The following is a 56,077-nucleotide window of genomic DNA, read 5'->3' on the forward strand; positions in this document are numbered from 1 at the left end:
CCTGGTCGAGCCGCGGCAGGGCGCCGGCGTCTTCGTCACAGAGCACATCTCGACGATGTTCGGGGCGCTCGCGGCCGATATGGGCAGCAAGGATTCGATCGCACTCAACGTGCTCGAAGTGCGGCTCGCCATCGAGATCGAATCGGCCGGGCTCGCCGCCATCCGCCGCAACGCGGCCCAGGAAGCGGCGATCCAGGAAGCCTTCTTCGAGTTCGAGCGGCTGTTGCTCGCCAGCGAGCCGACCGGTCCGGCCGATCTCGCCTTCCATCGCGCCATCGCCAGCGCCACCAATAACCCGTTCTATGTCGAGATGCTCGACGTGCTCGGCCGGCGCGCCATTCCGTGCGATGTGACCTCGCCCTGGTCGACCGAGCTTGTGCAGTCCGACAGCTATCAGCGCGGGCTGCAGCGTGAGCACCTGGTGATCCTGAACGCGATCACATCGGGCGATGCCGAAGCCGCGCGCGAGGCGATGCGCACGCACCTCTCGGCCAGCCAGCAGCGCTATCGCGAGCGCCTGCATGCGCGGCAGGTCTATTATTCCGACTCGGTCAAGGCGGCCGGCGGCGAATGATCCATCTCAAGTCAGGACAGCAATGAGCCAGAACCATACCGACTACACATCGCGCTTTGCCATCGACCCCGCCGCCGCCGCGGCCATGGGGACCGACGAGTTGCGCCACAATTTCCACATCGAAGACCTGTTCCAGCCCGGCCGCGTCAGCCTGACCTACACACATTACGACCGCATGATCGTGGGCGGCGCGATGCCGGCCGGCGCGCCGCTTCGGCTGGAGGCAATCAAGCCGACTGGAACGAAAGGCTTTCTCGAGCGCCGCGAGTTGATCGCCGTCAATATCGGCGGCGCCGGCACGATCGAAGCCGGAGGCCAGCTCCATGAGCTGCAGGCGCGCGACATGCTCTATCTCGGCATGGGCACGCAGGATGTGTCATTCGCCTCAGTCGACAAGGCGGCGCCGGCAAAGTTTTATCTGCTCAGCGCGCCGGCGCATCAAACCTTTCCCAGCCGGCTGATCCGCATCGGTGACGCCAGGCGTCTCGATCTCGGCAGCAAGGAGGCCTGCAATGAACGCTCGATCTTCCAGTTCATCCATGCCGACGGGGCCAGGACCTGCCAGCTCGTCGTCGGGATGACGCAACTCGCGCCGGGCTCCATCTGGAACACCATGCCGTGCCATGTGCACGACCGGCGCATGGAGGCCTATCTCTATTTCGACCTGCCGGAGGCGGCGCGCGTCTTCCATTTCATGGGCGAGCCGGACGAGACCCGACACATCGTCATGCGCAACGAGGAGGCCGTGCTGTCGCCCGGCTGGTCGATCCATTCAGGCGCCGGCACCTCCAGCTATGCCTTCATCTGGGCGATGGCCGGCGACAATGTCGACTACACCGATGTCGATCCGGTGGCGATGGAAGACCTGCGGTGAGCGATCTTTCCGCCTTCAGCCTGACCGGTCGGCGCATCCTCGTCACCGGCGCCAACACCGGAATCGGCCAAGGCATTGCCGTCTCGATCGCGCGCGCCGGCGGCATGGTCGTCGGCGTCGGCCGCTCCTCGATGGATGAGACGGCCGCAAGGATCGCCGCGGCGGGCGGTCGGTTCGAGGCGGTCGCGGCCGACCTTGCCGACACATCCGCCGCAGGTCCGATGCTGGAGCGCGTCTGGGACGAAAGCGGGCCGCTCGACGGGCTGGTCAACAATGCCGGTATCATCCGGCGCGCCGACGCCGTCGATCTCTCGGAAGCCGATTGGGACGAGGTGCTCGATCTCAACCTGAAGACGGCTTTTCTGCTCTGCCAAGGCTTCGGCAGGCGCGTCCTTGCCGGCGGACGCAGGGGCAAGATCGTCAACATCGCCTCGGTGCTGAGTTTCCAGGGCGGCATCCGGGTCGCGTCCTACACCGCCTCGAAGCACGGCGTGCTCGGCATCACCCGGCTGCTCGCCTGCGAATGGGCAGCGAAAGGCATCAACGTCAACGGCATCGCGCCGGGCTATATCGAAACCAACAATACGCAGGCGCTGCGCGCCGATCCCGACCGCAGCGCCTCGATCCTGGCGCGCATTCCGGCCGGCCGCTGGGGCCGGCCGGAAGATATTGGCGATGCGGCGGCCTTCTTGCTGGCGCCGGCGTCGGACTATATGCATGGCGCGGTGGTGCCGGTGGACGGCGGCTGGCTGGCGCGATGAGGATATTGCGATGAGCGAAACGAAAATCTTCTCCCAGGCCGGCGCGGGCGCCTGGACGGCGACGCCGGATGGCAACAGGCGGCGCGTTCTCCTGCACACGGATGAACTGATGATGGTCGAGTTCGCATTCGACAGGGGCGGCGTCGGCGCCCTGCATTCGCATCCGCATGTACAGGCAAGCTACGTCGCCGAAGGCCGCTTCGAAGTGACCATCGACGGCCGGACCGAAATCATCGAGACAGGCGGCAGCTTCATCGTGCCGTCAGGCCTGGTGCATGGCGTCAAGGCGCTCGAAGCCGGCCGGCTGGTCGACAGCTTTACGCCGCACCGGGCCGATTTCCTTGCCTGAGGGGCGGCCATGCGATGAGCGATGGACGCTCGTTTCGGCGCGCTGTTTCCAAATGAAAAACCCGCGCCTCCGGAGAGGCGCGGGTCTGTTGCCTGGGCGCTTGCGCGCCGCGGTACTCGAAACGTGGCCGCAGGAGATGGAGCCTGCCGAATCATGGTGAAGATAGGCTTAACGCGGACCGCCATATAATAGCACCGGCGGGCGGTGCACGGCGTTCAAGTCATGTGCCTGAGCAGGCCGAAAAGCCGTTCGAAGGTCTTGCCATAGGGCGGACGCAGAAGGCTTCCCGCGCTCAAGCGCGACTGCAGGAAAACCGGCTTCTCCTTGCTGAAGGTGCGAAAGCCCCATTCGCCGTGATAGGCGCCCATGCCGCTGGCGCCGACGCCGCCGAAGGGTTGGTTCTCCTGCACCAGATGCAGCATGCAATCGTTGATGGTGACGCCGCCGGCGATGGTCTCGTGCAGAATGCGTTGCCGGTTGCCGCCGTCTCGCCCGAACCAGTAGAGCGCCAGCGGCCGGTCGGCCCGGTTGACGTGAGCGATGGCGTCGTCGATCCCGGCATATTCGAGGATCGGCAGCACCGGCCCGAAAATCTCCTCGCGCATCAGCCGCAGGTTGGGATCGGCGTTCCTGACCAGGGTCGGCGGCAATTTGCGGCCTGTGGCGCCGAACGCCTCGCCGGCGGGGTTGATTTCGATGACATCGGCGCCGGCGTCGCGGGCTTCCGCGATCATGGCCCGCAGGCGCTGATAATGCCGGTCGCTGACGATGGCGGTATAGTCCGGATTGTCGCGCAGGCTGGGGTAGAGCTTCGCCATAGCCGCCGCGAGTTTCTCTGCCACGATGCCTGACTGTCCCTTGGGCACCAGCAGGTAGTCCGGCGCGATGCAGGTCTGCCCGGCATTGAGGAGCTTGCCATAGGCGACGCTGGCCGCCGCCGCATCGAGGTCGCATGAGGGGTCGAAGATCGCCGGCGACTTCCCGCCGAGTTCCAGCGTGACCGGGGTCAGGTTGGCCGCGGCGGCCAATGCGACCTGGCGGCCGACGGCCGTCGAGCCGGTGAACAGCAGGTGATCGAAAGGCATCGACACGAATGCCTTGCCGACCTCAGCGTCGCCGGTGATGACGCTGAGTTCGTCCGGCGCGAAATGCTCGGCGGCCAGGCGCGCCAGCAGTGCTGAAAAGGCGGGCGTCAATTCGGATGGTTTGACCAGCACGCGATTGCCGGCGGCGAGCGCCGCGGTGACCGGCGCGACGGCGAGCTGGAAAGGATAATTCCAGGGCGATACGATGCCGACGACACCGAGCGGCTGCGCGACGAGCCGGTTCCTGCCCGGCAGGAACGGCAAGGTGGTGGCGACGCGGCGTTCCCGCATCCAGCCTTTCAGGTGGGACAGTGCGTGGCGGATGCCGGCCCGCACCACGAACAGTTCGGCAAGGCGGGTCTCATGAGCCGAGCGGCCGCCAAAGTCGGTGTCGATCGCAGCGCAGATGTCGGCCTCATGCCTCTCCGTGAGCGCCAGCAGCCGGGCGAGGCGATCCTTGCGGACATCGAGGCCCGGAAAGGGCTGCGCCTCGAAGGCGGCGCGCTGCTGCTTGAAGCGCTCGCCGAGAGCGTCCTGTCTGGTCTGCAGCATCGCTCCCTCCCTCGCCTGTCAGCAGCTTACATCGCAGCGCGAAGGAATCCAGCGGGTGCGGATGCCGTGAGGGAAAGCCTGCGCCAAAGACAGCCCACTCTAGCGGAGATTCTGAGATGATCTATCCGCCTATCAGCCACGCCGTGTGTACTTGAATGAGGATCATCAGGTCAAATGTCTGGATGACGACTCCAGCGCAAACTTGGCAATCCCACAATGCGCTCGAACCAATGGCGCCTGGCGCCAGGCGTGACCCACAGGAGAATGATGTCGATTACGCTAGGCCACCTAGTAGTGGAAGTGCTGCCTCGCTATGATCACTGACATCGTAATCTCCAATAAAAGCGAAGCATCATGAATCCTGTGATCCGTGCTCAACTCCGCGATTTCGCGAAGGCAAACTCCATTACGGCCTACACCCAAGAAAAACAGTTCGAAATATATAGCATCTTCTCAATCTTGAATGGGCTGCTTGGTGAGAGCGTGGACGCTTACGATGTACACCTTGATGGGGATGAATTCGGTGTCGACGGCATCGCCGTGGTTATCCAAGGGGAGTCAGTAAATAGTCGACAGGAAGCTGAAGATAAATTGGCTGCCATAAAACAATCCGTCGATTGAGTTTATTTTCTTTCAAGCGAGGACAAGCACAAGCTATGATTACGGCGACATCTCTAAATTTTTTGACTCAATTTCTGGCTTCTTTGATGGTAGCTTGAAGGGCGAGAGCGCTGCAATAGACGATTTAATGGGTGCGATGGATGCAATATACGAAAGAGGAGTAGGGAAACGGAACCCAAAGCTTAGCTGTTACTATGTGGCAACGGGGAATTATGAGCAGCCAGCCAGGATCGAGAAGCTTCGAGCGGGATTCCGTGTTGAACTTGAGGAGCTTAATATCTTCGATTCAAATACCATCATCGAGATAGTCGGAGCGCGAGACCTTCAACAGTGGTACCGGGCTGCGACCACTGCGGTGGAGGTAGAGATCGATTTTCCGCGGAACGTGGTTATGCCTACTAACGGGCACGTCGAGGAGGCTTATATTGGCTACATCGATGCTGCTAACCTGCTGGCCCTCTATGTCTCCAGGGATGCCGATGAGGCGGTTGTGGGTATTAATAGATCTGTCTTTTTTGACAATATTCGCGACTATGATTCGAGATCCAAGATTAACATCGCAATCAAGGAGAGCGTTCGTGCGGGAGGCGGAGCGGAATTCGTGTTCCGTAACAATGGAATAACGGTCGTTTCTAAGAATATAGACCGAACGGGAGATCGCTTCCGTCTTGAAGATTTTCAGATCGTCAATGGTTGTCAAACCAGTAATGTTATCTTCGATCTTGTCTATGGCGATAATGGCGGCGAAGGGATGGGAGATAAGAATTTAATGACGGCTATTCAGGTGCCGTTCCGTCTGATTGGCTCCAAGGACGATGAGTTTGTGTCTTCAATCATTGTCGGCACGAATAGACAAAATCCGGTACGAGACGAGCAGTTTTGGGCTCTTCGGCCATTTATGAAAAGCTTTGAGGAATACTGCAGAAGTCTTGATGCTGAGGAGATAATTTTCTTTGAACGGCGAGATAATCAGTACCGGAATCAAGATATTGAGCGTACTCGTGTAATGCAACCCTCGGTTTTGATGAAGGCTGTTGCCGCGTGCCTGTTGTTCCAGCCTCAACGGGCGGCTCGGGATTATCGAGGAATTCTGTCGGAGTATGAAAATGTAATTTTCCTGGATGATCAAGATGTTCGTATTTATCATGCTGTGGCGTATCTGTATTATCGTCTTGAGTTTTTATGGCGTAACCAACGTATCGAAAACGGTTATAAGACGTTTAGGTACTATATACTTGCCGGAATAGGACTTAGGCTTACGGAAGCAAAGAACGTTTTTGGAATGAAGAAAGCTAAGCTAACGAGCGTGTCTGATGCACTGTTGGAACTCTGTAAAGACGAAGAGGGCCTGAAGAATGCGGTAGCGGACGTGGTCAAGGTCGTCGAAGAACGGCTGAAAGATTTGGGTGTAAACACCCAGGAGCGAATTCGAGACACCATTCGCTCAGAGACCTTCGCGTCAATGTTCCGCGATAGGGTAGTTTCATGAGTAATCTAAAAGGATAATCAGACGAGGAGAAAGCTAAAAATTTTGACGGGCCCATCGCAGCTTTCGGGCTCTGCACGGCCTTCTGAAACTGGTGGGGCGACCAATTCCTGTTTGTGATCCGATAGCAGCTGCGCTAAGGCAAGGTGCCTGCTCGGAGAGACTCTTGATCGGTTTCCACATCCTCTCCAACCCTCTAAAAAGCGCTTTTGACCCGGTGTCCGTCTGATGCCGGTACAGGCAGCGATCGTTGGCATCGAGGATGCCAAGCAACGCGTGTTGAAGGACGTGTTCGGCTTCGACGATTTTCGTCCCGGCCAGGCCGAAATCATGGACGCGCTGCTGGGCGGACGCCATGTGCTGGCCGTCATGCCGACGGGTGCGGGGAAATCGCTCTGCTACCAGGTTCCGGCGCTGGTCCTGGGCGGCCTTGCCATCGTCGTCTCGCCGCTGGTGGCGCTGATGCAGGATCAGGTCGCGGCGTTGCGCCTTGCCGGCGTGTCAGCCGATACGATCAACTCCTCGATCGAGCGCGAGGCCAATGTGGCGGCATGGCGCCGTGTCGCCTCTGGCCAGACGCGCCTGCTCTACCTCGCGCCGGAGCGGCTGATGACCGAGCGGATGCTCGAGGCGCTGGCCAAGCTCGACGTCAGCCTGATCGCCATCGACGAGGCGCATTGCATCTCGCAATGGGGTCCGGCGTTCCGGCGCGAATATGAGGATCTGTCGCGGCTGCGCTCCATTTTCCCGCAAGTGCCGATCATCGCGCTGACGGCGACGGCGGACGAGGCTACCCGCACCGATATCGAAGCGCGTCTGTTTGCCGGGCGCGCCGAAACCGTGGTGCTGGGTTTCGACCGGCCGAACATCAAGCTTGCCCTCGAGGCCAAGCAGGACAGCAAGCGCCAGTTGCTGCGCTTCGTCCAGCGTCACGTGGGCAAAAGCGGCATCGTCTACTGCCTGTCACGCAAGAAGACCGAGGAGATGGCGGCCTTCCTCGAGAAGAACGGCGTCACCGCGCTCGCCTATCACGCCGGGATGAGCAAGGAGACGCGTGAGGCGAATCAGAACGCCTTCATGACGCTCTCCGGCGTCGTCATGGTGGCGACCATCGCCTTCGGCATGGGCATCGACAAGCCCGACGTCGCCTATGTCTTCCACACCGACCTGCCGGGCAGCCTCGAAGCCTACTATCAGGAGATCGGCCGCGCCGGCCGCGACGGGCGGGCAGCCGAGGCGCATATGCTCTACGGGCTCGGCGATATCCGCATGCGGCGCCTGTTCATCGACGACGAAGAATCATCACCTGAACACAAGAGGCGCGGGCATCGCCGGCTCGATACGTTGATCGGCTATTGCGAGGCGGTACAGTGCCGCCGGCAGATCCTGCTCGGCTATTTCGGCGAACAGGCAGCGCCCTGCGGCAATTGCGACAACTGCCTCGACCAGGCGCCGCGCGCCGATGGCGGAGCGGAAGCGCGGATCATCCTGACGGCCGTCGCGCAGACCGGCGAGCGCTTCGGCGCCGCCCATATCATCGACATACTGCTCGGCCACGAGACGGAGAAAGTACTGGCGAGAGGCCATCAAACGCTGACCAGTTTCCGGGCCGGCGCGGCGTATAGGAAAACGGTCTGGCTGTCGCTTATCCGGCAACTGGTCGCCGGCGGGTTCCTTGTGCCGGATCCGGACGGCCATGGCGGCCTCGCCATTTCCGAAAGCGGCCGCGCCCTCGGGCGCGGCGAGGTTGCGTTCCATTATCGCGTCGAGATGCGGGACCCTCTCGCGCGCGGCAGGAAGCGTTCCGGGGAAAGCTCCGCCGCCAGCGCCGAGGGTGTGGATGCATCGCTGCTGGGCGCGCTCAAGGCGCTGCGGCTGCGGCTGGCCAAGGAGCGGCAGGTGCCGGCCTATGTCGTGTTCTCGGACCGCACGCTGATCGACATGGCCGAACGCCGCCCGCGCGACCTCGACGCCTTCGCCGAGGTGAATGGCGTGGGAGCGGCGAAGCTTAGGGAATTCGGGGAGATTTTTCTCGCCGCGATTGCCGGGCATCATCCGAATTGAGCTGAACCGGTCGACGCGTCACGCACAGGCTACAGCGGCCATCCAGACAGAAGTGCCTTCGTGACGTCACCTCGCTGTCTGAGCTGATCAATATGGCACCGTCTGCTTTTCGGTGCCGCTTGCCGTGGCGGCTGGTGCGTTCGTCGCGTCAATGATCGACTTCCTTCGTTCCGGCGAGATCACGGAAGACCGTGCGCCAGAACGATAACCATCCTCTCGACTGTCTTCCATGCCTTGACACTGGTGCTAGATTGGCAGTCGTCAAGGCAGGCACCGCCCTGACGAACGACGAAAGGGAGGCAACAACCAATGCAAATCCGAGCCGATACCTTGATAATAGCAGCGGCTATTCTGTTGGGCAGTGGAATGCTCGCCAGGACGCAAGCTCCGCTGGCGGCGTCGCCAGCCGATTGGTTAGTGGCACCCGGCGACGGTATGATGGTGTTCAATTCCGCGTCGAGGAAAGCCTATCATTGCGCAATGATATCAGGCACTGGAAAAGCGCCTTTTGTGAGCTGCTACGCCCCAGCTACGCTGCCCTAACAGCGGGGTTGCTTCGATCAGTACCCGCGCTGCCTCCGTTGCTCGTCGCTGACTGGCGCTGTCACGCGGCCCGCCTGGACGAGCAGACGACTGAGTAGGCGACGCTGTGTCGGCGTCAGCCTGTCAACTGCTTGGCGAGCTTGCCAGTACCGTAAGCCGCCGAGCCTACCAGACGCGGCGAGACCGTCGAAATGGGGGCAGTCAGTGCGCAGTGCGCAACGGCCGTCGCCGTGCCCGCCCTATAGACCTGCATCGCCGCTTGGACGGCGCTTTTCGTGTCGACCAGGTCCGAAATCGTTCAATCAGTCCTGGCTGTGCTTGCAGCCTATGGGTGGGAGGACTTGATCCCGGCTTTAGCTGGTCGGCCCGGCGCGAGGGAAGAACAAATCGAGGCGGACGCAACCGTTATCGAGATTTCGGACTGGCCAAATGGCCGTCCGACGGTTGGAACAAATTAGGCTCGTGCGTGACCTGTTCGCCAAGCTCCCGGCGCCGGCGCATTTGGATGATGTTTCCTTATCGTTCGATGGCAGGAACACCAGCAAGCGCAGCGGACGTGTGGCCCAGGTTTTGGAAACGCTGGTTGCGACCGGACTGGCGAGAGAGGACGCAGCTGGTGGCCGCGCCCGCTATTTCGTGCCTCGATGACCCGTGGGTTTCGGCACCGGGCTCGCTGGCGAAGCTCATCGTCAGATGATTACACGGCAATCCCGATGCCAGACAATTACAGCGCCGCAGGAGCTCAGGGCTGCACGCACTCCCCCGGTGCGGCTGCTTCGCTTTAGCAAACGTTTATGGCTGGGCGGGAAAAGCCAAATAAGGTAAGGAAATCAATTCGGACTGGCGGAGAGGGAGGGATTCGAACCCCCGATGGGCTTGCACCCATGCCGCATTTCGAGTGCGGTGCATTCGACCACTCTGCCACCTCTCCGCGGTCATGGTCGGCCGTTGCCGGCGCGGCGCACTAGATAACGGCTGAACGGGCAGGTTACAAGGCCAAATCCGCCGGAAAGTCAGCTTGCGTCAGAGGCTGGCCCGGAGCGACGCGGTCCCGACCGCGGTAGACGATGCCAGCCACTTCGCCGGCCAGCAATCCGGCCAAGATTTCGAACTCGGGTTAACGAGGCCTGAGGACGCCGGTCCGGCGGTGCCGGCGACCTCCTGATAGGAATTTTTTCTTGACGGGGTGAAGGCAACTATGGTAGAGATCTGGTTATGGTGCTGAGTTGCGCCAGGGACCCGCCGCACAGGCGGGTTTTTCCGTTCAAGGCTCCATCAACAGCGCGCCGACGAAAGCTCCGAAGGAACCCGTTAGCCCGGATTCGTTGCCCTGAGAATCTGGCCGTTTGCCTTGACTCGCAACAAACCTTCGGTTAGGGACAGCGCGCAATCGGCGTGGAGGGTTCTTCCGCGCCGCTTGTTTTTTGAACCCGCAGACTGACAAAAAGACGGCCGAACCGCCACAGGCGGTTCATCGAGGCCGACCGAACAGCGAAAGGCAAAAAATGTTCGCAGTCATCAAAACGGGCGGCAAGCAGTATCGCGTCGCCGCCAACGATCTCCTGAAGATCGAAAAAGTCGAAGCCAATGTCGGCGATATCGTCGAGATCGGCCACGTGCTCGCGCATGGCGAGGGCGAGAATGTCACGTTCGGCGCACCGTTCGTCGACGGCGCGGTTGTCACCGCCGAGGTCGTCGAGCAGGGCAAGAACCGCACGGTCATCGCCTTCAAGAAGCGCCGCCGCCAGAATTCGCGCCGCAAGATCGGCCATCGCCAGTTGCTGACCACGGTCAGGATCTCCGAGATCCTGCTGGGTGGCGCCAAGCCGGCCAAGAAGGCCGCTGCCAAGGCCGAGGTAGCCGCCGACGCGGCGCCGAAGGAAGCCAAGGCCAAGAAGGACGCCCCGAAGGAAGAGGCAAAGGCCGAGACCGCGGCAGCGCCGCTGTTCAAGGCGCCGAAGGGCGAGCCGGACGATCTGACCGTGATCAAGGGCATCGGCCCGGTCGCCGCCAAGGATCTCAACGAACAGGGCATCATCACCTTCGCGCAGCTCGCCAAGCTGACCGAGAAGGATGTGGCCAAGATCGACGAGAACATGCCGTTCAGCGCCGACCAGATCAAGGACTGGCGCGAGCAGGCCAAGGAACTGGCGAAGAAGTAAGGCGAACCGGCGCGAAACGTCGCCGGATCGGACTTGAAACGGAACGCGAACGCGTTCATAAGACCATTCAAGCGCCCCTGGGCGCATCGGAGTTAGTTAGATGGCACACAAGAAAGCTGGCGGCTCGTCGCGCAACGGTCGCGACTCGCATTCCAAGCGTCTGGGCGTGAAGAAGTTCGGCGGCGAAGCCGTCATCCCGGGCAACATCATCATTCGTCAACGCGGCACCACCTGGCATCCCGGCGTCAATGTCGGCATGGGTACCGACCATACGCTTTTCGCGCTCGAAGCCGGCGCCGTGACGTTCAACAAAAAAGCCAACGGCCGAACCTACGTATCGGTCAACCCGATTACCAAAGCAGCGGAGTAGCCGGTTCCGCGCCACAACACCGGCAGCCCATCTCGGGAACCGGTGTCTGGAAGCCAGAAGGTTTGGCAAAGCCAGGAAAAGGATCAGGGGAGATGGGTTTCCATCTCCCTTTTTTCTTGTGCCTGGAGGACTTTGACATGGTTGCCGAAGCGGAAGACTCAGAAGACGAAAGTTATGCGATCGATTGCCCGGTGCTGGTCACCGAGCGGCTGGTGATGCGGGCTCCGCGCGAAAGCGACATCGCGCAACTGGTCGAGCTCGCCGACAACCGTCATGTCGCCGAGATGCTGGCGCGCATGCCGCATCCCTATGGCGAGGCCGAGGCACGCGCTTTCCTGGCCATGGCCAAGTCGCGCCGCGCCGGTATCGCCTATGCGCTGACGCTGGCGGGCACCGAAACTTTCGTTGGCTGCGCCGGATTGAATACCACCGACCGCGGACTGGAGCTCGGCTACTGGATCGGTGAGCCCTATTGGAAGCGCGGCTTCGCCACCGAGGCGTCGCACGCCCTGGTCGATCTCGCGTTCCAGCGGACAAACATCCAGGTGCTTCATGCCTCGACGCGGGTCATCAATCCGGCCTCGCGCCGGGTGATCCACAAATGCGGCTTCCAGTATGCGGGCCAGGGCATGCTGAACTCGATCGTCGCCGGCCAGGTGCCCGTCGAGCGTTACCGCCTCGACCGGAAGACATGGACCAGCCTGCGCAACTGGGTACATTTTTGATGTGTGCCGATATTCAGGTGAGGCCGGCCTGCAAACGCTGATTTTCTGCGCTTCCGGTGCTCGCGTACCTTAAGTACGCTCCGCTCCGGTTCTCGAAAACCAACGTTTTCGGCTCGGCCTGACCTGAATCTCAGCACACATCGGCGCTGGGCCTCTGGTCAAAGGTTCGGAAAGAAACGTGCATCGATTTGGGCTCAGCCCAGTTCGGCCCATACCGGCAGATGGTCCGAGCCAACAGCCTTTCGGTCGACCCACAGGCGCTTCAGCGACCGGGCAAGCGAGGCGCTGGTGAAGATATAGTCGATACGCTTGTGGCGGTCGGTATTGCCGGGGTCCTTGGGGTCGACCCAGCTGACGAGATCGTCGCCGGCGACATTGAGGCGCAGGGCGGCATCGACGGCGAAGTCGGCGGTCAGCGGCATGCCGAATTCGTGGTCCGGCCGGCCGGCGAGTTCGACATATTCGGGCGATCCGGCCAGCATGTTGAAGTCGCCCATGCCGACGAAAGCCTCGGGATGCGGCAATTCCGGCAGGCCGATCTCGGCGACGCCGGACAACGCGCCGCCTTCGAGCGCATAGTTCAACAGGCGCCGGCGCAGGAACTGGATCTGGCTGGCGCGCTCGACCGGGCTGCGGTGATCGAGATGGATGGAATAGAAGCGGATGAAACCAAGCGGCGTCTCGATCAGCGCCTCCAGCGCGCCGCGCTGGAAGTTCATCATCTCGAAGCTGCGGCTGCGCGGCAGGAGCAGGTTGCGCGACAGATGAATGGGCGTCTTCGACAACACCATGTTGCCGAGCTGGAAGGTGGTGGTGATGGCGCGGCCGTTCTCGATGCGCGAGCCGATATTGGCCTCGAAATTGCTGCCGTAGACGGCGAAATAGTCGGGCAGCGCTTCGCCGATCTCGGCGACCATGTCGCGTCCGCCGTTCCTGGGATTGTTGCGGGTGACTTCCTGCAGCGCGATGACGTCGGCGCCGCGCACGGCATCGGCGATGCGCGCGACATCGTACTGCCCGTCAAGGCCGATGCCGTACTGGATGTTGTAGGTTACAAGCTTCATCCGTCATCTCCGGCCAACCCCGCGCGGCCATTGTCATAAAACGGCCTCGCCCTTCGCCGCGCCTTGGTTTAGAGCAAGGCGCAAGGTTTAGAGCAATGCCGCAAGGCCAATAAAGAAACTGCTGTCCGATGAAATTTCTCGATCAAGCCAAGGTCTATGTCCGCTCCGGCGACGGGGGCGCGGGTTCCGTGTCGTTCCGGCGCGAGAAATTCATCGAGTTCGGCGGACCGGACGGCGGCGATGGCGGCCGCGGCGGCGACGTCTGGCTGGAAGCGGTCGACGGGCTGAACACGCTGATCGACTACCGCTACCAGCAGCATTTCAAGGCCAAGACCGGCACCCATGGCATGGGCCGCAACATGACCGGCGCCAAGGGCGCCGACGTCACGCTGAAAGTGCCGGCTGGAACGCAGGTGTTCGAAGAGGACAACGAGACGCTGATCTGCGACCTCACCGTGGTCGGCCAGCGCTTCCTGCTAGCCAAGGGCGGCAATGGCGGCTTCGGCAACCAGCACTTCAAGACCTCGACCAACCAGGCGCCGCGCCGCGCCAATCCGGGTCAGCCCGGCGAGGAGCTCAACATCTGGCTCAGGCTGAAGCTGATCGCCGATGCCGGGCTGGTCGGGCTGCCCAATGCCGGCAAATCGACCTTTCTCGCCTCCGTCACCGCCGCCAAGCCGAAGATCGCCGACTATCCCTTCACCACGCTGCATCCCGGCCTGGGGGTGGCACGCATCGATGCGCGCGAATTCGTCATCGCCGACATTCCCGGCCTCATCGAAGGCGCGCATGAGGGCGTCGGCATCGGCGATCGCTTCCTTGGCCATGTCGAGCGCACGCGCGTGCTGCTGCACCTGGTGTCGGCGCAGGAGGAGAACCCCGGCAAGGCCTACAAGACCGTGCGCGCCGAACTCGAAGCCTATGGCCACGGCCTGACCGACAAGGCCGAGATATTGGCCCTTTCACAGGTCGATACGCTCGATGCGGATGAGCGCAAGAAAAAGATCGCCTCGCTGAAGCGCGCCGCCGGCCGTGCGCCGATGCTTCTGTCGGCGGTCACCGGCGAAGGGGTCGAAGCGGTGCTGCGCGCGCTGATGGCGGTGGTGGCCGAAGCGCGCGACGCGATCGCGGCGCCGGTCGACACGCGCTGGGAAAAATAGCATGACCGTGCAGTCGCTGAAGAAATACCGGCGCATCACCGTCAAGATCGGCTCGGCGCTTCTGGTCGACCGCACGGCCGGGCTGAAGCGCGACTGGCTGGCCTCGCTGGCCGACGACATCGCCGTGCTGGCTCAAGGCGGCGCGGAAATCCTGGTCGTCTCGTCGGGCGCCATCGCGCTTGGCCGTACCATTCTTGACCTGGGAAAAAGGGCGCTGAAGCTCGAGGAGAGCCAGGCGGCCGCAGCCGTCGGCCAGATCGCGCTGGCCGGCGCCTGGTCGGATGCGCTCGGCAAGGGCGGGTTGAAATCGGGCCAGATCCTGCTCACGCTTGGCGACACCGAGGAGCGCCGCCGCTACCTCAACGCCCGGGCGACGATCTCGACGCTCTTGAAGATGAAGGCGGTGCCGGTCATCAACGAGAACGACACCGTGGCGACCTCCGAGATCCGCTATGGCGACAATGACCGGCTGGCCGCGCGGGTGGCGACGATGATGGGCGCCGACCTTTTGGTGCTGCTCTCGGATATAGACGGTCTCTACACCGCGCCGCCGGCGCGTGACCCGGAGGCCAAATTCGTCGCGGTGGTCGATCGCATCACGCCTGAGATCGAAGCGATGGCGGGTGCCGCGGCTTCCGAACTGTCGCGCGGCGGCATGCGCACGAAGCTCGACGCCGGCAAGATCGCCACCGCGGCCGGCACCGCCATGATCATTACCTCTGGCACGCGGCTTTCGCCGCTGATGGCGATCGAGCGCGGCGAGCGCGCCACCTTCTTCCGGCCGAGCGCCAACCCGGTGAAAGGCTACAAGAGCTGGATCGCCGGCCAGCTCGAACCGGCGGGAAGGCTCACCGTCGATGCCGGCGCCGTCGGGGCGCTGACATCGGGCAAGTCGCTGCTGCCGGCCGGTGTGAAGCTGGTCAGCGGCAATTTCTCGCGCGGCGATACGGTGGCGATCCTGTCGCCCGAGGGTCGCGAGATCGCCCGCGGGCTGGTTGCCTATGATGCCGCGGATGCCGTAAGGATCGCAGGCCTGAAGACAACCGAAATCGAGACCGTGCTCGGCTACGAGGCGCGTTCGGCGATGATCCACCGCGACGACCTTGTGGTCAGCCTCGCGGGCGACCAAGTAACGAGCGGAGGATGAGCCATGCTGAAGCTGCATGAAAAATCCCGGAACGATACAGTGGCGACCATGGCCGACCTCGGCCGCCGTGCCCGCGCCGCCGCACGACCGCTGGCCATCGCCACGACAGCCGCCAAGAACGCGGCACTTGCCGCCATGGCGCAGGCGATCATCGCCCGCGAGCGAGCCATACTCGACGCCAACGCCAACGACATCGCGAACGGGCATGAAGCCGGCCTCTCGGCGTCCTCCATGGACCGGCTGAAACTCAATCCCGCCCGCATCCGCGCCATGGCCGAAGGCATTCGCGAAATTGCCGAACTCGGCGATCCGGTCGGTGACGTGATCGCCAGTTGGGAGCGGCCGAACGGCCTCAGGATCGAACGCGTGCGCACGCCGCTCGGCGTCATCGGCGTCATCTACGAGAGCCGGCCGAACGTCACGGCGGATGCCGGCGCGCTCTGCCTCAAGGCCGGCAACCCGGTGATCCTGCGCGGCGGCTCGGATTCGCTGAACTCGTCGTCGGTGATCCACGCTTGCCTGGTCGACGGCTTGAAGGCAGCCGGCCTGCCGCAGGACGCCATCCAGCTTGTGCCGACCGCCGACCGCGCCGCCGTCGGCGAAATGCTGAAAGGCCTCGGCGGCAATCTCGACGTCATCATCCCGCGCGGCGGCAAGAGCCTGGTCGAGCGGGTGCAGACCGAGGCCCGGGTGCCGGTCTTCGCGCATCTCGAAGGCATCTGCCATCTCTATGTCGACCGCTCGGCCAAGCTCGACATGGCGGTCGGCATCGCCGTCAACGCCAAGATGCGGCGCACCGGCGTCTGCGGCGCTGCCGAAACGCTGCTGGTCGACCGTGCGGTTGCCTCCACCCACCTGGTGCCGATCCTCGACGCCTTGCGCGCCGCCGGCTGCGAGATCCATGCCGATGCCGAGGTGCTGAAGCTGTTCTTCGACGCCAAGCCGGCGACCGATGCCGACTGGGTCACCGAATATCTCGACGCCGTCATCGCGGTGAAGCTGGTCGACGGTGTCGCTGGCGCAATCGAGCATATCGAGACTTTCTCCTCCCATCACACCGAGGCGATCGTCGCCGAGGACGCGCAGGCGGTGGAACGGTTCTTCAACGAGATCGACTCGGCGATCCTGCTGCACAACGCCTCAACGCAGTTCGCCGATGGCGGCGAGTTCGGCATGGGCGCCGAGATCGGCATCGCCACCGGCAAGATGCACGCGCGCGGGCCCGTTGGCGTCGAGCAACTGACCTCGTTCAAATACCGCGTGCGCGGCTCGGGACAGGTGAGGCCTTGACGCTTTTCGTCCAAAGGGCCTGAAGCTTGCGCCCAGCCACCCCCCTCTGTCCTGCCGGACATCTCCCCCGCAAGGGGGGAGATCGGCTGACATTTTTGGTTTCGCCGATCTTCAATGCTGCAAGATTTGTGCCTTCACCGAAGCTGCTAATCTCCCCCCTTGCGGGGGAGATGTCCGGCAGGACAGAGGGGGGTGCCTAGCGAATGCTTTCCCTGCTTGAGCAACCTATCCCGTCCAGCTACCTCAAAATGCCGCATGCCGGCAAAGGCCTTGCCGTCGGCCTGTTCGGCGGCTCGTTCAATCCGCCGCATGCCGGCCACGCGCTGGTCGCCGAGATCGCGCTCAGGCGGCTGGCGCTCGATCAGTTGTGGTGGATGGTCACCCCGGGCAATCCGCTGAAGAACACGCACGAGTTGGCGCCGCTGGCCGAACGGCTGCGCCTGTCCGAGAAGATCGCCAAGAACCCGAAGATCAAGGTCACCGCCTTCGAAGCGGCGCATCATGTGCGCTACACCGCCGACGCGCTGGCGCTGGTCAAGGCGCGCAATCCCGGCGTCGACTTCGTCTGGATCATGGGCGCCGACAGCTTGCGCGATTTCCACCGCTGGCAGCGCTGGCGCGAAATCGTCATGACCTTCCCGATCGCGGTCATCGATCGTCCGGGCGCGACGCTGTCGTTCCTGTCGTCGGTCGTGGCCAAGACCTTCGACTATGCCCGCATCGACGAAGGCGATGCGCCAAGGCTCGCCCGCATGAAGGCGCCCGCGTGGACCTTCATCCACGGCCCGCGCTCGTCGCTGTCGTCGACGGCTATCCGCGAGCAGGCGAAGGGCTGATCGGTACGCACAGCGCCCTTTCTTCGCAAGGAGGAAGGCAAGTCCGGCAATGTCGCTTTTGCGGCGGCCTTTCGTCATCGAATGGATGATCTTGCGCTGATATGACCACTCTCGTGAAAAACCAAACCGAAACGGAACCGAGGCACGGCGACACGCCCACGCCGCTGATCGCGATTGCCAGCGTCGTGGTGTCGATGGCGCTGATCGCCATCGGCAACGGGCTGATGTTCGCCTACATCCCCGTCCGGCTCGGCGTGGAAGGCTTCGATCCGACCTGGGCCGGTCTGATCGTCACCGGTCTGTCGGCGGGTGGTCTCGCCGGCTGCATCCTGACCGGACCGCTGGTGCGCAGGGTTGGCCATGCCCGCGCCTTCATGGTGCTGTCGGCGCTGATCGCGCTGTCGAATGCCGCAATCGGCGCCGGGCCGCACCCCCTGTTGTGGATCGCGGCGCGCGCGCTCTACGGCTTTGCCATATGCGGGCTTTTCATCGTCGCGCAGAGCTGGCTCAACGATGCCGTGGCCAACGCCATACGCGGCAGGGTAATGGCGGTCTTCTACGTCGCCTATGTCGGCGGGCTCGGCATCGGCTATGCGACACTGGCGCTGGTCGACATCAGGACGGCGGATGCATCGCTGATCGGCATAGCCTTCACCGCGCTATCCATCCTGCCCGTCGGGATGACCCGGCTGGCCCAGCCGCCGGCGCCGCAGGCGGCGTCGGTGGCGCTGCGCCGGGCCTGGCGGATTTCGCCGGTCGGCGTCGCCGGCATGCTGGCGGTCGGTGGCCTGTCCATGTCGATTTCCGGCTTCGCGCCGATCCACGCCACCGCGAAGGGGTACAGCCAGGCCGACGTGGCGCTGCTGCTTTCGGTGATGCCGCTCGGCACGCTGATCCTGCAGGTTCCGCTCGGCTGGATTTCCGATCGCACCGATCGCCGCTATGTGCTGGTCGCGGCATCCGCGATCGCCGCGGCGGCAGGGATGTTTGCGCTCGGCTTCGACGGCGGTACGCTGGCGGTGCTGCTGGTGATCTATGTGATGTGGGACGGCGCCTCGGAATCGATCTACTCGTTGGCCAGTGCCCACGCCGCCGACCGCGCCGGCAAGGACGACATGGTGGCGCTGTCGAGTTCCTTGTTGTTTGCCTGGTCGCTGTCCGGCTTCATCGTGCCGGGCATCGTGACCGCGCTGTCAGCCGTCTTCGGCACGCAGGCCTTCATCTATGTAACAGTGGTCATCGCCTGCGTCTTCTGCCTGTTCGTGCTTTTGCGCGTGTTCACCGCGCGGCCGGTGCCGGCAACCGAAACCGGCAGCTTCGCGCCGATGACGGCGCAAGCGCCATTGCCGGTGGAACTCGCCTTCGCGCCGGACGAACAGCACCGGCACAGGGGCGATTGACTATTGCCGGCGGGTTTCCGGCGCCGGGGCCTGCGGTGGCGGCAGCGGGATCGATATGCGTTCGCGGTCGAATTCCTGCTTGGCCCGCTTGGTGAGGTCGGCCTGGGCGGCGAAGAAATCCACCGATGATGTCCAGTAACGCAAGGTGATCGAGACGGTGCTTTCGCCCAATGCCGCGACAAAGGCGGTCGGCGCCGGCTCACGCTTGACGCGGCGCTCGACGGCGGCGATCGCAAGCAGCGTCTTCTGGGCGCGGTCGATGTCGTTCCAGGAGCCGATCGAGAGGGTGATGTCGCCGCGCCGCACGCCGTTGCGCGAAAAATTGCGCACCGGCTGGTTCCACAGCGTCGAGTTGGGCGCCAGGATGTAGACGCCTTCGGCGCTCCGGAGCTTGGTGGCGAAAAGGCCGATTTCCTCGATCGAGCCGGCAATGGACCCGACTTCGACGGATTCGCCGATGCGGAACGGCCGCAATGCCAAAAGCATGATCCCGGCGGCAATGTTCTGCAGCGTGCCTTGCAGCGCCAGGCCGATGGCCAGGCCGATGGCGCCGATCGCGGCGATGATCGAGGCCGTCTGCACGCCGAACTGGCCGAGCACCATGATGACGACCAGGACGAGGATGGCATAGCGGACGATCTTGGAAAAGAAGTGCCGCAGCGTCTGGTCAAAGCCATGGATGTGGCCCAGGCCGGCAAAAATCGAACGCTCGGCAAAGCCGGCGACGATGTAGCCGACAACCAGAAGGATGACGGCGCCGACCGCCGAAAGGGAATAGGAGACAATGAGCGCGCTGAGCTGAGAGAGCCCCGCCTGCACGGTCAGGAGGGCATTTTGCGGGTCGATCGGCATAATGGGATTCCGGTTGATCAATCAGCCGATAACCCCTGCGGAACGCCTGGGTTCCGATCTTTTGCGTGTCGCGCGGAACAAGCGGAGCCTCAATGAGTTCGCATGGAAGCGGGGCTCCGTCTTGAAACTGCAACGGAACTCTGCCTATCTAAGCGGTGTCACCCGCTTTCAGGGGTGATTTGGTTGTTCTTGCTGCGAAAGGAAATACACTGAGAACAGCACTGCGGAAGAAGGCCGACATCGTGCCTTCGCCGGCCGGGATCAGCGTAAACGACGCCGTGTCCCGCGCCATCAAGACAGTCCTTGCCAGTCTGGAAGACTCCAAGGCCGAAAACATCGTCTCAATCGACATTCAGGGAAAATCGAGCCTCGGCGACTACATGGTCGTCGCGTCGGGTCGATCGCACCGTCATGTCTCGGCTGTTGCCGATCATCTCCTCAAGGCGTTGAAGGATGCCGGCCTCGGCACGGCGCGTGTCGAGGGGCTGTCCGGCGCCGACTGGGTCCTGATCGATTCAGGCGACATTATCGTCCATGTCTTCCGCCCCGAAGTCCGCGAATTCTACAATCTCGAAAAGATGTGGCAGGCGCCGGACCTCGAGGAAGAGACCTTGCACTGAGCCGGTTGGTTTGGATGCGTGCCGTGGTTCCTGGCCCATTGACGATTTTCGGGCGACACGCATCGGCGGCCCTCTGAGGCGAGGATGAAGATTACCGTTCATGCCGTGGGCCGGATGAAAAGCGGCCCCGAGAGAGAACTCGCCGACCGCTATTTCGAGCGTTTCTCCAAGAGCGGCCCGGCTGTCGGCCTCGAATTCTCCGGCATCGCCGAGATCGCCGAAGGCCGCGCCCAGAACGCCGATGAACGCCGGCGCGATGAAGGCGCAAGGCTGCAGGCGCAGTTGCAGCCCGGCTCGGCGCTGATCCTGCTCGACGAGCGCGGCAAGAACCTGTCCTCGGAAGATTTCGCCGGCCGCATCGGCCAATTGCGCGACGCTGGCCGCAAGGCGCTGGCGCTGGCCATAGGCGGCGCCGATGGCCACGATCCGTCGTTGCGCGCCCAGGCCGAGCTGGTGATGTCTTTCGGTGCGCTGACATGGCCGCACCAATTGGTGCGGGTGATGCTGGCAGAGCAGCTCTACAGGGTCTCGACGATCCTGTCCGGCCACCCCTATCACAGAACCTGAAGGTCGCATCGCACCGAATTCCGCCCCAATGCCGCGCAAGATCACGGCTTCGGGCCGGCTTTCCCTATTTTGCTCACCGGTGTGCGAAACCGCTGCACAGTTTTGGGCGATGCGCATTAATATGGTTGATGGTTCGTTAACGAAGCCGCAGATAGAGTCCATCCCGCATGGCTGAAGGCTGGAAATCGACGACGGGCTCATCGACAGCGGGCTCCTGGCGCGCGCGCTGCGGCATCGCGGCGGCGGTGGTCATCCTTTCGCTCAATGCCGCATGGGCCGAGAACACGCTCGACATGGCCCCCGATCCGGACCAGAGCCGCGCCGAATACGAACAGATCTCCAAGGAGATAAGCCTGTCGTCCGAGCGGCTGGCCAAGCTGGCCGCCGACATCGCCGCGGTCAAGAAGGACCACGCCTCGATCACCGCCGCGCTGATCCAGTCGGCAATGACCGAGCAAAAGCTTGGGCAGGACATCGAGGACATCGGCGCCAAGCTGGAGGGGCTGAAGACCCAGCAGCAGAAGATCCGCGCCTCGCTGATGGCGCGGCGCGACGTGCTGGCGGAGGTGCTGGGCGCATTGCAGCGCATGGGGCTGAACCCGCCGCCGGCGATCCTGGTCAAGCCGGAGGACGCGCTGTCGTCGGTGCGCAGCGCCATCTTGCTTGGCGCCGTGGTGCCTGAATTGCGCCAGCAGACCGACAGGCTCCTGGCCGACCTCAAGGAGCAGACACGAGTGACGGCCTCGATCGAGGCCGAGCGGGCACGGCTGACGGCGGCAGTCGGCGAGCAGACGGCGGAGAAGAAGCGGCTCGGCATGCTGCTGGAAGCCAAGCAGAAGCTCGAAGCCGACACGCAGGCGCAGTTGTCGGCCGAGCGACAGCATTCCGAGGCGCTCGCGGCCAAGGCCAGCAGCCTGAAGGAATTGATCGCCTCGCTCGAAGCCCAGGCCGAACGCAACCGCAAGGCCGCGGATGCCGCAAAGGCCGCGGAGGCCGGCCAAGCCGGCGGCGACAAGGCGGGCGGCGACAAGGCGGGCGGCGATATGACGGCGTCGCTGCCGGTTCCCGAGGCCAACCGGCTTGCCGCTGCGGCACCCTTCTCGGCGCTGCAAGGACAGATCGCGCTGCCGGTCATCGGCCGCATTAAACGCCGGTTCGGCGCCGAAGACGGTAACGGCGCGGTGATGCTTGGGGACATGGTTGCGACACAATCGGGCGCCATCGTCACCGCACCGGCGGATGGGAATGTGCTTTATGCGGGGCCGTTTCGCTCCTACGGTCAACTCTTGATCCTGAATGCCGGCGACGGTTATCATGTCGTCTTGGCGGGGATGAGCAGAATCAGCGTCGCAACCGGCCAATCAGTGCTCGCAGGAGAGCCGGTCGGTGCGATGGGAGAGGCCCGGGTGGCAAGCACCTCGGCTTCGAAGAATGGAAATGCCACGCCGGAGCTCTATGTCGAGTTCCGCAAGGATGGAAAACCCGTCGATCCGACCCCATGGTGGGCGGACCGTTTTTCTGGAAGGACGTGAAATGATGCGGAAACTGTCGCTTCTGTTTGCCGGTGCGCTGATGGGCGCGTCCGCCATGAGCCTGGTCTATGGCGCGCCCGGCTCGGCAGCGAACGCTGCGGGGTCGGAGACCTACAAGCAACTGGCGATCTTCGGCGATATCTTCGAGCGCGTGCGGGCGCAGTATGTGACGCCGCCCGACGACAAATCGCTGGTCGAGAACGCCATCAACGGCATGCTTGCCTCGCTCGACCCGCACTCCTCGTACATGAACGCCGAGCAGGCGCAGGACATGCGCGTGCAGACCAAGGGTGAGTTCGGCGGCCTCGGCATCGAGGTCACCATGGAGAACGATCTGGTCAAGGTGATCACGCCGATCGACGATACGCCGGCCGCCAAGGCGGGCGTGCTGGCAGGCGATTACATCGCCAAGATCGATGGCGAGGAGGTTCGCGGCCTGACCCTGAACGACGCGGTCGACAAGATGCGCGGCCTGGTCAACACGCCGATCAAGCTCACCATCCTGCGCCAGGGCGCCGACAAGCCGATCGAGCTGACGGTGGTGCGCGACATCATCAAGGTCAAGGCGGTCAAGTTCCGGGTCGAGAACGACATCGGCTACATGAAGATCACCTCCTTCACCGAAAAGACCTATGACGACCTCGAGAATGCCATCGACACCATCAAGAAGCAGGTGCCGAACGACAAGCTCAAGGGCTATGTGCTCGATCTGCGCCTCAATCCCGGCGGTCTGCTCGATCAGGCGGTAAGCGTATCGGACGCCTTCCTCAACCGTGGCGAGATCGTTTCGACGCGCGGCCGCGATCCCAAGGACGTTACCCGCTTCGACGCCAAGTCCAAGCAGGTCGACGATATCGGCGGCAAGCCGCTGATCGTGCTGGTCAATGGCGGATCGGCGAGCGCGTCCGAAATCGTCGCTGGCGCGCTGCAGGACCTACGCCGCGCCACGGTGGTCGGAACGCAGTCCTTCGGCAAGGGTTCGGTGCAGACCATCATCCCGCTTGGCGAGAACGGCGCGCTCAGGCTGACGACGGCGCTCTATTACACGCCGTCCGGCAAGTCGATCCAGGGCAAGGGCATCACGCCCGACATCAAGGTCGACCAGCCGCTGCCGCCGGAACTGCAGGGCAGGGACCTGACGCGCGGCGAATCCGACCTCAAGGGCCACATCAAGGGTGCCGACGAGAGCTCGACCGGTTCGGGCTCGGCAGCCTATGTGCCGCCGGATCCGAAGAACGACCTCCAGCTCATCTATGCCGAGCAGCTTCTGCGCGGCCAGAAGACCGATCCGTCCTTCCCGCCCAATCCGCAGAAGGCTGTCCTCAACCAGTAACAGGTGGCGGCCAACAACGGGTCTGGCCGCCCGATGGAAGCAATGCGATGCTGCCGGGACCGAAAGGTTCCGGCAGTTTGATTCGGGGGTAACGCGAATCCCTCGATACAGGGCGCCAGGGGTGCGCCGGCATGAAGAATTCGCGCATGTCTCTTCGAAAGGTTCCATGTTCGAAGCCATGCGGACGGGGACAGGGCTTGGCTGATATCGGCAAGGACATCGAACGACCGCTCGGACTGACTGTCCGTCCGCCGCGCGCCGCCGGCAAGGTCAGCGTGGGTGCGCTCGTGGCTGCGTTCGTCGTGCTGGCCGTTGTCGGCGTCTCCGGCGCGATCGCGCTCAGGGACAAGCCGTTTCGCAAGCCGCAGGAAGTCGCGGTTTCGACGCCGAAAGTGGTGCCGGAGCCGACCGCTGCGCCGTCCGCTCTAGCGCCGGTCACGACGCCAAAGGCGGAAATGCCGGCCAAGGCTGGAGGCCCGCAGATCATCCATGTGCAGACAGAGGAAGGCGATGGTCCGCCCAAGGCGGCAATCGTCATCCGTGATCCGTCGACCATCGGCCAAAACCTGAAGATCGCGCATATTCCCGACAGGGCGCTGATCGAGGCCGGCGATGCCGGCCCCTTGCCGGTGCGCGCCGCAGACGGGCGGCGGCCCTTCGATGTCTACGCGCGGCCGTGGTCAGGCGCGCGCGGCGCCCGCGTGGCGATCGTCATCGGCGGGCTCGCGGTTTCACAGACCGGCACCCAGGCGGCCATCGCCAAGCTGCCGGCGGAAGTGACGCTGGCGTTCGCGCCGCAAGGCAACAGCATCGGCCGCTGGATGCAGGCCGCCCGGCAGAGCGGCCACGAGATCGTCATGCAGGTGCCGCTCGAACCGTTCGACTATCCCAATGTCAACCCCGGGCGCAACACGCTGACGGTGGCGGCGAGCGCGGAAGAGAACCTGAAGAACCTGCGCTGGGCACTGTCGCGGACGACGAACTATACCGGTGTCATGAACTATATGGGCGCGCGGTTCTCCGCTGACCCGGCGGCAATGGAGCCCTTCATGGCCGAGCTCGGCAAGCGCGGGCTCGCCTATATCGACGACGGCTCGTCGGCGCGCAGCCTGGCGCCGGATCTGGCGCTGAAGGACGGCGTGCCCTTCGTCGCCGGCGACACGGCGATAGACGCCGTGCAGGATCGCGGCGCCATCCTGAAGAAACTGGACAGCCTGGAGGCGACCGCCCGTGCCAAGGGCACTGCGGTCGGCATCGGCTCCGCTTTCGACCTGACGGTCGACACGGTGTCGTCATGGGCGGCCGAGGCCAAGAAACGCGGCATCGAGATCGTGCCGATTTCAGCGGTGGCGATCGATCCGCAAAAGGGCTAGCCACCGGGAAACAGCTTGAAAGACTGAATGATGCCGAAGACGAAGAAGGTCGACCGCGAGACGCTGCCCTACCGTCCCTGTGTCGGGCTGATGATCCTCAACGCCGAGGGCCTGGTCTGGGTCGGCCATCGTATCGCCGAGCCGGACAGCGAATTCGCCGGCACCACGCAGCTCTGGCAGATGCCGCAAGGCGGCATCGACAAGGGCGAGGAGCCGCTGCAGGCGGCGGAGCGGGAGCTTTATGAGGAGACCGGCATGCGCAGCGTCTCGCTGCTCGCCGAGGCGCCGGACTGGATCAACTATGATCTGCCGGACCACCTGGTCGGCGTCGCCTTCAAGGGGCGCTATCGGGGTCAGACGCAGCGATGGTTCGCCTTCCGCTTCCATGGCGATACCAGCGAGATCCAGATCAATCCGCCGCCCGGCGGCCACACCGCCGAATTCGACAAATGGTCGTGGCGGCCGATGCAGGAGCTGCCCGACCTGATCGTGCCGTTCAAGCGCAAGGTCTATGAAGACGTGGTGACGGCGTTCCGTCACCTTGTGCCATAGCCGGACGGGCCGAGGCCGCGGTTCAAACGCCAGCGGTTGCCGCGCCGGTTCGACCGTCTTATTGATGTCCATCCGCCACAAGAAGGGCCGCCATGCACGACGCCCCCAAAAGATCGCTGCCCGAGGAAGCCGACGCCACAAGCGAGGCTGCTGCCGGGGCCATCCTCACCATCGACCTTGGCGCGATCCGCGAAAATTACCGGCGGCTGAAGGCGCGGCTGGGCGGCGTGCGCTGCGCGGGCGTGGTCAAGGCCGACGGCTACGGTCTCGGCGCCGCGCAAGTGGCATCGGCGCTGATGAAGGAAGGCTGCGACATCTTCTTCGTCGCGCTGCTGTCCGAAGGCATCGCGCTGCGCAAGGCGCTGGGGGCCGGACCGGACATCTACGTGCTGAACGGGCTGCCGCCGGGTTCCGAGCCGGAAGCGGTGGCGGCTGGCTTGTGCGCTGTCATCAACAGTGGCGCACAGTTGCAAGCCTGGCGCGCAGCGACACACCGCGCCGGGCGCCGGCTCCCGGCTGCCGTCCAGGTCGACAGCGGCATGTCGCGGCTTGGGATGGCGCCAGCCGAGGTCGAGGCGGCGGCCGGGGATGTCGGCGCTTTCGATGGCATCGACGTCAGATATGTGATGAGCCACCTGGCCTGCGCCGATGAACCGCGCCACCCGGCCAATGAACAGCAGAGGCTGGCATTCGCGCGGTTGCGTGCCATGCTACCCGTGGCGCCGGCCTCGCTCGCCAACTCCTCCGGCATCTTTCTAGGCCCGCTTTATCATTGCGATCTCGCCCGGCCCGGTGCCGCCCTCTACGGCATCAACCCGACGCCTGGCGAAGCCAACCCGATGCTGCCCGTGGTCGGGCTGCAGGCCAAGGTGGCGCAGACGCGCAGTGTCCAAAAGGGCACTGGCGTCGGTTATGGCCACAGCTACCATGCGCAGGGCCCGCTCAGCCTGGCGACGATTTCATTCGGCTATGCGGACGGCTGGCTGCGCCGCTCCGCTTCGGCCGCATGGTTCGAGGCGGTGCGCCTGCCTTTCCTCGGGCGCGTGTCGATGGATTCGATCCTTCTCGACATTTCCGCCTTGCCGCGCGGCCGGCTCGGAGAGGGCGACCTGGTGGAGTTGCTAGGGCCCTCACAGAGCGTCGACGATGCTGCCGACCATGCCGGCACCATCGGGTATGAAATCCTGGCCAGTCTCGGAACACGTTTTCACCGGCGCTATCTGGGCGGTTGAGCGGTTTGGCCGCGCTTGACAAGCGGGCGCCATTCGGCAAGCTTTGGCACATGAGCAAGCTCGCTTATATCAAAACCTTCTTCAGGGTCTGCCCGATCGCGGGATCGTAGCCCCGGCGCGGCCGCCTTTCGGCGTCCGTCCGTACCGGGGCATCCATCCATCCACAATCGCCATCAAGCCGAACAGCCCTTCGCGGCTGCCGGCCTTTCATCACGCCGCCGCCAGCGCGCCGGCAGGCGCGCATCCGCTCGATGCGCCGATCCATGAGGTTTGCCATGCAACACGCAAAAGAACTGCGTCCAGACAGCCATATTCTGATCAGCGACGCCGACCATGACAGGCTGACGGGCCTTGCGAGGGCTTTGCTCGATCGCGCGCCCGAGACGGCCGAGGAGCTGCTTTCGGAAATGGACAGGGCCGTCGTCAGGAGCGCGGCGGCGATGCCGGCCGGTGTGGTGCGAATGGGTTCGACGGTGATCGTGCGCGGCGAAAGCGGCGACGCCCAGCGCATCATGCTGGTCTACCCGGGTGAGGCCGACATAGCCGAGAACCGGATCTCGGTGCTGACGCCGATGGGAACCGCGCTCATTGGCGCGAGTGTTGGGCAGGCGGTTTGCTGGAACGGTCGTGGCGGTCGGGAACTGTCAGTAACCGTCGAAGCCGTCGATGCGCCGGCTTCCGGCCCGCAACGAGCTTGATGGCGGAGGCGGTGATGACGAGCACGAATTGCTGCCTGACGACGAAGGACTTCGCCGTCCTCGAAGTCATGCTGGAGCGCCGGCGGGCATTCGCGGATCCGATCGTGCGCATGCTCGAACACAAGCTTTCAGGCGCCGATGTCGTGCCGATCGATTCGGTCGGCCCCGACATCGTTACGCTGAACAGCAGGGTGGTGTTCGGCGTCGATGCCGGTCCCGCCGAGACGCGAACCCTGGTGCAGCACGAGGTGCGCGGGCCGGTCGGCTCGAGCCTGTCGGTCGCAACGAGGCGCGGGCTCTGCATGCTTGGCATGGCGCAAGGCCAGACGGCAACGGTCGAACACGCCGACGGCAGGCGGGAGTCGATCCTGATCAAGGCCGTGCTCTACCAGCCCGAAGCTGCCCGGCGCACGGTCAGGCAGAAAGACCAGGCTGACGCGCGGCGACCGCACGGGCCCAGGCTCGTCTACAGTGCCGCAGCCGATTGGCGGCCTCTTGGCGAGACGGCCGGAATGCGGCAGACAGAAGAAGACGACCCCGGTCCCTCGGCGGCGTGAATGGGCAACGGCGCGTGGTCTCGAAGATCGACATCGATTTTCGCTCGGGATCATGCGCAAATCGAAAATACGGCCGCGTCCACGGGCGTCCTGAGGACGCTCGGCGCGGCAAGGAGTGAATGAATGAAAATCATGGTGCTGGGCAGTGGCGTGATCGGGGTGACCACGGCCTATTATCTCGCCGAGGCTGGCCACGAGGTGACCGTGATCGACCGCCAGAAAGGGCCGGGACTGGAAACCAGCTTCGCCAATGCCGGCGAGATTTCGCCCGGCTATGCCTCGCCTTGGGCCGGGCCCGGTATCCCCCTCAAGGCGATCAAATGGCTGCTGATGAAGCATGGTCCGCTGGTGGTGCGGCCGGCCTTCGATCCGCATATGTGGACGTGGCTGGTCAAGATGCTGCGCAACTGCACCGCCGAACGCTACGCGGTCAACAAATCGCGCATGGTGCCGCTGGCCGAATACAGCCGCGACACGCTGAAGGCGCTGCGCGAGGCGACCGGCATAGCCTATGACGAGCGGACGCAGGGCACGCTGCAGCTGTTTCGCACGCAAAAGCAGCTCGACGGCACATCAGGCGATGTCGAGGTGCTGAAGAGATATGGCGTGCCCTACGAAATCCTCGACCAGGACGGCTGCATCGCGGCGGAACCGGCTCTGGCCGCGGTGCGCGAAAAATTCGTCGGCGGCCTGAGGCTGCCGGGCGACGAGACCGGTGACTGCAAGATGTTCACCGACAGGCTGGCCGAGCTTTGCGTGGCACGCGGGGTCAAGTTCGAATACGACACGACGATATGGCGCGTCATCCGCAGCCGCAACCGCGTCAACAATATGAGCACCAGCAAGGGCTGGCTGACCGCCGACGCCTATGTGATGGCGCTGGGCAGTTATTCGGCGGACTTCATGCGCCGGATGAAGCGGCCGATCCCGGTCTATCCGGTCAAGGGCTATTCGATCACGGTGCCGATCAAGGATGCCGCCGCCGCGCCGGTGTCGACGGTGATGGACGAAACCTACAAGGTCGCGATCACGAGGCTCGGCGACCGCATCCGCGTCGGCGGCACGGCCGAGATTTCCGGGTTCGACCTCCGGCTGCACGAATCGCGACGGCGCACGCTCGAACACTCGGTCGGCGACCTGTTCCCAGGAGCCGGCGCCATGCGGGAGGCGACGTTCTGGTGCGGCCTGCGGCCGATGACGCCGGACGGGCCGCCGCTGATCGGGCGCACGGAGCTTTCCAATCTCTACCTCAACACCGGCCATGGAACGCTCGGCTGGACCATGGCCTGCGGCTCGGCCAAGGTGCTGGCCGACATCATCTCGAACAAAGTGCCCGATATCGACGCCCGCGCGCTGGCGCAGGAGCGCTATCTGAAATAGACGCCGCCCGCTCGCCATCGGCGGGCGCGGCCGGGGGATATCGCGTCAGAACGCCTGTTTCACCCAGCCCTCGTCGAACAGCAGCCGGTAAGCCCACGGGATGGTCACTTCGGTGGCGACCGATTGGAATGGGCGAGATACTCGTCATCTGGCGAAGAAGGCGGGGTCGAGCACCATCATGCCGTTCTCCGTGTCGTGGAAGAAGCTGCGATGGCCGACATGCGTCAGACGAAAAGATTTCTCTCCCGCTCCACCGCCTTTGTAATGAAGGAGGCAACGATCTGGACGCGGCGCAGCGGCCTGACCGATTCGTGATAGACCAGCCAGTAGGCACGGCGGATGGGCGCCACCACGTCGACGGCCACCAGTTCCGGCATCGAGCGGGCGACGAAAGTGTGCAGGATGCCGATGCCGGCGCCCGACCGCACCGCTTCGGCCTGCCCGAGCGCGGAGGAAATGGCGAAGCTGGTGCGCCAGTCAGCGCTGAATTCGGCGGCGTAGTCGAGCGACGGGCTGACGATGAGGTCCGGCACATAGCCGATCAATTTATGCCGTCCCAGCTCGGCAGCGGTCTGGGGCAGGCCGTGGGCTTCAGCATAGGCACGCGAGGCAAACAGGCCGAGCGAGTAGTCGACCAGCTTGCCCGCTACCAGCCGGCCCTCGGTCGGGCGCTCGACGGTGATGGCAATGTCGGCCTCGCGGCGAGACAGGGAGAAGGAGCGCGGCACTGGTACGAGCTGAATCGTCAATTCACGGTGCAGCGCGGTCAGTGCGCCGAGGCGCCGGGCGAGGAACGCGACGCCAAACCCGTCCGGCGCGCCGATCCGCACCGTGCCCGAAACGTCGTCGCCTTCGCCCGATATTGTCGAGCGGGCGGCGATCATGTCGCCCTCCATGCGCTCGGCAATGTCGAGGAAGCGCTCGCCGGCGGGCGTCAGCTCGCTGCCGGTGGTCAGCCGGCGAAAGAGTTTCGTGCGCAGCGCGTCTTCAAGTGCGGCGATGCGGCGCGAGACGGTGGCGTGATTGAGTTCCAGGCGCCTCGCCGCGCCAAGGATTTGCCCGGCGCGCGCCACGGCGAGAAAGATGCGGACGTCATCCCAGTTCATGGGGATGGTCCGGATGACAATTTTCAATGTCGCGTTCTGTGGTGAAGGAACTCAACCTGCCAATCCTTGGGCGTCGTCTTCGTGATCCTTCCCATTTGCGAGAATTGATGCTCTCCCGTCAACCGTTGTCTATTTTCCGCACAACGGTTGCGTTCTCCCTCGCGTTGCCATTGGCGTACCAAAGGCGGACAATGCACCATCACAAACCCAGGGAGAGACATCATGATCGAATACGGTCATTTCATCGGCGGCAAGCGTGTCGCCGGCACCAGCGGTCGCAAGCAGGACGTGATGCAGCCGATGGACGGCTCTGTGCGCGGCACGGTGGCGCTGGCCTCGCAGGCGGAACTGCGCGCGGCGGTCGAGAACGCCAAGGCGGCGCAGCCGAAATGGGCCGCGACCAACCCGCAGCGCCGCGTGCGCGTCCTTATGAAGTTCCTTGAACTGGTCGCCCGCGACTATGACGAACTGGCCGACATCCTGGCGCGCGAGCACGGCAAGACGATCGCCGATGCCAGGGGCGACATCCAGCGCGGCCTCGAAGTGGTCGAGGTCTGCATCGGCGCGCCGCACATGATGAAGGGTGAATTCACCGACGGTGCCGGCCCCGGCATCGACGTCTATTCGATGCGCCAGCCGCTCGGCGTCGTCGCCGGCATCACGCCGTTCAACTTTCCGGCGATGATCCCGCTGTGGAAGATCGCGCCGGCGATCGCCTGCGGCAACGCCTTCATCCTGAAGCCTTCCGAGCGCGACCCGGGCGTGCCGATCCGCATCGCCGAGCTGTTCATCGAGGCGGGCCTGCCTGCCGGTATCCTCAACGTCGTCAACGGCGACAAGGAAGTCGTCGACGCCATCCTTGACGACCCCGATATCAAGGCTATCGGCTTCGTCGGCTCGACGCCGATCGCTCATTACATCTATTCGCGCGGCACTGCGTCGGGAAAACGCGTGCAGTGCTTCGGCGGCGCCAAGAACCACATGATCATCATGCCCGACGCCGACATGGACCAGACCGTCGATGCACTGATCGGCGCGGGCTACGGATCGGCCGGCGAGCGCTGCATGGCGATCTCGGTGGCGGTCCCTGTCGGCAACGACACCGCCAACCGGCTGATGGAAAAACTGGTGCCGCGCGTCGAAAGCCTGAAGGTCGGCCCCTCGACGGATTCCGCCGCCGATTTTGGCCCGCTGGTCACCGCTCAGGCGCTGGAGCGGGTGAAGGGCTATGTCGATATCGGCGTCAAGGAAGGCGCCAAGCTGGTCGTCGACGGTCGCGGCTTCAAGATGCAGGGCTACGAGAACGGCTACTATATGGGCGGCTGCCTGTTCGACAACGTCACGTCGGACATGCGCATCTACAAGGAAGAGATCTTCGGGCCGGTGCTGTCGGTGGTGCGCGCGCCGACCTACGAGAACGCCATCAAGCTCGCCAATGACCACGAGATGGGCAATGGCGTCGCCATCTACACGCGCGACGGCGACGCCGCGCGAGACTTTGCTTCCAGGGTGCAGGTCGGCATGGTCGGCGTCAACGTGCCGATCCCGGTGCCGATCGCCTACTACACGTTCGGTGGCTGGAAGGCGTCGTCCTTCGGTGATCTCAACCAGCACGGTCCGGACGCGTTCCGCTTCTACACCAAGACCAAGACGGTCACCTCGCGCTGGCCGTCCGGCATCAAGGACGGGGCCGAGTTCGTCATCCCGACGATGAACTAGCCGGACGCTTGTCTGCTTGCGCGTCCTCGCCTTCGGCTGCGGGGCGCGCGGGCCGGCATCAAGGACGGGGCCGATTTCGTCATCCCGACGATGAACTAGCCGGTCGCTTGTCCGATAGCGCGTCCTCGCCTTCGGCTGCGGGCGCGCGGGCCGGCATCAAGGACGGGGCCGAGTTCGTCATCCCGACGATGAACTAGCCGGACGCTTGTCCGCTTGCGCGTCCTCGCCTTCGGCTGCGGCCGCGCGGGCCGGCAGGACCACCCAAAAATCTACGGCCCGAGTCCCCTGGCGGGCCGTTTATTTTGCAAACGGTAATGTGATGGAACCGGCGAGGGCGCCAGGACTTAGAGCTACGATCCTGCCCTGGAGGAGGCATGGCAGGCAACCAGAGCGCCGACGGCTGACCGTTAGCATCGCATCGTCGGGCGCAAGGAGGTGTCCGATGGCACAACGTCTTATGTCCATGCTGCTATGCGCCGCGGCGGCGCTATCGATAGGGCCGGCGAATGCAGCCGGGCAATGTGCGGCACGCGCCGACATCGTCAAGGCGCTCGGCGAGAATTTCCACGAAAGCGAGGCCGGGCGTGGTCTGATCAATCCCAACGTGGTGCTTGAGGTGTTCGTTTCCGAACAGGGCAGTTGGACCGTCCTCGCCTCCGACACCAAGGGCCAGAGTTGCATCCTGTCCGTGGGCGAGGGCTGGGACAGCCCGACGATCAAGGCGGCCTTGCCAGGAGCCTGAGGCGCATCGCGTCTAAGCGGTTCAGGCGACGCGTAGGCTTGGGCATGCACTGTCCTGAACCGGGGTCGGTGTCTGGCGGTACGCTTCAACGTGTGGCGGCCGCCTCGGCATGGGCGCGCAGCAATGCCATCAGCCGCTTGGCATCCTTCGCGGCGGCTTCCTCGTCACCGTCGACAATCGAGCGGATCAGCGCGACGTGATGCTCGGCCGATTCCGCCAGGCCGGTATCGGCCTTGTAGCGGAACCAGAAGCGGCGGCTGTGGGTCTGCAGCGGGGCAGCCAGCCTGGCCGCGAACGGGTTGTCGGCAGCCCGCGCCAGCGCCTCGTCCAGCGTCTTGTCGGCCTGGATGAAGGCAAGCACGTTGCCGGAGATGACAGCCTTCTGCATGGCAAGCGCGGCATCGTGGAAGAGGTCGGCTGCGTCGCGGGTGACGAAGCGCGCCGCGGAGCGGGCCAGCACCACCTCGACGCCGCGGCGCGCGTCGAGGACGCGCAGCCAGTCGCCGGGGTGCAGCGGCGCGATGGCGATGCCTGCGCGCGGCCGCACGTCGAGCAGTCCTTCCCAGGCCAGCCTCTGGATCGCCTCGCGCACCGGCGTACGGCCGAGCGCCAGCTTCTCGATCAGGCCGCCTTCAGTGACGAAACTCGCCGGCGCCAGTTCGAGCGTGACAATCATATGCTCGAGCATGCGGTAGGCCTTGGTCGCAGCCGGCTCGAATGCAGTGCTCATTTGCATGGATATCAAAGGCGGTCTCCTGATATATTTTGCATATATCATAGGAGAATCCGTGTTGACAGCGGCTTTCTTAATAGATATACGGCTGATATATCAGAGGAGCGATGACCATGTGGACCGGAATTTTCCCAGCCGTCACGACTAAATTCACCACGGACGACCGCCTCGACCATGCCGAGATGGAGCGCTGCTTCGGCTTGCAGATGGAGGCCGGCTGCGACGGCATCATCGTCTGCGGATCGCTCGGCGAAGGGCCGATGCTGTCCCATGACGAAAAGATTGAAGTGCTGAAAACCGCGCAGAAGGTGGCTGGCAAGAAACCGGTGCTGCTGACGGTGAACGAGGCCGGGACACGCGAGGCCGCCAGCATCGCCCGCCGCGCCGCCAAGGAAGGCGCCAACGGCCTGATGGTGGTGCCCAGCCCGATCTACCATACCAATGCGGAAGAGACGGTGGCGGCGCTGCGCGCCGTCGCGGAGGCCGGCGACTTGCCGGTCATGATCTATTCCAACCGGCTCGCCTACCGCGTCGATGTCACCGTCGACCAGATGGAGGAACTGGCGTCGGACGAGCGCTTCGTCGCCATCAAGGAATCCTCCGACGACATCAGGCGCTCGACCGAGATCATCAATCGCCTGGGCAGCCGCTACGACCTGTTTACCGGCGTCGACAATCTCGCTTTCGAGGCGCTGTCGGTGGGCGCCATCGGCTGGGTGGCCGGTCTCGTCACCGCCTTCCCGCGCGAGACGGTGGCGATCTACCAGCTGATGCAGCGGGGCCGCCGCGAAGAGGCGCTCGCCATCTATCGCTGGTTCCGGCCGCTGCTTGATCTCGACGTCTCGACCTATCTGGTGCAGAACATCAAGCTTGCCGAGGTGTTCGCCATTCAAACCAACGACCGCGTCCGCATGCCGCGCCAGCCGCTGTCGGGCGAGCGCCGCAAGGCGGTCGAGAAGATCGTCAAGGACGCACTGGCGGTGCGGCCGACACTACCGGCGTTCTGAGGCTTTCTTCCGAGAGGCGGCGCCCAGGTGACAGGAAGTTCCAAATCGATGGAAGCGCGGCGGCGCCCCGCCCTGCGGGCGTCTTCTCCCCGTGAACAGGGAGAAGAAATAGATATCGCCATCGTCGGCGGCGGCATCATCGGCATCTGCGCGGCGGCGTTTCTTGCCGAGGCGGGGCGAAACGTCACGGTCTACGACCGCACCGGCATCTGCGAGGAGACGAGCTCCGGCAATGCCGCCGCCTTCGCCTTTTCCGACGTGCTGCCACTGGCGCACAAGGGCATGCTCCGGCAATTGCCGAAATGGCTGGCCGATCCGCTCGGCCCGCTCGCCATCCCGCCCGCCTACCTGCCGAAGCTGCTGCCCTGGCTGATCCGCTTCTGGCGTGCCGGCTCGGCGAAGCACTACGAGGCTGGCCTGGTGGCGCAGGCCGCAATGATGGCGCTCGCCGAGGCCGAATGGATGGGCCTGCTCGACCGCTCCGGCACGAGGCGGATGCTGCGCGAGGATGGCTCGCTCGAACTCTACGAAAGCGGGGCCGAATTCCAGGCCTCGCTGTCCGGCTGGGCGGCGCGCCAGCGCTTCGGCATCGGCTTCCGCCATGTCGGCGGCGAGGAGCTGGCGGAGCTGCAGCCCGGCCTGTCGCCGCGCTTCGGCAAAGGCACGTTCGTGCCGGGCTGGAAGACAATCGCCGATCCAAAACTGCTCGGCAAGGCGATCTGGGACTATGCGCAATCCAAGGGCGCGCGGTTCGAGAAGGCCCGCATCGCCGGCGTCGCCGCGGACGGGAACGGCGCGACGTTGACGCTGGTCGACGGCACGACGCGGCAAGCCCGGCACCTGGTCGTCACCGCCGGCGCTTGGTCGCATCTGCTGGCGCGGCACCTCGGCGACCGCATTCCGCTCGAAACCGAGCGCGGCTACAACACGACGTTGCCAAAGGCCGCCTTCGACGTGAAGCGGATGCTGATCTTCTCCGGCCAAGGCTTCGTGATCACGCCGCTCGACACGGGCCTGCGCATCGGCGGCGCGGTTGAGCTCGGCGGCATCGAGCGGCCGCCCAACTACGCGCGCTCGAAGGCGCTGCTGCGCAAGGCGCAAGACTTCCTGCCGGGCCTCGATCCTTCGGGCGGACGCGAATGGATGGGGTTTCGTCCCTCGCTGCCGGATTCATTGCCTGTCGTGGGCCGCGCATCGGGAAGCCGGCCGGTGGTCTACGCTTTCGGCCACGGCCATCTTGGCCTGACTCAGGCTGCTGCGACGGGACGGTTGATCCGCGAGCTTGTCCTGGGGCAGACTCCGCCGATCGACGTGGCCCCCTTCAGTCCACAACGGTTTTGAATTTTCGAGGAGCGTCATGGCCAGGAAATCCTTCTTCTGCATCGACGGCCACACCTGCGGCAACCCGGTGCGGCTGGTCGCCGGCGGCGGCCCGCTGCTCCAGGGTTCGACGATGATGGAGCGGCGCGCGCATTTCCTGGCCGAATATGACTGGATCCGCACCGGCCTGATGTTCGAGCCGCGCGGCCACGATGTCATGTCCGGCTCGATCCTCTACCCGCCGACGCGCGAGGATTGCGACATCGCCATCCTGTTCATCGAGACCTCGGGCTGCCTGCCAATGTGCGGCCACGGCACCATCGGCACGGTGACGATGGCCATCGAGCACGGGCTGATCAAGCCGAAGACGCCCGGCGTGCTCAGGCTCGACACACCGGCCGGCCTGGTCATCGCCGAATACAAACAGGTCGGCGAATATGTCGAGGAGGTGCGCATCACCAACGTGCCCTCCTTCCTCCATGCCGAGGGGTTGACGGTCGAATGCCCCGGGCTCGGCGGAATCGTCGTCGACGTCGCCTATGGCGGCAATTTCTACGCCATCGTCGAGCCGCAGAAAAACTATCGCGACATGGCAGACCATTCGGCGGGCGACCTCATCGCCTGGAGCCCGGTGGTGCGGCAGCGGCTCAACGAGAAATACTCTTTCGTGCATCCGGAGAATCCGGGCATCAACCGGCTGTCGCACATGCTGTGGACCGGCGAGCCGACGGTGTCGGGTGCGGACGCGCGCAATGCGGTCTTCTACGGCGACAAGGCGATCGACCGCTCACCGTGCGGCACGGGCACCTCGGCACGCATGGCGCAGCTCCATGCCAAGGGCAAGCTCAAGGCCGGCGATGCGTTCGTCCATGAATCGATCATCGGCTCGCTGTTCAAGGGCAAGGTTGAAAAAGACGTCACGGTCGCAGGCAAGCCGGCGATCATTCCCTCGATCGGCGGCTGGGCGCGCATGACCGGGCTCAACACGATCTTCATCGATGACCGCGATCCGTTCGCGCACGGCTTCGTCGTCAAATAGGCGATTCATCACGCTGCGGAAGGTCGGGAAGGACAAAAAGGATTGCTGTCACGAGCGCAACAAATCGTCTCATCAACTTATTTTGACGGCGATTTCTTCGAAATGGAGCGCATGATGACGCTTAATCGTCAAAGACATTGCGTTATGCCAATGATAGGGTCCGCGATAGTCCAGGGGGCGGGTGCGAAAAAACGGGCAATCGAACGGCGTGCAGTCGGAAACACGCATGACGATCAAAAAATGACGTTGCAATCCCGTCTCGAAACCTTACGACTAGGGGAAATACGAAAAGGAATGCGTCTGCATGGGCGACATTCCAGGGGAGCCATGTACACATGCAGTATTTTGTCCAGCAGCTTATCAATGGGCTGACGCTGGGATCGATCTATGGGCTGATCGCGATCGGCTACACGATGGTCTACGGCATTATCGGCATGATCAACTTTGCTCATGGCGATATCTTCATGGTGGGCGCTTTCACGGCGCTGATCGTTTTCCTCATCTTGGGTGCCCTGTTCTATTCGGTTCCCGTGGTCATCGCGCTGCTGGTGATGATGATCGTGGCGATGCTGCTGACCAGCCTCTACAACTGGACGATCGAGAAGGTGGCCTACCGGCCGCTGCGCGGCTCGTTCCGGTTGGCGCCGCTGATCACCGCCATCGGCATGTCGATCGCGCTGTCGAATTTCGTGCAGGTGACGCAAGGCCCGCGCAACAAGCCGATCCCGCCGATGGTGTCGAAGGTCTACAACATCGAAGGCATCAGCGTGTCGCTGAAGCAGATCATCATCGTCGTCGTCACCGCGTTGCTCTTGGTGTTGTTCTGGTACCTGGTCAACAAGACCTCGCTTGGCCGGGCGCAGCGCGCCTGCGAGCAGGACCGCAAGATGGCGGCGCTGCTCGGCATCGATGTCGACCGCACCATCTCGATCACCTTCATCATGGGCGCGGCACTTGCCGCCGTCGCAGGCACGCTGTTCCTGATGTATTACGGCGTCATCGCCTTCTCGGACGGCTTCGTGCCCGGCGTGAAGGCATTCACCGCAGCGGTGCTGGGCGGCATCGGTTCGTTGCCGGGCGCGGTGCTGGGCGGTCTTTTGATCGGCTTCATCGAGAGCATGTGGTCGGCCTATTTCTCGATCGACTACAAGGATGTCGCCGCCTTCTCGATCCTGGCTATCGTGCTGATCTTCCTGCCTTCCGGCATTCTCGGCCGGCCAGAAGTCGAAAAGGTCTGAGATCATGGCCGTCACCGTATCTCCCGAGCGCGACACCGTCGCAGCCACGCCCATGCAGCGCGCCTTGCGCGAGGCCTTCTATGCCGGTGCCATCGCGCTCGGCCTGTTCGTGCTGTTCATCGGGCTCAAGACCGACCAGAACATCTCAAACGAGCTGATCCTGGTGCAGCGCTGGGGGTTGCTCGCCGCAGTGGTCATCGCCACCGCCGTCGGCCGCTTCCTCTATGTCGCCTACGGCCAGCCCTTTTTGGCCAACCAGAAGATCGCCGACGTCGCCACCGGCTTGCTGCCGGCCAGCGTGGCGTCGCGCTTCTTCCTCTTTCCAGCCTTCATCGTGGCCGTCATCGTCGCGGCGCTGCTGTTCGTCTTCAGCAGGTCTCTCGCCGGCTGGGTAGGGGCGGAGCCGGCCGGCTATCTGCAATTCCTGCGCGCCCTTGCGGTCATCTACGCGCTGGCCTGCGTGATCTACTATTTCCGCGGCTTCATCCATGCCAACTTCACAAAACTCGGCATCGCCGCACTGGTGCTCTATCCGATCATTGTCGTGGGCATGCTGTCGCTGATGTCGTGGTCGCTCGTCGGCGGGCTGCAAGGGTCGCTGAAATGGGTCGATAATTTCGGTATCCAGATCCTGATCTATGTCATGCTGGCCTGGGGGCTGAACATCGTCGTCGGTCTGGCCGGCCTGCTCGACCTCGGCTATGTCGCCTTCTATGCGGTCGGCGCCTATGCCTATGCGCTGCTCGGCACGCATTACGGCCTCTCCTTCTGGATCCTCCTGCCGGCCGCAGGCGCCATGGCCGCCTTCTGGGGCGTGCTGCTCGGCTTTCCGGTGCTGCGCCTGCGCGGCGACTACCTGGCCATCGTGACGCTTGCCTTCGGCGAGATCATCCGGCTGGTGATCATCAACTGGCGCGAGGTGACCAATGGCTCGGCCGGCATTTCCGGCATCCCGAAGGTCACCTTCTTCGGCCTGATGAGCTTCAACGTCTCGGATCCGAACTACATCGGCAAGGTGCTGAACATCGCCACATCGAGCGCCTATTACAAGATCTTCCTCTATTACCTCATCCTGGGGCTGGCGCTGCTCACCGCCTTCGTCACGGTCAGGCTGAGGCGCATGCCGGTCGGCCGCGCCTGGGAAGCCTTGCGCGAGGACGAGATCGCCTGCCGCTCGCTCGGCATCAACACCACGACCACCAAGCTGACCGCCTTTGCCACCGGCGCCATGTTCGGCGGTTTTGCCGGCTCGTTCTTCGCCGCCCGGCAAGGCTTCGTCAGCCCCGAATCCTTCGTCTTCCTGGAATCGGCCATCATCCTGGCCATCGTCGTGCTTGGCGGCATGGGATCACTGGTCGGCATTGCCGTCGCGGCTCTGGTCATGATCGGCGGCACCGAGGTGCTGCGCGAACTCGACTTCCTCAAGCAGGTCTTCGGACCCGACTTCACGCCGGAACTCTACCGTATGCTGCTGTTCGGCATGGCCATGGTGATCGTCATGCTGTGGAAGCCGCGCGGCTTTGTCGGCAGCCGTGAGCCGACCGCCTTCCTCAAGGTGCGAAGGGCTGTCTCCAGTTCCTTCACCAAGGAGGGGCACGGCTGATGAACGCGAACCCCTCCATGAACGACGCCATCCTGAACGTCGAACACCTGTCGATGAAGTTCGGCGGCCTGGTCGCGATCGGGGACCTGTCCTTCACCGCCAGGCGCGGCGAGATCACCGCGCTGATTGGGCCCAACGGCGCCGGCAAGACCACCGTGTTCAACTGCATCACCGGCTTCTACAAGCCGTCGGAAGGCATGATCACTCTCACCCGGCAGGACGGCTCGATCTACCTGCTCGAACGGCTGCCCAACCATGAGATCCCGGCGCGCGCCAAGGTGGCGCGCACCTTCCAGAACATCCGCCTGTTCTCGGGCATGACGGTGCTCGAGAACCTGCTCGTTGCCCAGCACAACAAGCTGATGAAGGCTTCGGGCTATACGGTGCTCGGCCTGTTCGGCTTCAGCGGTTACCGCAAGGCCTCGGCCGAATCCGTCGAACTTGCCAAGCACTGGCTTGAGAAAGCCGATCTGGTCGACCGCGCCGACGATCCGGCCGGCGACCTGCCCTATGGCGCGCAGCGGCGCCTCGAGATCGCGCGCGCCATGTGCACCGGCCCGGAGCTTTTGTGCCTCGACGAGCCCGCCGCCGGTCTCAATCCAAAGGAATCGGCCGCGCTCAACGACCTGCTGATGGACATCAAGAACAACACCGGCACCTCGATCCTGCTGATCGAGCACGACATGTCGGTGGTCATGCAGATCTCCGATCACGTCGTGGTGCTGGAATACGGCCGCAAGATCTCCGACGGCAATCCGCAGTCGGTGCGCACCGATCCGCGCGTCATCGCCGCCTATCTCGGCGTCGACGACGAGGAGGTCGAGACCGTGCTGACCGAAGTCGGCGACGAGGACGTCATCGAGCAACTCGATACCGGTCCCGATGCCGCGCATGGTCCGGGAACATCGTCGTCCTATCTCGCCGGCCCGGTGACCGACACGGTCGGCCACAGCGAAGGCGAGCGCATCACGGTGTCGAAGGGCGCCTCGAAGGCGGCGCAGGTCGATGCGCGGGCGGCGAGCGTTGCGGCCAAGGCTGTCGCGCCAGCACCTGCTTCGCGGACCAAGCCGGTGGCGAAGCCGGCCACCAAGGCGAGCGTCAAGACAGGGGCCAAGACGCCGGCCGCGAAGGCCGCGGGCATCTCGAACCGCCTGGCGGCGCCCCGCGGCGGCAAGGCCGACAATCTCACCCGCATCAAGGGGATCGGCGCGGTCAACGAGAAGAAGCTCAACGAACACGGCATCTTCCACTTCGACCAGATCGGCGCCTGGAAGAAGGCCGATGTCGAGGCCGTCGAAGCGTATCTCGCCTTTGACGGACGCATCGCCCGCGAAGAATGGGTCAAGCAGGCCAGGCTGCTTAGCCAGGGCAAGGACACGGAATTCTCGCGCCGCGTCGACGCCGGCAAGGTGGCGACGAGCCATGCTTCCGGTAAGCAGGCAGCAAAGCCCGCGACAGGAGCGGGCAAGCCCGTTCGGGCCAAGCGCGGAGGGGGCAAGTGATGGCCGGGAAGACGCTGCTCGATATCAAGGGCGTGCAGACCTATTACGGCAACATCCGTGCGCTGAACGGCGTCGACGTCACCGTCAACGAGGGCGAGATCGTGGCGCTGATCGGCGCCAACGGCGCCGGCAAATCGACGCTGATGATGACCATTTTTGGAGCGCCGCGCGCCCGCGCGGGCACCATCACCTTCGCCGGCGCCGACATCACCCAATTGCCGACGCACGAGATCGCGCGCTTGCGCATTGCCCAGTCGCCGGAAGGCCGGCGCATCTTCCCGCGCATGACGGTGATGGAAAATCTGCAGATGGGCGCCAGCCTCGACAACCTCAAGCACTATGACGAGGACGTCGAGAAGGTGTTCGCACTGTTCCCGCGCCTGAAGGAGCGCATCGCCCAGCGCGGCGGCACGCTGTCGGGCGGCGAGCAGCAGATGCTGTCGATCGGGCGCGCGCTGATGGCGCGGCCGAAGCTGCTTCTGCTCGACGAGCCGTCGCTCGGTCTTGCGCCGCTGATCGTCAAACAGATCTTCGATGCCATTCGCGAGCTGAACCGCACGCAGGGGCTGACCGTGTTCCTGGTCGAGCAGAACGCCTTCGGCGCGCTGAAGCTGGCGACGCGCGGCTATGTCATGGTCAACGGCAATGTGACCATGAGCGGCACCGGCAAGGAACTGCTCGCCAATCCGGAAGTGCGCGCCGCCTATCTCGAAGGCGGCCATCACTGAGTTCAGGAGTCCTTACCATGCAAGGCATTCTCTACGAGGAACCGTCCATCTGGCAGTTCTTCTTCGTCACCTGCCTGCTCGGCGGCTGGGCGGCATGGATGACCGGCAAGGCCAGTGCCCAGACCTGGCGCAGCTTCGTCCAGCTGTTCGCCTATCTGCTGGGTCTCGGCATCGGCATCCGCTTCATCCATCATGCGCTGTTCAACGGCACGATGTTCTCGCTGCATTACTATGTCGTCGACACCATCGTACTGATGATCCTCGGCTTCGTCGGCTATCAATACACACGAACCAACCAGATGGTGACACAGTATAATTGGCTCTACGAAAGAGCTTCAATCTTGAGCTGGAAACCGAAAGGTTGACGTTCATCATTAACGCCGTTTCGGGGATGAATCGGCGTGACAAGTGCCTGAAAATCGGCAAACTATGCTTTCTGCGATAAGGGTGGGCATCGCATGAAAGCTTCATCCACGCCCACTCCGTTAATGGGAGCGTTTAAATGAAAAAATCACTTTTGTCCGCCGTCGCCCTGACCGCGCTGATCGCGTTCAGCGGCAATGCGTGGGCTGATCTAATGGTCGGCGTTGCTGGCCCGATCACGGGTCCGAATGCCGCCTTCGGCGCACAGTTGCAGAAGGGCGCGGAGCAGGCGGTCGCCGACATCAATGCGGCGGGCGGCATCAACGGCGAGCAGATCAAGCTCGAAGTCGGCGACGACGTCTCCGATCCGAAGCAAGGCATCTCGGTCGCCAACAAGTTCGTCGGCGACGGCGTCAAGTTCGTGGTCGGCCACTTCAACTCGGGCGTCTCCATTCCGGCGTCGGAAGTCTACGCGGAAAACGGCATCGTCGAGATTACGCCTGCCGCGACCAACCCCCAGTTCACCGAGCGCGGCCTGTGGAACGTGTTCCGCACCTGCGGACGCGATGACCAGCAGGGCGGCATCGCCGGCGGTTATCTGGCGGCCAATTTCAAGGACGCCAAGATCGCCGTCGTGCACGACAAGACCACCTACGGCCAGGGCCTTGCCGACGAGACCAAGAAGGCTATGAACGCCAAGGGCGTGAAGGAAGTCATGTATGAAGGCGTCAATGTCGGCGACAAGGACTTCTCGGCGCTGATCGCCAAGATGAAGGAAGCCGGCGTCTCCATCATCTACTGGGGCGGCCTGCACACTGAAGCCGGCCTGATCATCCGCCAGGCGGCCGACCAGGGCCTCAAGGCGACGCTGGTTTCCGGCGACGGCATCGTGTCGAACGAACTGGCTTCGATCGCTGGCGACGCGGTCGCGGGCACACTCAACACGTTCGGCCCGGACCCTCGCCTGATCCCGGCCAACAAGGAACTGGTCGAGAAGTTCCGCGCGCAGGGCTTCGAGCCGGAGGCCTATACGCTCTACGCCTACGCAGCCATGCAGGCGATCGCCGAGGCAGCCACCTCTGCCAAGTCCAACGACCCGCAGGAAGTTGCCAAGGCGCTGCATGAGAAGGGTCCGTTCAAGACCGTGCTCGGCGACCTCTCCTACGACGCCAAGGGTGACCCGACGCTGCCCGGCTACGTCATGTACGAGTGGAAGAAGGGCGACGACGGCAAGTACACCTACGTCCAGAAGATGTAAGCCTGTCCGCATTGACTTCACGGAATGCCCGGCGCCTCGCGCCGGGCATTTTCTTTACGGAAGCAGCGATCGCGCGTTTATTGGCGGGCGAGAATTCTCGTTTTGAGGTCAGCAGAGGCTTTCCGCTGATGTTCAGCCGTTTGGGGCCACGCTCAAGGCGGAGAATCCATTTTAAATCGGTTTAAACGCGCGTCAAATTTTGTTTGCACTGCAGCATTTTCACGCTAATCATGGCGCCGCTTGCTCTTCCCTTCCGCTGCTGGAGCCCAGTCCTTGGCCATCACGAAGATCCTCGTCGCCAACCGGTCCGAAATCGCCATCCGCGTGTTTCGCGCGGCCAATGAACTCGGCCTCAAAACGGTGGCGATCTGGGCCGAGGAGGACAAATATTCGCTGCATCGCTTCAAGGCCGACGAGAGTTACCAGGTCGGGCGCGGGCCGCACCTCAACAAGGATATGGGGCCGATCGAAAGCTATCTCTCGATCGAGGAGGTGATCCGCGTCGCCAGGCTGTCGGGCGCCGATGCGATCCACCCCGGCTATGGACTGCTTTCGGAAAGCCCCGAATTCGCCGAGGCCTGTGCCGAAGCCGGGATCACCTTCATCGGGCCCAAGCCGGAGACGATGCGCCGGCTTGGCAACAAGGTCGCGGCGCGCAATCTGGCCATCGAGGTCGGCGTGCCTGTCATTCCTGCCACCGATCCGTTGCCGGACGACATGGAGGCGGTCAAGAAACTTGCCACGGAGATCGGCTATCCCCTGATGCTGAAGGCTTCGTGGGGCGGCGGCGGCCGCGGCATGCGCGCCATCCGTGCCGAGGCCGATCTCGCCCGCGAGGTCACCGAGGGCAAGCGCGAGGCGAAAGCCGCCTTCGGCAAGGACGAGGTCTATCTCGAAAAGCTGATCGAGCGCGCCCGCCATGTCGAAGTGCAGATCCTGGGCGATACCAGTGGCAATGCGGTGCATCTGTTCGAGCGCGACTGCTCGATCCAGCGCCGCAACCAGAAGGTCGTCGAGCGGGCGCCCGCGCCCTATCTCAGCGAGGAGCTGCGCCAGGAGCTGTGCGGCCATGCGCTGAAGATCGCGCGCGAAACCAGCTATATCGGCGCCGGCACGGTCGAGTTCCTGCAGGACGCCGACACCGGCAAGTTCTATTTCATCGAGGTCAATCCGCGCATCCAGGTCGAGCACACCGTCACCGAACAGGTGACGGGCATCGACATCGTCAAGGCGCAGATCCACATTCTCGACGGCTTCGCCATCGGCACGCCGGAATCGGGCGTTCCAGCACAAAAGGACATCAGGCTGAACGGCCACGCGCTGCAGTGCCGCATCACCACCGAGGATCCCGAGCACAATTTCATCCCGGACTATGGCCGCATCACCGCCTATCGTGGCGCCACCGGCTTCGGCATCCGCCTCGATGGCGGCACCGCCTATTCGGGCGCGGTCATTACCCGCTTCTATGACCCGTTGCTGGAAAAGGTGACCGCATGGGCGCCGACGCCGGCCGAGACCATCGCACGCATGAACCGGGCGCTGCGCGAATTCCGCATCCGCGGCGTGGCCACAAACCTGACTTTCCTCGAAGCGATCATCAATCACCCGAACTTCGCCGACAATTCCTACACGACCAAGTTCATCGACACGACGCCGGAGCTGTTCGAGCAGGTCAAGCGCCAGGACCGCGCCACGAAGCTGCTCAACTATCTTGCCGACGTCAGCGTCAACGGCCATCCCGAGACGCGCGGCCGGCCGCAGCCGAAAGCCGATGCCGCCGCACCCGTGGTGCCCTACCTCAACGGCAATGTGCCCGGCGGCAGCAAGCAGAAGCTTGACGTGCTCGGTCCGGAAAAATTCGCCGCCTGGATGCGCACGCAAAAAGAGGTGCTGGTCACCGACACGACGATGCGCGACGGCCATCAATCCCTGCTGGCGACGCGTGTGCGCACGCACGACATCGCCGGCATAGCGGGCACCTATGCGCGTGCCCTGCCGCAGTTGCTTTCGCTTGAATGCTGGGGCGGCGCCACTTTCGACGTCGCCATGCGCTTTCTCACCGAGGATCCCTGGGAGCGGCTCTCGCTGGTACGCGAGGCGGCGCCCAACCTCCTGCTGCAGATGCTTCTGCGGGGCGCCAACGGCGTCGGCTACACCAACTATCCCGACAATGTCGTGCAGCATTTCGTCAAACAGGCGGCATCAGGCGGCATCGACCTGTTCCGGGTGTTCGACTGCCTGAACTGGGTCGAGAACATGCGCGTCGCCATGGACGCGGTCGGCGCCGAGGGGAAGCTGATCGAGGCCGCGATCTGCTACACCGGCGATATTCTCGATCCCACGCGGGCGAAGTACGACCTGAAATATTATGTCGGGCTGGCGAAAGAGCTCGAGGCGGCCGGCGCCCATATCATAGCGGTCAAGGACATGGCCGGGCTGTTGAAGCCGAGCGCCGCGCGCGTGCTGTTCAAGGCGCTGCGCGAAGCGACAGACCTGCCCATCCATTTCCACACACACGATACATCGGGGCTCTCAGCGGCAACGGTTCTGGCGGCGGTAGAGAGCGGCGTCGACGCCATCGACGCGGCGATGGATGCGTTCTCCGGCAACACCTCGCAGCCCTGCCTCGGCTCTATCGTCGAGGCGCTGAAGGGCACCGAGCGCGATCCCGGGCTCGACCCGCAATGGATCCGGAGGATCTCCTTCTATTGGGAAGCGGTGCGCAACCAGTATGCCGCCTTCGAAAGCGACCTCAAGGGGCCGGCGTCCGAAGTTTACCTGCACGAGATGCCGGGCGGACAGTTCACGAACCTCAAGGAACAGGCGCGTTCGCTTGGGCTGGAGACGCGCTGGCACGAGGTGGCGCAGACCTATCACGACGTCAATCTGATGTTCGGCGACATCGTCAAGGTGACCCCGTCGTCCAAGGTGGTCGGCGACATGGCGCTGATGATGGTCAGCCAGGATCTCACCGTCGCCGACGTCGAGAACCCGGCGAGGGACATCGCCTTCCCGGACTCGGTCGTCTCGATGCTGCGCGGCGATCTCGGCCAGTCGCCTGGCGGCTGGCCGCAGGCGCTGCAGAAGAAAGTGCTGAAGGGCGACAGGCCGATCACGGCGCGGCCGGGCTCGCTGCTGAAGCCGGCAGACCTCAAGGCCAGCCGCAAGGAGATCGAACGGAAGCTCGAGCGCAAGCTCAGCGAATACGAGTTCGCTTCCTGGCTGATGTATCCGAAGGTCTTCTCGGACTTCGCGGCCGCGCAGGAAACCTACGGTCCCGTCAGCGTGCTGCCGACGCCGACCTATTTCTACGGCATGAAGCCGGAAGACGAGGTGTTCGTCGACATCGAGAAGGGCAAGACGCTGGTCGTGCGCTGCCAGGCGATCGGCGACGTGGACGACAAGGGCATGGTCACCGTGTTCTTCGAACTCAACGGCCAGCCGCGCCGCGTCAAGGTGCCCGACCGGGCGCATGGCGCGTCCGCCGCGAAGGCAAGGCGCAAGGCCGAACCCGGCAACGAGGCGCATGTCGGGGCGCCGATGCCGGGCGTCGTCTCGGCGCTCGCGGTGGCCGCCGGCCAGGCCGTCAAGGCCGGCGACGTGCTGCTTTCCATCGAAGCGATGAAGATGGAAACGGCGCTGCATGCCGAGCGTGACGGCACGGTCGCCGAGGTGCTGGTCAAGGCTGGCGACCAGATCGATGCCAAGGACCTGCTGATCGCCTTCAATTGAGATCTCGCAAGAGAGAGCCACAGACTGTCGGCTTCTGTCGGCAGCCCTGCCAGCCTGTTCGATAACCGCTTGACCCGCCGTCCCCGGTCGGGCATCGAACCGCAGAAATTTGCGGCGGCACGGTTGCCGAGTCGCGGCGAAGCATCGATTTTTTTGGAGAAAAACATGGCCGACGATATCACAGAGACCAGCCAGACTGTTGCCGCCGGCCAGTTGCGTGCCTTCATCGAGCGCATCGAGCGGCTCGAGGAGGAGAAGAAGACCATTTCTGACGACATCAAGGAAGTGTTCGCCGAGGCCAAGGGCACCGGCTTCGACACCAAGGCGATGCGCGCGATCATCCGGCTGCGCAAGAAGGACCAGGCCGAGCGCCAGGAGGAGGAGTCCATCCTGGACCTCTACAAGGCCGCTCTCGGCATGGTGTAAGGCGAGGCATCTCGTGATGTCCGGGGTCGGCGATGAGTGAGTTCGACTTCGGTGGCCGAAGGGCCTCAGAGTTCCGCCAACGCGGCTTCTGGACGCTGTTTGCCGGGCGTCACCCGGAAGAAAGAACCCGGCTGGCGAGGCGAGGGCCCTGGTTCTGGCAGCGCGGGCTGCCGGAATTCGCGCTGGTGCTGTCCATGTATGTGGCGCCGAGCGAGAATGTGGTCGGCGTCTTCTTCGGCCGTAACGAGAAGCTTGGCGCAACCGACGTCTGGGTGCGCCTCAAGCCGTTTCAGCCGGCGATCGAGGAACGGCTGAAGCTCAGGCCGGAGCAGAGCGCACAAAACCTCGGCATCAATTCACAGTGGCGGGTCAACTGCTTTGCCGAGGACAATTGGCCGGCCATGACCGACTGGCTGGTGACCGAATGCTCGCGGTTCGAGTGCGCCGTCACCGAAGTTCTGGGACAGGGATAGACCGCCGATGCTCGCGGATTTCTTCCGCTCGCGTTGGGATGGCCAGGTGCGGCTCGACCGGCTGTTCTGGCGCGATATGGTGCTCGTCGGCACGGCGATCAACATTGCATCGTCCGTGGCGGCGCTCATTCTGCTGGGGTTGAAGATGCCGCTCGGTCTTGTGCTGGCGGTGCATTTCGCGCCGGTGCCCTACAACATCTTCCTGACTTCGGCCGTCTGGCGGACGGCGGAGCGAACCGGTGGCGCCAAGGCCTCCCTTGCTATGCTGGGTTCGGCGCTCTGGCTGATCGCAACAGTCGTCGTCTGACAATGCTGCACGAAAAAGGGCGGCCGAGGCCGCCCTTCGCAGAAAACATTGGCGAGGCCTCGCTCAGGCCGGCTCGAATCTCAGCGCCACGCCGTTGATGCAGTAGCGCAGCCCGGTCGGCGGCGGGCCGTCCTCGAAGACGTGGCCGAGATGGCTGCCGCAGTGAGCGCAATGGCATTCCGTGCGGACCATGCCGTAGCTGCGGTCGGTCGTGGTCTCGATGGAACCGGGAACGGGGTCGTTGAAGCTCGGCCAGCCGGTGCCGCTCTCGAACTTCAGCTTGGATTCGAACAGCGGCTGGTCGCAGCCGACGCAAAAGAAGGTGCCGGCGCGCTTTTCGTGAAGCAGCGCACAGCTGCCCGGGCGTTCGGTGCCATGGTTGCGCATGACGGCATATTGCTCAGGCGTCAGCCGGGCGCGCCATTCGGCGTCGGTGCGGGTGACGGGATAGGCGTGGGTGTCCATGCAGAAAACTCCTCGGCCTTGACGGCTCATTGTTGATCGCAATGTCTATTCGCAACAAGATAGGCGTTTGTTACGAGATTTGCCCGCATTTTCGAGCGTGCCGTCTGCAATCCTCACGCGATCGCCGTGAGATAGCGCGCAACGGAGGCCGCCAGCGCCTGTTTCGCGCCACCGATAACGTTCTGGTTCCACCACGCGCCGTAGATGTCATCGAATGTGAAAGGCTCCAGCGCGGCCGCGATGCGGCGCACGGCGGCCGCATTGAGCGGGATGTAGTTGGGATAGCTGTACATGAAGCTGACGTGGCGGCGGGTCGGCGTCACCTGCAAGATATCGCCGGCCAGGAGAGCATTGCCGCCTTCGCGCTTCCAGTGCAGCACCTGGCCGCCAGCAAAGTGGCCGCCGCAGCGGATGAGCGTCAACGCCGGGTTCAGGTCCAGTGTCTCGCCTTGCCAGCTGACGATCGACGGGTGCGGCCGCATGATCCACTGCCGGTCGTCGTCATGGAGATAGATCGGCACGCCGCCAAACGCCTCGCTCCATTCGACCATCACCGAATAGTAGTGGCAGTGCGAGATGGCGATCGCGGCGAGACCGCCCCGGCGCTTGATCTCGGCCACCGCCTCGTCGGTCACAAGCGAGATGCAGTCCCACAGCACATTGCCGTGCGGCGTCTGCGCCAGCAGCGCTCGCTGACCGATGGCGAAGCGCGGCTCGATGCCGAAGGCGAGCACGCCGGCATCATCCTTCATCACGATCCGATGCCCGGCGGCGAGCTCTTCCGTGTGATCCAGGCCTGGCCTTCCCAGCGCACATATTGCCGCTCGTCCTCGCAGATCGGACAATGCCGAGGCGGCGCTTCGCTCTGCGCGAACTGGACGCCGCATTGCAGGCAGAGGAAACAGGTCATGGAACCTCCCGTCATTGTCCCGGCTTAGTGCTTGCGCGACAATTGCCTGGTGGCGCCTTCCAACCCGGCCAGCGTCAGCGGAAACATGCGGCCGCCGAACATGTCGCGGATCATAGCGATCGAATGGGTGAAACCCCAGTTCTTCTGGCTCTCGGGGTTCAGCCATACCGCATTCGGCCACTGCCGCAGCAGACGGCCGAGCCAGACGGCGCCCGCCTCCGGGTTCCAGTGCTCGACCGAGCCACCGGGATGCGCGATCTCGTAAGGGCTCATCGAGGCATCGCCGACCACGATCACCTTGTAGTCAGGCCCATATTTGTGGAGGAGGTCGAAGGTCGGGATCGTCTCGGCATGGCGACGGCGATTGTCCTTCCACACGCCCTCGTAGAGGCAGTTGTGGAAATAAAAATATTCGAGCTGGCGGAATTCGGCGCGGGCGGCCGAGAACAATTCCTCGACGCTTCTGATGTGATCGTCCATCGAGCCGCCGACATCGAAGAACATCAAAAGCTTCACCGCGTTGCGCCGCTCTGGCCGCGTCTTGACGTCGAGATAACCGTGCTCGGCGGTGGCGTGGATGGTGCCGGGCAGGTCGAACTCCTCCTCGGCGCCTTCACGCACCCAGCGGCGCAGCCGCTTCAGCGCGATCTTGATGTTGCGGGTGCCGAGCTCGACGGCGTCGTCGAAATTCCTGAACTCGCGCCTGTCCCAGACCTTCACGGCCCGGCGGTTGCGGCTCTCATGCTGGCCGATGCGCACGCCTTCGGGATTGTAGCCATAGGCACCGAAAGGCGAGGTGCCGCCAGTGCCGATCCATTTCGAGCCGCCTTGGTGGCGGCCTTTCTGCTCCTCGAGCCGCTGCTTCAGCGTCTCCATCAGCTTCTCGAAACCGCCGAGCGCCGCGACCAGCTTTTTCTCTTCCTCTGTCAGGTGCTTTTCGGCCAGCCGGCGCAGCCATTCCTCGGGGATATCAGCGACGTTGACGGCATTCGGACCGCTGAGCGCCTCCACACCCTTGAAGACATGCGCGAACACCTGGTCGAAGCGGTCGATATGGCGTTCGTCCTTCACCAGCGCGGCGCGAGCGAGGTAGTAAAAACCTTCGACGTCGTAGTCGACCAGCCCGGCTTCCAACCCCTCCAGCAGCAACAGGTATTCCCTGAGCGAAACGGGAACGCGCGCTGCCTTCAGTTCGAGGAAGAAGGGGATGAACATTTTCTATCTATAGAAGATCATATTCGATGAAGCCGGTGCGGCGCGCGACATAGTCATAGAGCTTGCGCGCCGTGGTGTTGGTTTCGTGCGTCATCCAGTAGACGTTCCTAACGCCGATCTTGCCGGCTTCCTGCTTCACGGCTTCGATCAGCGCAGCGCCAATCCCTTTGCCGCGCACTTCGGGGTCGGCGAACAGATCCTGCAAGTAGCAGTTGTTCTTCTCGGACCAGCAAGAGCGATGGTACAGGTAGTGGGTGAGGCCGACAGCCTTGCCGTCGAGGACGGCGATGAAGCCCTTCGGTTCGAACTCGCCTTGCGTGAACAGGCGCTTCCAGGTGACCTGATAGACCTCTTGCGGCAGCTTCGTCTCGTAGAAGGCAAGGTAAGCGGTCCAAAGCCGACGCCAGTCGGCGTGGTCGGATACTGCGAGCGGGCGGATAGTGATCTCGGCCATTTCGTTCCCTCTGAGGTCTGGAACTCAATCCATACCAACAGAATCGGGATCAGGAACACCCTTGCCTATCCCGCCGGCAAATTATACTCGCGAAAAGCGGTCGCGAGCATGTGCAGCGCCTCTCGTGCCCTTGGCGCCAAGCTGTGCGAATGCAAAACGATCTCGGAAGGGGGAATTGGCGGCAGGCCGAGTTTGCGGCCCACCTCGACCAGGCCGGGCGGCGCGACACGGTAGGCGAGCGCAGCGACGGCGAAGCCGGCCGACACCGCGATATTGACGGCTGCGCCGCCGCCGCCCACGAAAGCCTCGTTCCAGGCAATGCCTGCCTTATCCAGCGTCTCGACAGCTCTCACGCGGTCAGGGCAATTGCATACGGTGCTTAGCAGCGCCAGGCGCAATGGCGTTCCCGGCCGCCATTCGAAGGCCGGGGCGGCGAACCAGCCATATTGAGTGCGCGACAAGGCTTCGCCGCGGCGGCTGTCGTCTTCCTGATGGACAATCACCGCATCGAGCTCACCGCGATCGAAAGCCTCCTCCAGCATGGAGCTCGTATCGATCCTGATGTTGAGCGCGAGCGACGGATCATGGGCATGCAACTGGGCTATCAATATGGACAGCTCAGGCCCGGCGACGTGATCGACAAAGCCGAGAGCAAGCCGACACGGCGCGTCGGAAAATTCCGTAACGGCTCGTTCGTGGGCGGCAAGGAATTCACGCGCCGCCGGGAGAAAAGCCGCTCCCCTTGCCGAGAGGGCCACGCGGCGCGGCGTTCGTTCGATCAGACGCGCGCCGAGCTTCTCTTCCAGCCGACGCAGCTTAACGCTGATCGTCGCCTGGGTGCTGCCCAGCGCGGCAGCCGCACGCGTGAAGCTCTGCAGGTCGGCCACCATGACGAAGGTCCGCACGGCATCGACGTCAAGACTGGTCATCTCTAATCATTCCATTTTGTCATTTCTGAAATAGAAACGCATAGTCTTTTTTCATGATGGGGGGTCATTTAAGTCATGTCGACCGCTGTGTGAAGAGCGACGCTCGCAGCCACTTCCGAATGCTCCGACTGAAAGTGACCGACATGACGTTTCCAATCGACCGAAACACCGTTGCTCTTGCGGGGGTCTGCCTCGCCTCGCTGCTGTTCGGCCTCGAAATCTCCAGCGTCCCGGTGATCCTGCCGAAACTGGAAACCGTGCTTGGCGCTGATTTCAAGGATCTGCAATGGATCATGAATGCCTACACCATTGCCTGCACCACGGTGTTGATGGCGACGGGGACATTGGCCGACCGTCTCGGCCGCAAACGCGTGATGGTGGGCACCACCGTCGCCTTTGGCCTCGCCTCCCTGCTATGCGGTCTCGCAACGAGCGCTCCGCTGCTGATCGTCGCCCGGTTTCTTCAGGGCCTGGCGGGCGGAGCGATGTTTACCTGCAGCGTGGCGGTGTTGTCCCACCAGTTTCAAGACGGCAGTGAACGCGGCAAAGCCTTCGTCGCCTGGAGCGTCGTCTCGGGCATCGGGCTTGGCTTCGGCCCCGCCATTGGCGGATTGATTGTGACGCTGTCGAGTTGGCAATGGGTGTTCCTCATCCATGTGCCGCTTGCCGTTCTTGCCTTGGCTTTCATCGGCGCCGGTGTCACCGAATCGCGCGATCGCAACGCCCAGAAGCTTGACCGGGCCGGCATACTGACACTGTCGTTCGCGGTGTTCGGCTTCTCCTATCTGATCACGCAAGGGGCAGATATGGCGGCTGGCGCGCGCATCGGCGTGGCAAGCGCGGCCGTGCTGGCCTTCGTCGCGTTCCTCGTAGCCGAGAAGATCAATCCCTATCCGATGTTCGATTTCTCGGTTTTCCGCATCCGCCAATTCTCGGGAGCGATCATGGGCGGCATCGGCATGAATTTCAGCTACTGGCCGTTCATCATCTATCTGCCGATCTATTTTTCGGGGGTTCTCGGTTACGACAGCACCACGACCGGCCTGTTGCTGCTCGTCTATACGCTCCCTTTCATGCTGATGCCGTCGATCGCCGAGCGCCTGCGCGCGCGCTATCAGGCGCGGGTGGCGATCCCGCTCGGCTTGTTGACATTGGGGGTCGGTTTCATCGCCATGTGGATAGGTTCCGGGCTCGAGGGCAACTGGCTGACCATGCTGCCCGGCACGCTGATCGCCGGCATCGGCATCGGCCTGACCAATTCGCCGACCACCAACACCACGACCGGCTCGGTGCCACCCGATCGTGCCGGCATGGCGTCCGGCATCGATATCAGTGCGCGGCTGATCACGCTTGCCATCAACATCGCGGTGCTGGGACTGCTGCTGACGCAGGGGATCGTTTCTTATCTGCGCAACGCATTCGGCACGGCTGTCGACCCGAACGAACTGCGCGCCCTGGCGGAGAAGATCGCAGCCGGCAATCTCGACGGCCTGGCGCAATACTCGCCCAAGCTTGCGACCCTCGACCCGACGGGCGCCATCGTTCATGCCGCCCTGGTCAACGGTTTTGGCTGGGTCATGCTCTATAGCGGGATCGGCGTTCTGGCTCTTGCCGTCATCAGCTTTGCTATCTTCGGTCCAAAACATGTCGCGCCGCAGCAGCGAAGCGGGCGTCCTGCGCAGGGTGCTGGCGAGGTGCGCTCCTAGCAATGCCTTGCGGCTCGGCCTCAGGACGCCGAGCCGCTCGTCACCCTTGCCGTCTCGCCATGAAGGCCAGCCGTTCGAACAGATGCACGTCCTGCTCGTTCTTCAGCAGTGCGCCATGCAGCTTGGGCAGCGCGTTCTTCGGGTCGGCGCGCAGATCCTCGGGCGCGATGTCGTCGGCGACCAGCAGCCTTATCCAGTCGAGCGCCTCGGAGGTCGACGGCTTCTTCTTCAGCCCCGGCACGTCGCGGATTTCGTAGAACTGAGTGAGCGCCGCCCGCACCAGATTCTGCTTGATGCCGGGATAGTGCACATCGACTATCCTGTGCAGCGTCTCGACGTCGGGAAAGCGGATGTAGTGGAAGAAGCAGCGGCGTAGGAAGGCGTCCGGCAGCTCCTTCTCGTTGTTGGAGGTGATGATGACGATCGGCCTCACCGCGGCGCGGATCGTCTCGCCGGTCTCGTAGACGAAGAACTCCATCCGGTCGAGTTCCTGCAAGAGGTCGTTGGGAAATTCGATATCGGCCTTGTCGATCTCGTCGATTAGGAGGACGACTTTCTTGCCGGCGGCGAAGGCTTCCCACAATTTGCCGCGCTTGATGTAGTTCTTGATATCGTTGAACCTGGTATCGCCAAGCTGACTGTCGCGCAGCCGCGACACGGCATCATACTCGTAGAGGCCTTGCTGCGCCCGCGTCGTCGATTTGACGTGCCATTCGATGAGTTCCAGCCCGAGTGCCGCCGCCACTTGCCTGGCAAGCTCCGTCTTGCCGGTGCCGGGCTCACCTTTGACCAGCAAGGGCCGTTCCAGCGCGATCGCCGCGTTGACCGCCACCATCAGATCCTTGTCGGCGACGTAGGCCGCAGTGCCTTCGAAACGCATTTTTGCTCCTTGGTTCAGTACGGACGACCGTAAGGAGACGGCTTGGCCCATGCAAGGGTGGGTTGGCGGCGGCGAAATGTGAAGCCGGCAGGGAAAGAGCGCCAACTCTCTGGCGCCAAGTCTCTGGCGCTTGGGAGGGCATCGGCCTATATTGGGGCTGACGGTCTGCGCTTCCCGGCAGGAGACACTTTTCCCCGGGGCCTTAACGATCCTTAGGGAGCTGTCCCTGGGAAGACCCGTGGGTTTTCTCACACGGCGCCCACCTACTTTGTAGGCACCCGGGATCGACTTCTCCACCGGTTGTGTGGATCGTCACTTATTCGCCACATCCACGTATTTCGTGGATCATGCGATGGAAAGCGTCGCTCCCAAAACGTCCATTCAGGTCTGGCTTTTTCTAGCGTCTGCGCATGACATCCTCAAAAGACCTGAAAAAACAGCTGCGCAAGGAAGCACTTGGCCG

General features: G+C 63.6%; 52 protein-coding genes, 1 tRNA gene, 1 other RNA gene and 1 pseudogene (2 of these 55 only partly in view). 43 read left to right on the plus strand and 12 right to left on the minus strand.

The annotated features are described in order from the left end of the window. The 4 genes in view from FJ946_RS27175 to FJ946_RS27190 are tightly spaced (at most 22 nt apart) and all read left to right on the plus strand, a layout consistent with a single transcriptional unit that may run on beyond the window. Positions 1 to 574, plus strand: partial view of a FadR/GntR family transcriptional regulator gene (locus FJ946_RS27175; RefSeq protein ID WP_140518248.1) — the 3' portion only. The gene continues 203 nt to the left of window position 1, outside the view; the window shows 574 of its 777 coding nt (coding positions 204-777); its start codon lies beyond the left edge, outside the window; the stop codon is at positions 572 to 574. A 22-nt stretch (positions 575 to 596) separates the two neighbouring features. Further along, complete coding sequence (kduI, locus tag FJ946_RS27180; protein ID WP_140560746.1) at positions 597 to 1,448, plus strand: 5-dehydro-4-deoxy-D-glucuronate isomerase; 852 nt, start codon at positions 597 to 599, stop codon at positions 1,446 to 1,448. Then, the gene (gene kduD, locus FJ946_RS27185) at positions 1,445 to 2,209 is read left to right on the plus strand and encodes a 2-dehydro-3-deoxy-D-gluconate 5-dehydrogenase KduD (protein ID WP_140566762.1); all 765 of its coding nucleotides are present in this window, start codon (positions 1,445 to 1,447) and stop codon (positions 2,207 to 2,209) included. The genes kduI and kduD overlap by 4 nt, the downstream gene beginning before the upstream one ends. Positions 2,210 to 2,219: 10 nt before the next feature. Then, positions 2,220 to 2,558, plus strand: coding sequence for a cupin domain-containing protein (locus FJ946_RS27190; protein ID WP_140566765.1), 339 nt, complete (start codon positions 2,220 to 2,222; stop codon positions 2,556 to 2,558). Positions 2,559 to 2,773: 215 nt separating this feature from the next. On the opposite strand, the gene FJ946_RS27195 is transcribed toward FJ946_RS27190, so the two are convergent. Further along, positions 2,774 to 4,195, minus strand: coding sequence for a coniferyl aldehyde dehydrogenase (locus FJ946_RS27195; RefSeq protein WP_140566768.1), 1,422 nt, complete (start codon positions 4,193 to 4,195; stop codon positions 2,774 to 2,776). Positions 4,196 to 4,549: 354 nt separating this feature from the next. Between FJ946_RS27195 and FJ946_RS31000 the strand changes: the two genes are divergently transcribed. The 3 genes from FJ946_RS31000 to recQ all read left to right on the plus strand — a co-directional run bounded on the left by FJ946_RS31000 (position 4,550) and on the right by recQ (position 8,366). Further along, on the plus strand, positions 4,550 to 4,816 hold the full coding sequence (locus tag FJ946_RS31000) for a hypothetical protein (protein ID WP_210240092.1): 267 nt from the start codon (positions 4,550 to 4,552) through the stop codon (positions 4,814 to 4,816). Between the two features lie 94 nt (positions 4,817 to 4,910). Continuing rightward, the gene (locus tag FJ946_RS27200) at positions 4,911 to 6,305 is read left to right on the plus strand and encodes an AIPR family protein (protein WP_210240093.1); all 1,395 of its coding nucleotides are present in this window, start codon (positions 4,911 to 4,913) and stop codon (positions 6,303 to 6,305) included. 225 nt (positions 6,306 to 6,530) lie between these two features. After that, the gene (gene recQ, locus FJ946_RS27205) at positions 6,531 to 8,366 is read left to right on the plus strand and encodes a DNA helicase RecQ (protein ID WP_140566772.1); all 1,836 of its coding nucleotides are present in this window, start codon (positions 6,531 to 6,533) and stop codon (positions 8,364 to 8,366) included. 1,384 nt (positions 8,367 to 9,750) lie between these two features. Here the strand turns inward: recQ and FJ946_RS27210 are convergent. Next, positions 9,751 to 9,840 (minus strand) — tRNA-Ser (locus FJ946_RS27210). 574 nt (positions 9,841 to 10,414) lie between these two features. On the opposite strand from FJ946_RS27210, the gene FJ946_RS27215 reads away from it, so the two are divergent. The 3 genes from FJ946_RS27215 (at position 10,415) to FJ946_RS27225 (ending at position 12,166) form a co-directional block, all read left to right on the plus strand. After that, on the plus strand, positions 10,415 to 11,071 hold the full coding sequence (locus tag FJ946_RS27215; RefSeq protein WP_140566774.1) for a 50S ribosomal protein L21: 657 nt from the start codon (positions 10,415 to 10,417) through the stop codon (positions 11,069 to 11,071). Between the two features lie 100 nt (positions 11,072 to 11,171). Beyond that, entirely contained in the window at positions 11,172 to 11,441 is a 270-nt protein-coding gene (gene rpmA / locus FJ946_RS27220) for a 50S ribosomal protein L27 (RefSeq protein ID WP_140493012.1), read from the plus strand. A 137-nt stretch (positions 11,442 to 11,578) separates the two neighbouring features. Beyond that, entirely contained in the window at positions 11,579 to 12,166 is a 588-nt protein-coding gene (locus tag FJ946_RS27225; RefSeq protein WP_181167602.1) for a GNAT family protein, read from the plus strand. A 194-nt stretch (positions 12,167 to 12,360) separates the two neighbouring features. Here the strand turns inward: FJ946_RS27225 and FJ946_RS27230 are convergent, their stop codons facing one another. Beyond that, complete coding sequence (locus tag FJ946_RS27230) at positions 12,361 to 13,230, minus strand: endonuclease/exonuclease/phosphatase family protein (protein ID WP_140517513.1); 870 nt, start codon at positions 13,228 to 13,230, stop codon at positions 12,361 to 12,363. A 128-nt stretch (positions 13,231 to 13,358) separates the two neighbouring features. On the opposite strand from FJ946_RS27230, the gene obgE reads away from it, so the two are divergent. The 5 genes from obgE (at position 13,359) to FJ946_RS27260 (ending at position 19,063) form a co-directional block, all read left to right on the plus strand. Beyond that, the gene (gene obgE / locus FJ946_RS27235; RefSeq protein ID WP_140566777.1) at positions 13,359 to 14,390 is read left to right on the plus strand and encodes a GTPase ObgE; all 1,032 of its coding nucleotides are present in this window, start codon (positions 13,359 to 13,361) and stop codon (positions 14,388 to 14,390) included. A gap of 7 nt (positions 14,391 to 14,397) precedes the next feature. Continuing rightward, positions 14,398 to 15,537, plus strand: coding sequence for a glutamate 5-kinase (gene proB, locus FJ946_RS27240; protein ID WP_140566918.1), 1,140 nt, complete (start codon positions 14,398 to 14,400; stop codon positions 15,535 to 15,537). Between the two features lie 3 nt (positions 15,538 to 15,540). Continuing rightward, a complete protein-coding gene (locus FJ946_RS27245; protein ID WP_140560768.1) occupies positions 15,541 to 16,827 on the plus strand; it encodes a glutamate-5-semialdehyde dehydrogenase in 1,287 nt (428 codons plus the stop codon). A gap of 248 nt (positions 16,828 to 17,075) precedes the next feature. Further along, on the plus strand, positions 17,076 to 17,663 hold the full coding sequence (locus FJ946_RS27255) for a nicotinate-nucleotide adenylyltransferase (protein WP_140493506.1): 588 nt from the start codon (positions 17,076 to 17,078) through the stop codon (positions 17,661 to 17,663). A gap of 101 nt (positions 17,664 to 17,764) precedes the next feature. After that, complete coding sequence (locus tag FJ946_RS27260; protein ID WP_140493027.1) at positions 17,765 to 19,063, plus strand: MFS transporter; 1,299 nt, start codon at positions 17,765 to 17,767, stop codon at positions 19,061 to 19,063. Here the strand turns inward: FJ946_RS27260 and FJ946_RS27265 are convergent, their stop codons facing one another. Continuing rightward, positions 19,064 to 19,915 (minus strand): mechanosensitive ion channel domain-containing protein, encoded by an 852-nt coding sequence (locus FJ946_RS27265; protein ID WP_140493030.1) that lies wholly within the window; start codon positions 19,913 to 19,915, stop codon positions 19,064 to 19,066. Between the two features lie 242 nt (positions 19,916 to 20,157). Between FJ946_RS27265 and rsfS the strand changes: the two genes are divergently transcribed. The 10 genes from rsfS to FJ946_RS27315 all read left to right on the plus strand — a co-directional run bounded on the left by rsfS (position 20,158) and on the right by FJ946_RS27315 (position 29,759). Continuing rightward, a complete protein-coding gene (rsfS, locus tag FJ946_RS27270) occupies positions 20,158 to 20,535 on the plus strand; it encodes a ribosome silencing factor (RefSeq protein WP_135902362.1) in 378 nt (125 codons plus the stop codon). Positions 20,536 to 20,619: 84 nt separating this feature from the next. Next, positions 20,620 to 21,102: a 23S rRNA (pseudouridine(1915)-N(3))-methyltransferase RlmH gene (rlmH, locus tag FJ946_RS27275; RefSeq protein ID WP_140517517.1), complete on the plus strand. Its 483-nt coding sequence runs from the start codon at positions 20,620 to 20,622 to the stop codon at positions 21,100 to 21,102. A gap of 167 nt (positions 21,103 to 21,269) precedes the next feature. Continuing rightward, complete coding sequence (locus FJ946_RS27280; RefSeq protein WP_140493036.1) at positions 21,270 to 22,634, plus strand: murein hydrolase activator EnvC; 1,365 nt, start codon at positions 21,270 to 21,272, stop codon at positions 22,632 to 22,634. A gap of 1 nt (position 22,635) precedes the next feature. Further along, positions 22,636 to 23,967 carry a S41 family peptidase gene (locus FJ946_RS27285; protein WP_181165202.1) on the plus strand — a complete coding sequence of 444 codons (1,332 nt, stop codon included), beginning with the start codon at positions 22,636 to 22,638 and terminating at the stop codon, positions 23,965 to 23,967. Positions 23,968 to 24,164: 197 nt separating this feature from the next. After that, entirely contained in the window at positions 24,165 to 25,340 is a 1,176-nt protein-coding gene (locus FJ946_RS27290) for a divergent polysaccharide deacetylase family protein (RefSeq protein WP_140493038.1), read from the plus strand. Between the two features lie 30 nt (positions 25,341 to 25,370). Next, entirely contained in the window at positions 25,371 to 25,892 is a 522-nt protein-coding gene (locus tag FJ946_RS27295) for an RNA pyrophosphohydrolase (RefSeq protein WP_140493512.1), read from the plus strand. 92 nt (positions 25,893 to 25,984) lie between these two features. Continuing rightward, a complete protein-coding gene (gene alr / locus FJ946_RS27300) occupies positions 25,985 to 27,124 on the plus strand; it encodes an alanine racemase (RefSeq protein WP_140566782.1) in 1,140 nt (379 codons plus the stop codon). A 275-nt stretch (positions 27,125 to 27,399) separates the two neighbouring features. Then, positions 27,400 to 27,822, plus strand: a complete 423-nt coding sequence (gene rnk, locus FJ946_RS27305) for a nucleoside diphosphate kinase regulator (protein WP_140566785.1) — start codon at positions 27,400 to 27,402, stop codon at positions 27,820 to 27,822. A 14-nt stretch (positions 27,823 to 27,836) separates the two neighbouring features. Continuing rightward, the gene (locus tag FJ946_RS27310) at positions 27,837 to 28,379 is read left to right on the plus strand and encodes a nucleoside-diphosphate kinase (RefSeq protein ID WP_140547360.1); all 543 of its coding nucleotides are present in this window, start codon (positions 27,837 to 27,839) and stop codon (positions 28,377 to 28,379) included. Positions 28,380 to 28,502: 123 nt separating this feature from the next. Then, positions 28,503 to 29,759, plus strand: coding sequence for a D-amino acid dehydrogenase (locus FJ946_RS27315; protein WP_140566787.1), 1,257 nt, complete (start codon positions 28,503 to 28,505; stop codon positions 29,757 to 29,759). Between the two features lie 224 nt (positions 29,760 to 29,983). On the opposite strand, the gene FJ946_RS27320 is transcribed toward FJ946_RS27315, so the two are convergent. Further along, entirely contained in the window at positions 29,984 to 30,865 is an 882-nt protein-coding gene (locus FJ946_RS27320) for a LysR family transcriptional regulator (RefSeq protein ID WP_140525022.1), read from the minus strand. A gap of 222 nt (positions 30,866 to 31,087) precedes the next feature. Here FJ946_RS27320 and FJ946_RS27325 point away from each other — a divergent pair, with 222 nt between their 5' ends. After that, positions 31,088 to 32,584 (plus strand): CoA-acylating methylmalonate-semialdehyde dehydrogenase, encoded by a 1,497-nt coding sequence (locus FJ946_RS27325; protein WP_140517525.1) that lies wholly within the window; start codon positions 31,088 to 31,090, stop codon positions 32,582 to 32,584. 442 nt (positions 32,585 to 33,026) lie between these two features. Further along, the gene (locus tag FJ946_RS27330) at positions 33,027 to 33,326 is read left to right on the plus strand and encodes a hypothetical protein (RefSeq protein WP_140517526.1); all 300 of its coding nucleotides are present in this window, start codon (positions 33,027 to 33,029) and stop codon (positions 33,324 to 33,326) included. An 85-nt stretch (positions 33,327 to 33,411) separates the two neighbouring features. On the opposite strand, the gene FJ946_RS27335 is transcribed toward FJ946_RS27330, so the two are convergent. Continuing rightward, the gene (locus FJ946_RS27335) at positions 33,412 to 34,056 is read right to left on the minus strand and encodes a GntR family transcriptional regulator (protein ID WP_246673019.1); all 645 of its coding nucleotides are present in this window, start codon (positions 34,054 to 34,056) and stop codon (positions 33,412 to 33,414) included. 116 nt (positions 34,057 to 34,172) lie between these two features. On the opposite strand from FJ946_RS27335, the gene FJ946_RS27340 reads away from it, so the two are divergent. The 13 genes from FJ946_RS27340 (at position 34,173) to FJ946_RS27400 (ending at position 49,055) form a co-directional block, all read left to right on the plus strand. Then, positions 34,173 to 35,066: a dihydrodipicolinate synthase family protein gene (locus FJ946_RS27340; protein WP_140560778.1), complete on the plus strand. Its 894-nt coding sequence runs from the start codon at positions 34,173 to 34,175 to the stop codon at positions 35,064 to 35,066. A 27-nt stretch (positions 35,067 to 35,093) separates the two neighbouring features. Beyond that, the gene (locus FJ946_RS27345; protein ID WP_246673020.1) at positions 35,094 to 36,407 is read left to right on the plus strand and encodes an FAD-binding oxidoreductase; all 1,314 of its coding nucleotides are present in this window, start codon (positions 35,094 to 35,096) and stop codon (positions 36,405 to 36,407) included. Between the two features lie 16 nt (positions 36,408 to 36,423). Beyond that, the gene (locus FJ946_RS27350) at positions 36,424 to 37,425 is read left to right on the plus strand and encodes a 4-hydroxyproline epimerase (protein ID WP_140566790.1); all 1,002 of its coding nucleotides are present in this window, start codon (positions 36,424 to 36,426) and stop codon (positions 37,423 to 37,425) included. A 335-nt stretch (positions 37,426 to 37,760) separates the two neighbouring features. Beyond that, entirely contained in the window at positions 37,761 to 38,663 is a 903-nt protein-coding gene (locus FJ946_RS27355) for a branched-chain amino acid ABC transporter permease LivH (protein ID WP_140493067.1), read from the plus strand. Positions 38,664 to 38,667: 4 nt separating this feature from the next. Then, positions 38,668 to 40,266, plus strand: coding sequence for a high-affinity branched-chain amino acid ABC transporter permease LivM (gene livM / locus FJ946_RS27360; protein WP_140493070.1), 1,599 nt, complete (start codon positions 38,668 to 38,670; stop codon positions 40,264 to 40,266). Beyond that, positions 40,266 to 41,768 carry an ATP-binding cassette domain-containing protein gene (locus FJ946_RS27365; protein WP_140566792.1) on the plus strand — a complete coding sequence of 501 codons (1,503 nt, stop codon included), beginning with the start codon at positions 40,266 to 40,268 and terminating at the stop codon, positions 41,766 to 41,768. Before livM ends, FJ946_RS27365 begins: the two co-directional genes overlap by 1 nt. After that, positions 41,768 to 42,496 (plus strand): ABC transporter ATP-binding protein, encoded by a 729-nt coding sequence (locus tag FJ946_RS27370; protein ID WP_140493077.1) that lies wholly within the window; start codon positions 41,768 to 41,770, stop codon positions 42,494 to 42,496. Before FJ946_RS27365 ends, FJ946_RS27370 begins: the two co-directional genes overlap by 1 nt. Positions 42,497 to 42,513: 17 nt before the next feature. Further along, positions 42,514 to 42,861, plus strand: coding sequence for a DUF6867 family protein (locus FJ946_RS27375; RefSeq protein ID WP_140493080.1), 348 nt, complete (start codon positions 42,514 to 42,516; stop codon positions 42,859 to 42,861). Positions 42,862 to 42,998: 137 nt separating this feature from the next. Further along, the gene (locus FJ946_RS27380) at positions 42,999 to 44,117 is read left to right on the plus strand and encodes a branched-chain amino acid ABC transporter substrate-binding protein (RefSeq protein WP_140493083.1); all 1,119 of its coding nucleotides are present in this window, start codon (positions 42,999 to 43,001) and stop codon (positions 44,115 to 44,117) included. Between the two features lie 273 nt (positions 44,118 to 44,390). Then, entirely contained in the window at positions 44,391 to 47,849 is a 3,459-nt protein-coding gene (gene pyc, locus FJ946_RS27385; RefSeq protein WP_140566795.1) for a pyruvate carboxylase, read from the plus strand. A 165-nt stretch (positions 47,850 to 48,014) separates the two neighbouring features. After that, positions 48,015 to 48,275, plus strand: coding sequence for a DUF2312 domain-containing protein (locus tag FJ946_RS27390; protein ID WP_140493089.1), 261 nt, complete (start codon positions 48,015 to 48,017; stop codon positions 48,273 to 48,275). Between the two features lie 32 nt (positions 48,276 to 48,307). Next, entirely contained in the window at positions 48,308 to 48,748 is a 441-nt protein-coding gene (locus FJ946_RS27395) for a hypothetical protein (RefSeq protein WP_140566798.1), read from the plus strand. A gap of 7 nt (positions 48,749 to 48,755) precedes the next feature. Then, the gene (locus FJ946_RS27400) at positions 48,756 to 49,055 is read left to right on the plus strand and encodes a hypothetical protein (protein WP_140566799.1); all 300 of its coding nucleotides are present in this window, start codon (positions 48,756 to 48,758) and stop codon (positions 49,053 to 49,055) included. A 63-nt stretch (positions 49,056 to 49,118) separates the two neighbouring features. Here the strand turns inward: FJ946_RS27400 and msrB are convergent, their stop codons facing one another. The 5 genes and pseudogenes from msrB to FJ946_RS27425 all read right to left on the minus strand — a co-directional run bounded on the left by msrB (position 49,119) and on the right by FJ946_RS27425 (position 53,028). After that, complete coding sequence (msrB, locus tag FJ946_RS27405) at positions 49,119 to 49,520, minus strand: peptide-methionine (R)-S-oxide reductase MsrB (RefSeq protein WP_140566801.1); 402 nt, start codon at positions 49,518 to 49,520, stop codon at positions 49,119 to 49,121. Between the two features lie 113 nt (positions 49,521 to 49,633). Further along, positions 49,634 to 50,430, minus strand: a pseudogene (locus tag FJ946_RS27410) (MBL fold metallo-hydrolase). A 24-nt stretch (positions 50,431 to 50,454) separates the two neighbouring features. Further along, entirely contained in the window at positions 50,455 to 51,645 is a 1,191-nt protein-coding gene (locus tag FJ946_RS27415) for a VWA domain-containing protein (RefSeq protein ID WP_140566802.1), read from the minus strand. A gap of 7 nt (positions 51,646 to 51,652) precedes the next feature. Further along, positions 51,653 to 52,099, minus strand: a complete 447-nt coding sequence (locus FJ946_RS27420) for a GNAT family N-acetyltransferase (RefSeq protein WP_140566805.1) — start codon at positions 52,097 to 52,099, stop codon at positions 51,653 to 51,655. 65 nt (positions 52,100 to 52,164) lie between these two features. Next, the gene (locus tag FJ946_RS27425) at positions 52,165 to 53,028 is read right to left on the minus strand and encodes a LysR family transcriptional regulator (RefSeq protein WP_140566807.1); all 864 of its coding nucleotides are present in this window, start codon (positions 53,026 to 53,028) and stop codon (positions 52,165 to 52,167) included. A gap of 143 nt (positions 53,029 to 53,171) precedes the next feature. Here FJ946_RS27425 and FJ946_RS27430 point away from each other — a divergent pair, with 143 nt between their 5' ends. Next, complete coding sequence (locus FJ946_RS27430) at positions 53,172 to 54,734, plus strand: MFS transporter (protein WP_246675804.1); 1,563 nt, start codon at positions 53,172 to 53,174, stop codon at positions 54,732 to 54,734. 40 nt (positions 54,735 to 54,774) lie between these two features. On the opposite strand, the gene FJ946_RS27435 is transcribed toward FJ946_RS27430, so the two are convergent. Further along, positions 54,775 to 55,614 (minus strand): MoxR family ATPase, encoded by an 840-nt coding sequence (locus FJ946_RS27435; RefSeq protein ID WP_140493116.1) that lies wholly within the window; start codon positions 55,612 to 55,614, stop codon positions 54,775 to 54,777. Positions 55,615 to 55,773: 159 nt separating this feature from the next. On the opposite strand from FJ946_RS27435, the gene ssrS reads away from it, so the two are divergent. After that, positions 55,774 to 55,929: non-coding RNA, 6S RNA (ssrS, locus tag FJ946_RS27440), on the plus strand. Between the two features lie 95 nt (positions 55,930 to 56,024). Then, a protein-coding gene (locus FJ946_RS27445) for a 5-formyltetrahydrofolate cyclo-ligase (RefSeq protein ID WP_140493119.1) crosses the window boundary here: on the plus strand, positions 56,025 to 56,077 show its 5' end (the start). 535 nt of this gene lie beyond the right edge of the window; the window shows 53 of its 588 coding nt (coding positions 1-53); it begins with the start codon at positions 56,025 to 56,027; the stop codon falls past the right edge of the window.

It is taken from the genome of Mesorhizobium sp. B2-4-7, from assembly GCF_006442685.1.
Lineage (GTDB): Bacteria > Pseudomonadota > Alphaproteobacteria > Rhizobiales > Rhizobiaceae > Mesorhizobium.

What these genes read in the sequence shown, in the direction of transcription:
- kduI (WP_140560746.1), top strand. Translation starts at nt 597, where the DNA reads ATGAGCCAGAACCATACCGACTACACATCGCGCTTTGCCATCGACCCC.
- FJ946_RS27190 (WP_140566765.1), top strand. Translation starts at nt 2,220, where the DNA reads ATGAGCGAAACGAAAATCTTCTCCCAGGCCGGCGCGGGCGCCTGGACG.
- FJ946_RS27195 (WP_140566768.1), bottom strand. Translation starts at nt 4,195, where the DNA reads ATGCTGCAGACCAGACAGGACGCTCTCGGCGAGCGCTTCAAGCAGCAG.
- FJ946_RS31000 (WP_210240092.1), top strand. Translation starts at nt 4,550, where the DNA reads ATGAATCCTGTGATCCGTGCTCAACTCCGCGATTTCGCGAAGGCAAAC.
- recQ (WP_140566772.1), top strand. Translation starts at nt 6,531, where the DNA reads ATGCCGGTACAGGCAGCGATCGTTGGCATCGAGGATGCCAAGCAACGC.
- FJ946_RS27215 (WP_140566774.1), top strand. Translation starts at nt 10,415, where the DNA reads ATGTTCGCAGTCATCAAAACGGGCGGCAAGCAGTATCGCGTCGCCGCC.
- rpmA (WP_140493012.1), top strand. Translation starts at nt 11,172, where the DNA reads ATGGCACACAAGAAAGCTGGCGGCTCGTCGCGCAACGGTCGCGACTCG.
- FJ946_RS27225 (WP_181167602.1), top strand. Translation starts at nt 11,579, where the DNA reads ATGGTTGCCGAAGCGGAAGACTCAGAAGACGAAAGTTATGCGATCGAT.
- FJ946_RS27230 (WP_140517513.1), bottom strand. Translation starts at nt 13,230, where the DNA reads ATGAAGCTTGTAACCTACAACATCCAGTACGGCATCGGCCTTGACGGG.
- obgE (WP_140566777.1), top strand. Translation starts at nt 13,359, where the DNA reads ATGAAATTTCTCGATCAAGCCAAGGTCTATGTCCGCTCCGGCGACGGG.
- FJ946_RS27245 (WP_140560768.1), top strand. Translation starts at nt 15,541, where the DNA reads ATGCTGAAGCTGCATGAAAAATCCCGGAACGATACAGTGGCGACCATG.
- FJ946_RS27255 (WP_140493506.1), top strand. Translation starts at nt 17,076, where the DNA reads ATGCCGCATGCCGGCAAAGGCCTTGCCGTCGGCCTGTTCGGCGGCTCG.
- FJ946_RS27260 (WP_140493027.1), top strand. Translation starts at nt 17,765, where the DNA reads ATGACCACTCTCGTGAAAAACCAAACCGAAACGGAACCGAGGCACGGC.
- FJ946_RS27265 (WP_140493030.1), bottom strand. Translation starts at nt 19,915, where the DNA reads ATGCCGATCGACCCGCAAAATGCCCTCCTGACCGTGCAGGCGGGGCTC.
- rlmH (WP_140517517.1), top strand. Translation starts at nt 20,620, where the DNA reads ATGAAGATTACCGTTCATGCCGTGGGCCGGATGAAAAGCGGCCCCGAG.
- FJ946_RS27280 (WP_140493036.1), top strand. Translation starts at nt 21,270, where the DNA reads ATGGCTGAAGGCTGGAAATCGACGACGGGCTCATCGACAGCGGGCTCC.
- FJ946_RS27285 (WP_181165202.1), top strand. Translation starts at nt 22,636, where the DNA reads ATGATGCGGAAACTGTCGCTTCTGTTTGCCGGTGCGCTGATGGGCGCG.
- FJ946_RS27295 (WP_140493512.1), top strand. Translation starts at nt 25,371, where the DNA reads ATGCCGAAGACGAAGAAGGTCGACCGCGAGACGCTGCCCTACCGTCCC.
- alr (WP_140566782.1), top strand. Translation starts at nt 25,985, where the DNA reads ATGCACGACGCCCCCAAAAGATCGCTGCCCGAGGAAGCCGACGCCACA.
- rnk (WP_140566785.1), top strand. Translation starts at nt 27,400, where the DNA reads ATGCAACACGCAAAAGAACTGCGTCCAGACAGCCATATTCTGATCAGC.
- FJ946_RS27310 (WP_140547360.1), top strand. Translation starts at nt 27,837, where the DNA reads ATGACGAGCACGAATTGCTGCCTGACGACGAAGGACTTCGCCGTCCTC.
- FJ946_RS27315 (WP_140566787.1), top strand. Translation starts at nt 28,503, where the DNA reads ATGAAAATCATGGTGCTGGGCAGTGGCGTGATCGGGGTGACCACGGCC.
- FJ946_RS27320 (WP_140525022.1), bottom strand. Translation starts at nt 30,865, where the DNA reads ATGAACTGGGATGACGTCCGCATCTTTCTCGCCGTGGCGCGCGCCGGG.
- FJ946_RS27325 (WP_140517525.1), top strand. Translation starts at nt 31,088, where the DNA reads ATGATCGAATACGGTCATTTCATCGGCGGCAAGCGTGTCGCCGGCACC.
- FJ946_RS27330 (WP_140517526.1), top strand. Translation starts at nt 33,027, where the DNA reads ATGGCACAACGTCTTATGTCCATGCTGCTATGCGCCGCGGCGGCGCTA.
- FJ946_RS27335 (WP_246673019.1), bottom strand. Translation starts at nt 34,056, where the DNA reads ATGAGCACTGCATTCGAGCCGGCTGCGACCAAGGCCTACCGCATGCTC.
- FJ946_RS27340 (WP_140560778.1), top strand. Translation starts at nt 34,173, where the DNA reads ATGTGGACCGGAATTTTCCCAGCCGTCACGACTAAATTCACCACGGAC.
- FJ946_RS27350 (WP_140566790.1), top strand. Translation starts at nt 36,424, where the DNA reads ATGGCCAGGAAATCCTTCTTCTGCATCGACGGCCACACCTGCGGCAAC.
- FJ946_RS27355 (WP_140493067.1), top strand. Translation starts at nt 37,761, where the DNA reads ATGCAGTATTTTGTCCAGCAGCTTATCAATGGGCTGACGCTGGGATCG.
- livM (WP_140493070.1), top strand. Translation starts at nt 38,668, where the DNA reads ATGGCCGTCACCGTATCTCCCGAGCGCGACACCGTCGCAGCCACGCCC.
- FJ946_RS27365 (WP_140566792.1), top strand. Translation starts at nt 40,266, where the DNA reads ATGAACGCGAACCCCTCCATGAACGACGCCATCCTGAACGTCGAACAC.
- FJ946_RS27370 (WP_140493077.1), top strand. Translation starts at nt 41,768, where the DNA reads ATGGCCGGGAAGACGCTGCTCGATATCAAGGGCGTGCAGACCTATTAC.
- FJ946_RS27375 (WP_140493080.1), top strand. Translation starts at nt 42,514, where the DNA reads ATGCAAGGCATTCTCTACGAGGAACCGTCCATCTGGCAGTTCTTCTTC.
- FJ946_RS27380 (WP_140493083.1), top strand. Translation starts at nt 42,999, where the DNA reads ATGAAAAAATCACTTTTGTCCGCCGTCGCCCTGACCGCGCTGATCGCG.
- FJ946_RS27390 (WP_140493089.1), top strand. Translation starts at nt 48,015, where the DNA reads ATGGCCGACGATATCACAGAGACCAGCCAGACTGTTGCCGCCGGCCAG.
- FJ946_RS27395 (WP_140566798.1), top strand. Translation starts at nt 48,308, where the DNA reads ATGAGTGAGTTCGACTTCGGTGGCCGAAGGGCCTCAGAGTTCCGCCAA.
- FJ946_RS27400 (WP_140566799.1), top strand. Translation starts at nt 48,756, where the DNA reads ATGCTCGCGGATTTCTTCCGCTCGCGTTGGGATGGCCAGGTGCGGCTC.
- msrB (WP_140566801.1), bottom strand. Translation starts at nt 49,520, where the DNA reads ATGGACACCCACGCCTATCCCGTCACCCGCACCGACGCCGAATGGCGC.
- FJ946_RS27415 (WP_140566802.1), bottom strand. Translation starts at nt 51,645, where the DNA reads ATGTTCATCCCCTTCTTCCTCGAACTGAAGGCAGCGCGCGTTCCCGTT.
- FJ946_RS27420 (WP_140566805.1), bottom strand. Translation starts at nt 52,099, where the DNA reads ATGGCCGAGATCACTATCCGCCCGCTCGCAGTATCCGACCACGCCGAC.
- FJ946_RS27425 (WP_140566807.1), bottom strand. Translation starts at nt 53,028, where the DNA reads ATGACCAGTCTTGACGTCGATGCCGTGCGGACCTTCGTCATGGTGGCC.
- FJ946_RS27430 (WP_246675804.1), top strand. Translation starts at nt 53,172, where the DNA reads ATGACGTTTCCAATCGACCGAAACACCGTTGCTCTTGCGGGGGTCTGC.
- FJ946_RS27435 (WP_140493116.1), bottom strand. Translation starts at nt 55,614, where the DNA reads ATGCGTTTCGAAGGCACTGCGGCCTACGTCGCCGACAAGGATCTGATG.